Here is a 56985-nt window from a genome sequence, read left to right on the forward strand (position 1 = left end):
GATCTCGGTGAACATCGAGGTGGTGCGGTTGGGAAGGCCGCTCTCGCGAATGACGCGCACGACCTCGGCGACCTCGGCGGAAAGCTCGTCACCGGTGCCGCACGGGGCGATGGCCACAGCGACGAGCGTGTTCATGCCGGCATTGGTTGCGGGCTCGGACATGGCTTATGCCTCCTCGAGCTCGAGTTGGTTATCGGCAATGTCCTGAGCGGTCGCGCGGTAGAGCTCGTCGATAAAGGCGACCTTAAAGCTTGCCGGGGCATCGGCAACGGCGGCGGCACGCGTGCCGGCAACGTTGTAGACGGCGGTGCCGCAGATGGCCGCCGTAAACGGGTCGGTGGCGCAAGCGTACACGGCCAACACGCCGCCCTGCGAGCAACCGCAGCCGGTGATCTTGGACATGAGCGGGCTGCCGCCGTGGGACTTGGCCATGGTCGTGCCGTCGGTAATCAGGTCGACTTCGCCCGAGACCACTACGGCGCCGCCGGTGTAGCGGGCGAGCGCCGCGGCGGCACCGCGGGCGGCGTCAACCGTATCGGTGGTGTCAACGCCGCGCACGCGGCTCAGATCGGCGGCTTCACCCTCAAGACCCCACAGGCCGGCGAGCGCAATGATCTCGGAGGCGTTGCCGCGCACGATGGTGGGCTTGTACTGCTTGAGTTCGCCTACCAGCTGGGTGCGCAGACTGCCGATGCCCAGGCCCACCGGATCGAGCACCCAGGGCTTGCCGGCGTCGTGTGCCGCCTTGGCCGCGCGGGGAATCGTCTGCTCGTAGATGGGGAAGAGTGTGCCCATGTTCAGATAGATGGCGCCGCCGCCGGCAACGAGCGCCTCGCCCTCGTCGGGCAGATAGACCATGGCGGCCGATCCGCCCACGGCGAGCTGCGCGTTGGCGACAAAGTCAATCGTCACCGTGTTGGTGATGGAGCCCGCCATCGGATTGTTGGCACGAATCTCCTCCACGGCCTTGACCACGTTTTGCTTGAGCTGTTTCGAATCGATCACTGCACATGCCTCCTTGGCATAGAAAAGGGGCGCTGTGCATAGACAGCGCCCCTAAAAAGGCGGCATGCTCCCTACGCCAGCATTAACTGACAGGTTCAAAGGATTGGGCCCCATGCCCTCTCAGCCTTGTGGTTTGCACCGCCGGCACTCCCGCATCGAATCTGTTGTTCCCTATACTAGCGCACCTGCCAAAAAGGGACAGGTTTATTTTGGCAGGTAACAACTGGGGCTTTGCGTTTTCCCAGATAAAACCTGCCAATATAAACCTGTCCCTTTTTGGCAGGTCGGTACAATAGACGGGATTAAGAATGACCGAGGGGGCCTTATGATTAAACTTGTGCTGACCGATATGGACGATACGCTGATTCCAGCCGGGCATGACGGCGCCAGCGACTACGCCATCGAGGGCATTCATGCCATGCAGGCGGCGGGTCTGCACTTTGGCCCGGTTTCGGGTCGCCAGCCCTCCGCGATGGGCTGGATGTTCCGCAATCGCGCCGAGTGCTTCTCGACCGGCGCGTTCTGCAACGGCCAGGTCATGTTTGTGGACGGCGAGGTGGTAGCCTCGCATGCGACCGACAACGCCGCCCTTATGCGCTTGGCTGACTACTTGGAGCAAGAGACCGACGATACGTATCTGAAGGTCTACGGCCTGGGTGATGACTTTTGGGGCAACGATGCCTATTGTGTGACGAGCGACCCCGAGCGCGTGCGCCGCGCCATGGAGTCGGGCGGCAACGCGTGGCTCAAAGGCGAAGAGGCCCCGTGCCGTCCTGTTGTCGATGACGCGTCGGTGTTCAAGGCGAATATCTGGAGTGCTCGTTCGCGTGAGGAGCTCGCGGAGCTACGCGAGCGCGTTGCCGCTGAGGTGCCGGAGCTCTCGCTTGTGTTTCCCAACAACCGCGTGCGCCTGTTCGACATCCTTCCTGCTGATTGGGACAAGGGCTGCGCTGCGTTAGAGCTGGCGCACGCTTTGGGCCTGACGCCCGACGAGGTGGCCGTATTCGGCGATTCCGATAACGATCTGCCCATGATCGATGCCGTTCCCAACTCCGTTGCAGTCGCCAATGCCAACGAGGCCGTCACGGCTGCCGCGCGCTGGCATATCGGCGCTGCGGCAGACGATGCGGTCGCCGGGGCTCTACATCAGATTGCCGCCTGCGCCGCGACGGGGGAGATGCCGTCGTTTATGCGCCAAATGGACGCGGCGGGTTTTGGCGTCACGAACGTCTAGGGAGAAGGCTATGAAGCTTCAGCAGCTCAGATATGTTGTAAAGGTTGTCGAATGCGGCAGCATCACCGAGGCCTCGCGCCGGCTCTTTGTGTCGCAGCCTTCGATTACCGCGTCGATTCGCGATCTCGAAAACGAGATGGGTGTGCATATCTTTGAGCGCACTAACAAGGGCGTCGTTGTGTCCGAGGAAGGCGAGACCTTCTTGGGCTATGCGCGCCAGGTGCTCGACCAGGCCGACCTGCTCGAGGGCAAGTACAAGGGCGCATCCGAGCAGGTGCCGCACTTTAGTGTGAGCTGCCAGCATTATTCCTTTGCCGTTAACGCGTTTGTCGACGTGATCCGCGAGTTCGATGCCACGCGTTACGACTTTACCCTGCGCGAGGAGCAGACTCACGAGATTATCGAGGATGTCGCGCATATGAAAAGCGAACTGGGCATCCTATACTTATCCGAGCATAACCGCGAGGTTATCGAGCGCATGCTTGCCGCCAACGAGCTCGTATTCGAGGGACTCTTCTGCGCCACGCCGCATGTCTTCGTGTGCGCAGACCATCCGCTGGCGGGCCGCTCGAGCGTGACGCTCGAGGACTTGGAAGACTACCCGTTCCTGTCCTACGAGCAGGGCAGCTATAACTCGTTTTACTATTCCGAGGAACTGACCTCGACCTTTGAGCGTCGCAAGAATATCCGCGTACGTGACCGTGCGACGTTGTTCAACCTGGCCATGGGCCTCAACGGCTACACGGTGTGTTCGGGCGTGATCAGCCACGAGCTCAACGGGCCGGGTATTATCTCCATTCCGCTCGATGTGGACGAGTACATGGAGATTGGCATCATCACGCGCAAGAACACGACGCTCACGCGCTACGGTCGGGCCTATATTGACGCGATTCGTCAGCACATCTAAGCTGCTGCGTTCTGCACGGATCAAATCTCTTTATGGCAGTCCTAGCTGATATAGGAAGCATCTATATCAAACTGTTATAAACATATATTTTACGATGGCCATATGAGCGCTCATACTCTGTCCCAGTAAAGCAACCAATGCAAAGGGAGATATCCATGAGCACTTCGATTCAACCGAACGCGCCGTTTCGCGCCGATATCGTCGGCAGCTTTCTTCGTCCGCAGGCCGTAAAGGACGCCCGCGCTGCCTATGCGGCAGGCACGCTTGATGCCGAGGGGCTTAAGGCCGTCGAGGACGATGCCATTCGCGATTTGGTGGCAAAGCAAAAGGCCGCTGGCCTGCAGGTGATTACCGATGGCGAGTTTCGTCGCAGTTACTGGCACCTCGACTTTATGTGGGGGCTCAACGGCATTGAACGCCGCACCTCGCGTACGGGCTATATGTTCCACGACGAGGAGACCACGGCTGACACCGCCGTGGTGACCGGCCCCATCAGCGGCGAGAACCACCCCTTCGTCGAGCACTTTAAGTTTGTCAAGGTGCTTGAGGGCGAGGGCCAGGTTGCGCGCCAGACCATTCCGGCGCCGATCCAGACGTTCTCGGAGGTTACGCTCGACCGCTGCGATGGCCAGCAGGAGAGCCTGCGCGCTGTCTATAAGACCGATGAGGAACTTGCCGACGCAATTGCAGCCGCTTATCGCACGGTGATCGCCGACCTGTACGCAGCGGGTTGCCGCAACATCCAGTTTGATGACTGCACCTGGGGCATTTACTGCGATACCGACTTTGTGTCCAAGACTGGCATGAGCCCGGTTGACCTGCAAAGGGTGAGCGAGCTGGGCGTGGCGCTCAACAACGCCGCCATCGAGGACAAGCCCGACGACCTCGTCATTAACACGCACGTGTGCCGCGGCAACTACCACTCTACCTATGCTTTCGAGGGCGGCTATGACCCCATCGCGCCGTACCTGTTCGCACACGAGAACGTCGATGCGTTCTACCTTGAGTTCGATACGCCGCGTGCCGGTGGCTTTGAGCCGCTCAAGTACGTTGCCCCCGGCAAGAAGGTCGTGTTGGGCCTGGTGACCACCAAGGCCGCTGAGCTTGAGGACGAGGATGCCATCGTCGAACGCATTCACGAGGCTGCAAAGTATGTTCCGCTCGAGAACCTGTATCTGTCGCCCCAGTGCGGCTTTGCCAGCTGCGAGATTGGCAACAAGCTGACCGAGGATGAGCAATGGGCAAAGATCGCGCTGGTCAAGCGCGTTGCCGAGCGCGTTTGGAAGTAACGCTACCGTTCGCAGGCGACGGCGCGTGCGAGACGTTGCGTATCGCGTACAATGGTTCGGATCGTATCGTTCGGGCAGGTTATCCGATATGCCCGATCGCCCTTCCATTCGAAAGGACATCCATGTCCCAGTCTTCGACGCCCGCCGTCACCGATGCCATCTACGACGCATCGTCGCTCGGCCGCCCGCGCATGTTTTTGCTCGGCCTACAGCACCTGTTTGCCATGTTTGGTGCCACGGTGCTGGTGCCCGTGCTCACCGGTCTCTCGGTTTCGGCAACGCTTTTGTTTGCCGGCTTGGGCACGCTGCTGTTCCACTTCCTGTCGCGCGGTAAGGTGCCGGCCTTCTTGGGCTCGTCGTTTGCCTTTATTGCCGGTTATGCCGCAATCGCGCCCAACGGCGAGGCCGAGCTTTTGCCCTACGCCTGCCTGGGTGTAGCCTGCGCCGGCCTGCTCTATCCGGTGCTGGCGGCCCTGTTCCGCGCGTTTGGCGCCAAGCGCGTCATGCGCTTCTTTCCGCCGGTGGTGACTGGTCCCATCGTCATTTCCATCGGCTTGATCCTGGCAAGTTCCGCTATTACTAACTGCCAGACCAACTGGCTCGTGGCTGTCATTGCCGTTGCCGTTATCGTCATCTGCAACATCTGGGGCCGCGGCATGGTCAAGATCGTGCCGATTCTGCTGGGCGTTGTGGTGAGCTATGCCGTTGCGGCTGCGCTGGGCGAGGTCGACTTCTCTGGCGTCGCAGCCGCTCCCTGGGTTGGCTTGCCCATCGTGTGGGACAACACCGTGTTTGCGCTCTTTGGCCCGCAGTTCGATAGCGGCCTTGCCACGACGGCCATCATTACCATCATGCCGCTGGCCTTTGCGACCATGATCGAGCATATCGGTGATATCTCGGCTATCGGCTCCACTTGCGAGCGTAACTACATCGCCGATCCCGGTCTGCATCGCACGCTGCTCGGCGACGGCCTTGCCACGATCCTGGCTTCGCTCTTTGGCGCTCCGGCCAACACCACCTATGGCGAGAACACCGGCGTGCTCGCCCTGACGCGCGTGTTCGACCCGCGCGTGATCCGCATTGCCGCGTGCTGCGCCATCGTGCTTTCGTTCTGCCCCAAGTTCGCCGCGGTCATCGCCGCCATGCCGGCATGCGTTATCGGCGGCGTGTCGCTCGTGCTCTACGGCATGATCAGCGCTGTGGGCGTCCGCAACCTCATCGAAAACCAGGTCGATTTCCAGAACAACCGCAACGTGCTGGTGGCAGCTCTGGTGCTCGTGCTCTCGCTCGGCATTGCGTACAGCACCGCCGGTGCCATCGTGTTGGAGCTGGGCGGCGTGACGATTTCGCTTTCGGGTCTTGCCGTGGGTTCGCTGGTGGGCATTGTGCTCAATGCCATCCTACCGGGCAACGACTTTGAGTTTGATGTCTCCGAGCTTGAGGAGGCTGCTGAGTAACAACTGCGTCCAGCTGAATCAAAAAATGGCGCCCATGCGTACGCGCGGGCGTCATTTTTAATGCGTCAATATCCAGTGGATGCCACGTGCCATGCGCAGATCGGTTTGGGCAAAGTGATTGCCGGGGTTGAGCTCCAGCGTTGTTGGAATGCCGCGCGCGACGAGCAACGCTTCCATCGCGCGTGTGTCGTCGAGTACATGCCGCATCATGCGGTTGGGTGTCTTGGTCTCCTTTTTGCCGAGTGACAGATAGACGGCCTGCGGGTTGCCGGCAAAAGGGGCCGTGCTGGCGCGATCGACAAAGTCGGGAAACCACAACGACCCCGATGCGCTTGCGGCGCGGCTAAAGGCGTCGGTTTGCCAGAGGGACCAGAGCGCGAAGAGGCCCGCGAGCGAGTAGCCGGCAATGCCGCGCCAGGTGGGCGGCTGAGGAAGCGACGACTCGGCCTCTGGGATTATCCAGTTCAACAGCTCATCGAGAAATCCGGAAGCCTGACCGCCAAAGGGCTCGGCATCGCGCACGGTTCCGTCGCATCCCCAGGGGCTCAGCTCGCGATTCCAGTTGAGGCTGCCAATGCCGACAAGCGTGAAGGGCGGGCAGTTGAGCTCTCGGCAGCGTTCATAAACCTCCGCGCCGTCGCCCATGACCACGGGAAGATAGATGACTGGTGCGCTTTCGGCATGCTGTGCATGAACGGTTATCTGCTTTTGATGCGCTTCCATGACGGGCTTCTCTCGACGTTGTGATATCGACGGCCCCCATTGTCGCACGCCGGCTCATGCAGGTTGGGCTAGACAAAAGACAATCTCGTGCATACCCTGCGGACGCATATGGAAAACGCCACCGCCGGAGGGGAGCTCGGCGGTGGCGTTGTTAAACGGTGCTGGGACTCGGGGCCTTCGCGGGAGCTGCCATGTGCGCAGAGGCGTCTACGAGCGTTTGCGGCTCGCCATGGTGCCTGCGGCGATAGCGGCTGTTCCCGCAAGGACGGTTGCCACGATGGCCGCACCCGAGGTGTCGCCGGTTGCCGCGAGCACGCCGGTGGCCTTGGCCTTCGTGGTTGCAACCGCAACGGTCTTGGTCGTCTTTGCGCCCTCGGGCTTGGGGTCCTGCTTGGACTCCGCGGGCTTGGTCTCGTCGGGCTTGGGGTCTTCCGGCTTGGCTACCTCGGGAGGTGCGATGACCATGCTCTTGGCGACAGCTTCGTTATAGGGGGAGTCGATCACAGCGTCGCCCGTGCCGATGGCTTGGCCTGCCTCGTAGATGCCGTTACGGAGCTTGCGATAGTCAATGACCTTGCCGCCTTCGGGCGTCTGGATGGCGGCGTTCTCAATCTTGATGGTGCCGATTGTCTTGCCGTCAGCGCTCATGGCACGGGCAAAGATTGCCGCTGTATCTCCTTCGGCCGTTACCTTGCTGCGGATGATCGAGATGACTGCGGGTGTGACGCCCTCGCCGGTCTGGGCGATGATGCCGATGTTCTCGCCTTGGGGTTCGCGCCTCGTCTCGCCATCTTGGTTTTCGCTGTAGGGGATGGGGCCGTCGCCGTTCTCGACATAGCGGGCTATGGCCTTGACAACGGAGTCGCTGATGTAGATGTGGCCACCCTTCTCGTTGGGTCGATCGTTTCTGGTGGAGAATGCAGCCGAAACCTCGCCTTCCGCAAACGCGTCCACGGTAGAGCCGTTCTTGACGACGATGTCGTCCTGGTAGGTGAAGAGGGCGATGGCGCCACCGTATCTGCCTTTACTTGCACGGACCGTCACGTTTGCATGATCGAGGGTGATGCCCTTGTGGGCATAGACGCCATATTCAACAGCGTTTACGTTGAGGGAGGCGTTTGTGGCTGTGAGGCTGCCCTTGGCCTCGACGGCGGCGTCTTTCTCGGAGCTCGCCTCGACCGTCCCGCCACCCTTGATGGTGAGGTTCTTGTCGGTTCCAATACCCTTGCCCTTGGTAGCCCTGGCGCTGACGGCTCCGCTGTCGTCAATCGTGATATTGCCGTTTGCCCTGATGCCATCCGATGCGCCCGTGGCGTTGACGTTGCCCGAACCTTTGATAGCGAGATCACCCCCGGCATTGATGGCTTCAAACCCAGTGCTCGTGGCGTTGACGGACCCGGCTCCGTCGATGTTGATATTACCCGTGGAGAGGATAGCGTCCTCAGTAGATGTCACGCTGAGCGTGCCGCCCTCGTCGCCTTGGATATTGAGCTCGGCATTCTCGTTAGTGCCATGAGAAACGTTGATGCTTTCGATCCATTCGGCAGTGACGATGTTGGTTCCCGAGTAATTCACGTTGAGCTTGCCTGCGGCCTGGATCTCGCCGCCGTTATAGTTGTTGAGCTTCAAGTCGTCGGCGCCGTCCCACGACCAGGTACCGGCTTCGTCGCTCGCCGCGGTGTTGTACTTGTTGCCGCCGACCTTGACCCATTCCGCTGCGAGCGAGACGCTCGGCATGAGAAGCGAGCTTACCGTGAGCGCGCATACGGCTCCCACGACGATGCGGCGCGTCACGCGGCGCCAGCTGCCGTGCGCGAGTCCTATGCGACGGCGAACGTCGGGTTCGGCAACATGGGTTCCGGCGGTAGTGTCATTGCGTTTGGGGGTCGTGAACAAGGCTGCCATGGTTGCTCCCGTTCTCATAGGGCCTATACGACTAGATTCAGCGTATCTGCTGGATGTTGCCGGCGGTAGTGCCGTTTGGAGGGCAAAATGGCCAAAATGGGGGAGAAATAGGCCGCACGCCGGCGCAGAGACCGGCGCTAAAAGAAAAGCGCGGGGCCGCATGGCGACTCCGCGCTTTATTGTTCAGCTTTTGCAGCCTTGCCCTTACGCTACGAAGAAGTAGACGAGGAAGGCAAGGGCCGCGATCCACCCGTCCTGTGCGAAAAAGTGTTTACGAGCGTTTGCGACTCGCCAGGGCGCCTGTGACGATAGCGGCTGTTCCCGCAAGGGCGGCTGCCACGATGGCTGCGCTCGAGGCGTCGCCGGTCGCTGCGAGTTTGCCGGCGATCTTGGCTCCCGTGGCTGCAACTGCAACGGTCTTGGTTGTCTTCGCGCTCTTAGACTTGGAACCCGGCTTGGTCTCGCCGGACTTTTCCTCGGGTTTGCTCTTCTCGGGAGGTACGGTGAGCGTGCTCTTGGCGACAGCGGCGTCATAGGGAGAGTCGATCACGTCGTCGCCCGTGCCGATGGTTTGACCCGCCTCGCAGAGGATGCCGCCGCTGAGTTCTTCCTTGTTGCGATAGTTAATGATCTTGCCGCCTGCGGGCGTCTGGATGGGAGCGCCTTCGATCTCGATGGTGCCGATCGCCTTGCCATCCTCGCTTATGGCAAGAGCGAAGATTGCCGCCGTGTCTCCCTCGGCCGTGAGCTTGCTGCGGACGATCGAGATACTCGCGGGCGTGATGCCCTCGTAGGTCTGGGCGAAGATACCGATGTTCAGACCCCTAGGCTCAGGGATGACCTCGCCGCTTTGGTCGTTGCTGTAGTGATCGGGGCCATCGCCACCGGTCTCGACATAGCGGGCTATAGCCTTAACAACGGAGTCGCTGATGTAGATGTGGCCGCCAGCGACGTTTGGCTGGTGGTTTCTGGTAGAGATTGCAACCGAGAATTTGCCTTCTGCGAACGCGTCCACGATGGAACCATTCTTGATGACGATGTCGTCCCCATCAGTGATGAGGGCGATGGCCTGGCCGCCGCTCGCGCTTGTGCGGACCGTCACGGTCGCATGATCGAGCGTAACGCCCTTGTAGGCATAGACACCATATTCAACACCGCTTGCGTCAAGGGGGGCGTTCGTGACCGCGAGACTACCCTCAGCGTCGACGGCAAGATCTCCCTGGGAGCTTGCCTTGACCTGGCTGCCGCCCGAGATGTCGATGTTGCCGTCAGCCCAAATCGCCGCTTCTTCTATCGAGCTTGCTTCTACCTTGCCACCGCCTTTGATGATCAGGTCACTGCCCGCGGCGACGCCGTAACCTTCGCCTCCTTTAGCGATCACTGTGCCAGAGGAATCGATGGTGGTCTTGCCCTTGGATTGGATGCCTTCGGTACCGCCCGTTGCATTCACGGTGCCCGAGCCCGTGATAGAGAGATCGCCCTTTGCCTCAATTCCGTCGGAAGCAGTGCTTGTGGTGTTCACAGTGCCTGGGCCAGAAATGGAGAGGTCGCCTGTTGATTTAATTGCATCGGCCTCGGCTGTCACATTGAGCTCATCCGTGCTATTCGAGCTCGTTATGTTCAACTCTGCTTTCTGGCTAGTGCCGTCCTGCGCCTTGATGGCGGCTCCGGTGTAATCAGGCTCGGTTTTCACGGTGTTCTTGCCCTCATAGACAATGTTGAGCTTGCCTGCAGCCTTGATCTCACCGCCGTTATAGTTGATGAGCTTCATGTCGTCGGCGCCGTCCCAGCTCCAGGTGCCGGCGCCGTCGCCCGCCGCAGTGCCGGCGTTGTACTGGGTGCCGCCAACATCAATCCACTCCGCCGCGAGCGAGATGCTCGGCATGAGCAGCGAGCTTACCGTGAGCGCGCATACGGCGCCTGCAACGATGCGGCGCGTCACGCGGCGCCAGCTGCCGTGTGCGAGCAGCGTGCGACGGCGCACGTCGGGCTCGACAAAATGGGCTCCAGAGGTTTTGTCATTGCGCTTGGGGGTCGTGAACAAGGCGGCCATGGTTACTCCCATCCTCATAGGGCCTATGCGATTACGCCCAGCATATCTACAGAATGTTGCCGGCGGTAGTGCCGTTTGGAGGGCAAAATGTCCAAAACTTGGGAAGCAATATATCGCGCGTCCGTGCGTTGCCTGGGCTTAAAAGAAAAGCGCGGAGCCGCTCGATGCGACTCCGCGCCTTGTTGTTTTGCTTTAGCAGACTATGCCGTTACGCCACGAAGAAGTAGACGAGGAAGGCAAGAGCTGCGATCCACATGAGCGGCTTGATCTTGGAGGCCTCGCCCTTAAAGAGCGCGACGACCACGTAGGCGATAAAGCCCAGGCCAATGCCGGCAGAGATGGAGTAGGTGAAGGGCACGCCGGCGACAATCATGAACGCCGGGAAGCCCTGCGACACGTCGGACCAGTCGATCTCGGAGGCCTCGCTCATCATGAGGTAGCCGACGTAGACCAGGGCGCCGCAGGTGGCGGCACTGGAAACGATGGAGACGACAGGGGAGAAGAACGCGGCGAGGATGAACAACACGCCGGTGGTGACGGAGGTGAGGCCCGTGCGGCCACCGTCGGCAGCGCCGGAGGTGGACTCGACGAAGGTGGTGATGGAGGAGACGCCCATAAAGCCACCGGCAGCGGCGGCCACGGAGTCGACGACCAGGATGGGGCGGATGTCCTCGACATTGCCGTCCTCGGTCAGGAACTCGCCCTGCTTGGCGACGGCCATCGCGGTGCCCATGGTGTCAAAGAAGTCACTCATGAGCAGCGAGAAGGCAACGACGAGCAGCATCGGGTCGGTCAGAACCTTCACGATGGCAATGTTGCCATCGGCCGTGTTGGCAAACGGGGCGCCAAAGGTCGAGAAGTTGAGCGGGGCGATGAGGCCCTCGGGGGCATGGGTGACGCCCAGCGGGATACCGGCGATAACGGCGACAATGATGCCGATGAGCAGCGAGCCCGGCACGCTACGAGAAGCCAGGGCGACCGTCACGATGATGGAGATGATGCCGACGATAAAGGTGGGGGAGGTGATGTCGCCCAGGCCGACAAGCGTGCCAGCGCCGGCGGTGATGATACCGGCGTCGCACAGGCCGATCATGGCGATGAACAGACCCAGACCCACCGAGATGGCGTGGCGCAGGACCACGGGGATGGCGTCCATAATGGCCTCGCGCAGGCCGCAAAGGACGAGCAGCAAGATGACGATGCCTTCGAGGAAGATGACGCTCATGGCAACGTGCCAGTCACCGCCGCACATGGTGGTGGTGATGCCCGCGATCATGGCGTTGATGCCCAGACCCGACGCGCAGGCGAGCGGGCGGTTGGCGAAGATGCCCATGCAGATGGTCATGATGCCGGCGCCCAGGCAAGTGGCGCAGGCGAGCGCTCCCGCATCGATGCCGGCGCCCGAGAGCACCGCGGGGTTGACGGCGATGATGTAGGCCATTGCCAGGAATGTTGTCAGTCCAGCGCGAAGTTCGGTCCCGATTGTGGACTTGCGCTCACTGACGTGAAAAAGTTCGTCCATGCATACCCTTTCCTTGTTCGGCCCCGAGTTTAGGCCGATTGACACGAACCCACCCACTATATCGCCTTTGTGAAGTTGGTGTTCCTCACATGTTGATGTTCGGCGGTTTGTAACGGACGGGCGGTATCTTTCGCATGAAATTGTGTAGGTACCGTATACTTAAGCGGTTACAACGACCCCTATGGAGGAACGTATGATTAAAGAGCTTTGCCACGACGAGGCTATCCTGTCCCAGCGTTGCGAGGTTGCGACCGTCGAGGACGAGTCGGTTGCTCGGGACCTGATCGATACCATCAAGTCGCTCGACGATGCCGGCTGCCTTGCCGCTAACCAGATTGGCGTTACCAAGAAGGTTTGCGTCTACCTGGACGACGCCGGCGAGCCCCACGTGCTCTACAACCCCCGTCTGGTGTTTGGCCTGGGTGCCAGCAAGATGGAGGAGAGCTGCCTGACGCACGAGGAGGTCACCAAGTCCACGCGCTATATCAAGTGCAAGGTTGCCTTTGACCAGATCGTCGACGGCAAGATGAAGGAGTGCCGCCGCGATTACGCAGGCTTTGAGGCGCAAATGATCCAGCACATGATTGATCACTGTCTTGGAAAGTTGGTCTAAGGGGACCAAAGCACCGCACCTCGTCGTTTTTAGTCCGGGTATGACATTGTTGTCATGTCCGGACTTTTTTGTTTAGCGCTCCTTTGTTTGGTGACAATGACCTTAGTAAGAACATTGAGCTAGGAGGCGCTATGTGCACGAGCATTCGATTTACCGATAATTCCGGCCACATGTATCTGGGCCGCAACCTCGACTGGAGCTTTGGATACGGCGAGCAGGTTCGCGTGGTGCCCCGCGGGTTCCACATCCCGTACTCGTTTATCGACGATGCGACGGCGGCGCATGCGGTAATCGGTATGTGTATCGATTACAAGAACTATCCCATGTTTTTCGATTGCGGCAACGATGCGGGCCTGGCTGTGGCGGGGCTCAACTTTCCCGGCTATGCCGAGTATGCCGAGGGGCCGGTTGATGGCAAGACCAATATCGCGGCCTACGAGTTTCCCCTGTGGGTGGCGGCGACGTTCTCGACGGTCGACGAGGCCGAGGCTGCACTGCGCGATATGGTGATTGTCGCCAAATCTGCCGGCGAGGGCCTGGGCGTGTCGCTGCTCCATTGGATTATCGGCGACAGCCAGCGCAGTATCGTGGTCGAGATGATGGCCGACGGCCTGCATGTATACGACGACCCGGTCGATACCCTTGCCAACCAGCCGACTTTCCCGTGGCATATGGAAAACCTGCGCACCTATATCACCGCCACCAGCGATTTTCCGCAGACGGCGACGTGGCGTGGCGCCGAGCTTAAGCCCTATGGAGCCGGTGCCGGCATGCGCGGCATTCCCGGCGACTGCTATTCGCCGAGCCGTTTTGTAAAGGCAGCGTACCTCAACGCCAATTACCCGCAAAAAGACAGCGAGACCGAAAACGTCGTCCGCATGTTCCGCTCGCTCGAGGGCGTGGCGATGATCGAGGGAGCGTCCAAGATGGGCGACGGCAAGTTCGAGAAGACCATCTACACCGGATGCTTTAGCGCGCGTACGGGCAATTATTACTACGCGACCTACGATGACCCATCGATTCGCTACGTGAGCCTGATGGATGCCGAGGGCGCGAGCCCCGATAGGCTCGTGGTTCCCGAGCCGCGTCGTTCGTAGCCCATAGCTTTACTGCAATGCAAAATGGCCCTGCATCTCCCGTGAGGTGCAGGGCCACTGCGACCTGGGCTTTATCCCGCATGCGCCCCGAGAAAATGTCCCTTAAGCGCGCGCTGCCTGGGCGATACCAGCCTTGGTGCTTGCGCGTTTGCCGGCGAGTTCGCAAAAGACCGCGCCGCCGATGATTAGCGCGGCGCCCATCAGGCGGACCGGCGTTATGCCTTCGCTCAAAAGGATGGCGGAGAACACAACGGCCGAAAGCGGCTCGAGGTAGCCGACAACCGCGACGGTCTGCACAGGCAGCTTGGCGACGGCGCTAAAGTAAAGCAGGCAGCCGACGCCGGTGTTGACGACGCCGAGCATAGCGACGGCACGCCAATCGATGCTTGCGGCGATACCGGGGGAAAAGAACGAGGGGGCGCCTTGGGTGACGAGCGTGAGGACCAGCGCGGTCACAAAGGCGGCGCTCACCTGGAGTGCAGAGTTCTCGAGGCCTTCGATGTGTGGCGCGCCTTTGCTGGCGATGACCATCAACGCGTAGCAGAAGGCCGAGGCAATGCCACAGACGATGCCCGCAATGGGCATGTTGCCGCCGAGACCCTGCGCTGCAATGAGAAAAGCGCCGCAGGCGACGGCGATAAAGCCGGCGATTTTGCCCCCGGTCAGTTTTTCGCCAAAGATAAACGGCGAGAGGGCCATGACGATGATGGGGCCGCAGTAGTACAGCAGCGAGGATACGCCGACGCCGATCGTCTGATAGGCGCGGAACAGAAAAATCCAGCTGGCGCCCAACGCAGCTCCCGAGAGGATCAAGGCCGCAGCTTCGCGAGGGCGGGATGGCGCCTGCAGTTTATGGCGTTGGGTGATGGCGAGGATGGTGACAAGCGAGAAGGCTCCCAGAAAGGTGCGCAGCAGCACGATATCGGAGCTCGGCAGCGCGATGGCCGCGGCAATGATGCCGTTGGAGCCAAACAACAACAATGCTGCTAAATACGTAATCAGTCCGTTGTTCATGCGCAGCCGCCCCTTTCATATCCCTGCATGTTCACTATGGGTGAGGTTGCCTTAGAAGAAAAGCGAATATAATGCATGGATAACATGACAAAACATCATGCAAAGGCGGAGGCGTGTCGTGGAAACGAATATTCAAAAGATGCAGGTGCTGCTCGAGACAGTGCGCGCCGGAAGCTTTACGCGCGCCGCCGAGCGCCTGAGCTATTCGCAATCGGGCGTGAGCCGCATGGTGGCCGACCTCGAGGCCGACTGGGGCTTTAAGGTGCTCGACCGCAGCCGCGAGGGCGTGACGCTTTCTGCCGACGGGCGGCAGGTCATGCCGGCTGTCGAGGCGTTATGCGAAGAGTTTGGCCGCCTGCAGCGACGGGTGGATGAGATGCGCGGGCTCATGCGCGGCAAAATCTGCATCGGTACGTTTTCGAGTGTGGCGACCCACGTGTTGCCGCCGGTGATTGCGCGTTTTCGCGCCGATCACCCGGACGTCGATTATGAGTTGCTGATGGGCGATTACTCAGAGATTGAACAATGGGTGGCAGAGGGCCGCTGCGATCTGGGCTTTATCCCGCGTGAGCCACGCGGCGTCGGCATGGCGTCGCGACCGTTGGTGCAAGACGAGTTGATGGCCGTGCTGCCAGCGGACTCCTCGCTTGCCACGGCGGAGGTCGTTTCTCTTGCCGATTTAGCCAACGAGCAGTTTATTCTGCTAGAACGCGGCACCGATGACGAGATTACGCCGCTGTTCCGTCGGGCGGGACTGACGGTGTGCTCCAAGCTGTCGACCTGGGATGACTATGCGATTATGGCCATGGTCGAGGACGGCCTGGGCGTGAGCATTCTTCCCGCGCTCATCTTGCGCCGCTGCCAGTTCGATGTTGCCGTGCGTTCGCTCGAGGGACATCCCCATCGGCAGATCAATGCGATATATCGCACGGCTGACGTTTCGCTTGCCGCCGCTCGATTCCTTGAATACCTCTAAACGCGTACACGTCATTGTCCGCTTTGGGCAAATCTCGGAGTCCGGTACGTTTTCTTATGAAATTGAACTTTCGAATGAGGTGCCGCGTTATACTGCTTGCTAAATTGAACCATGGTTCAATTCGTGTTCTATAAATTGAACTTTGCCAGCAAGGAGGTTCCTGTGGCCCAAGAGACGTTTAGCGATCGCCTGCGACAGACTATGTCCGATCGCGACGTTCGCCAGTCGGACGTGATCCGCGCATCGGAGATGCTCGGCAAAAAACTCGGCAAGAGTCAGATGAGCCAATATGTGAGCGGCAAGACGATTCCGCGGCGCGATGTGGCTGAGCTGCTCGCCCGTATTTTGGAGGTCGATGTTACCTGGCTGCTTGCCGGCGACGCCGATCAAGGCGAGGCATCATCACCCCGCAACGATTCCAAGCCCGAACCCCATCCCTCAGCTCAAATTGCAAGGAGCACCACCATGCGTACTTTTTCTAAATCCGCCAAACTCGAGAACGTTCTGTATGACGTGCGCGGTCCCGTTGTCGACGAGGCTGCCCGTATGGAGGACGAAGGCGAGCGCATCCTCAAGCTCAACATCGGCAATCCGGCACCCTTTGGTTTCCGCACGCCCGATGAGGTCATTAAGGACATGCGCCAGCAGCTGCCCGACTGCGAAGGCTATTCCAACTCGCGCGGCCTGTTCTCCGCGCGCAAGGCGATCATGCAGTACTCGCAGATCAAGGGCCTGCCCAATGTTCAGATGGAGCACATCTACACGGGCAACGGCGTGTCCGAACTCATTCAGCTTTCGATGAACGCGCTGCTCGACAATGGCGACGAGATTCTGATCCCCAGCCCCGACTATCCGCTCTGGACGGCGTGCGCAACCCTTGCCGGCGGTCATCCCGTGCACTATCTGTGCGATGAGCAGGCGGATTGGTATCCCGATCTGGAGGATATGGAGTCCAAGATCACGAGCGCGACCAAAGCCCTCGTCATCATCAACCCCAACAACCCCACGGGTTCCGTCTATCCGCGCGAGGTGCTCGAGGGCATCGTTGAGATCGCGCGCAGGCACCAGCTCATGATTTTTGCCGACGAGATTTACGACCGCCTGTGCATGGACGGCTACGAGCACGTCTCGATTGCCTCGCTCGCTCCCGACCTGCCCTGCGTCACCTTTAGCGGCCTTTCCAAGTCGCACATGATCGCGGGCTATCGTATCGGCTGGATGGTGCTTTCGGGCAACCAGCGCTGCATGAGCGACTTTATTATGGGCATCAACATGCTCTCGAACATGCGCCTGTGCTCCAACGTGCCGGCCCAGTCGATCGTCCAGACGGCGCTCGGCGGTCATCAGTCTGTTAACAACTATATCCGCCCCGGCGGTCGTGTCTACGAGCAGCGCAACTTTGTGTATGAGGCGCTCAGCAAGATCGATGGTATCTCTGTGGTTAAGCCGCGCGCGGCGTTCTATATCTTCCCCAAGATGGATGTTAAGAAGTTCAACATCACCGATGACGAACAGTTTGCCCTCGACCTGCTGCACGAGAAGAAGATCCTCATCACGCGCGGCGGCGGCTTTAACTGGGGCGAGCCCGACCACTTCCGCATCGTGTACCTGCCGCGCATGGAAGTGCTCAAAGAGTCGCTCGAAGACCTCGCCGACTTCTTCGACCATTACCGCCAGAGCTAATTAGTTCCGCCGTTCTACCGAACGGCGGACCACTTGACGCTGCGCGAGCCGCATTCACGCCAATCTGACGTTCAATTTCGAGGGCGCGACCAGAAGGTCAGCGCCCTCTCATTTCGCGTCACCTTGGCGCAAATGCGGCTCGCTCGCTGTCGTGTGCTCAACCTGCATCGTTATCTGGGCTGACTAAATAACGATGCCGTTACAGTGGTCGATTTCGTGTTGGATGATCTCGGCGGTGTAGCCCGAGAAGTTTTTGATGCGGTGGACGAAGTTCTCGTCCAGATACTCAACCTTAATGCGGCGATAGCGGGTACAGGGACGCTCGCCGATCAGCGAGAGGCATCCTTCGCTCGTCTGGTAGGCATTGACCTGCTCAAGAATCTGCGGGTTGTACATAAGCAGCGACTTGCTGCCGTCCTTTACGCAGATGATGCGTTTGCGTGCGCCAATCATATTGGCGGCGAGCCCCACGCACTCGTGCTCATGCTCATGGAGCGTATCCAGAAGGTCCTGCCCGGTCGCGGCATCGTCGGGTCCCGCGTCTTCGGAAGGCAGGCGCAAAAAGAACTCGGATTTCATGATGGGCTTAATCATGGAGGGCTCCTCATGTCTCATGCTTTCGTGGACTTTCAATAATAGCGCGGAAGGAAAGCTGCGCGTTCGCGTTGCAATCTTTCGACGTTGGACCATGTTGCCAGACTCGTCGCGTGCGGCGTCTGGCGTAAGTCTAGGGCTCATCCTCGCCCTGGACTGTTCCTCTGGGGCGATACGACTGTCGTTCCAAGAGGAAGGAAATGCATGGGGAGCAAATCTCAGCAACAAGTTCAAGTAGCGCCATCGGCCACTTCGGCGTTTCTCGCCGTAATGTATATCGCGGCCTTTGTTGCCGCGTTTAACGAGAACATCATTAACGTGGCGTTGCACGACATCATGGCGGCCTTTTCGGTGAGTGCCACCACGGCGCAGTGGCTTGTTTCGGGCTACATGATCGTGACGTCGATCTTTACGGCCATCATGGCCTTTCTTTCCGGTCGTTTCTCGACGCGCAGGCTGCTGTTTTTCGCATGCGGATGCATGGTCGCCGGAGAAGTCCTGTGCCTGGTCGCCCCAACGTTTACCGTCTTGCTGCCAAGTCGCATTTTGCAGGCTGCGGGATCGGGCATCTTGTTTCCGCTCATGATGAATGTGGTGCTATCTTGCGCTCCGCGCGAGAAGCTCGGTCTGTATCTGAGTCTGGGCGGTGCCTGCATTACGCTGGGGCCGGCGTTTGGACCTGTGATCAGTGGTCTTATGTGCACGTTGTTTGGCTGGAGGGCGGTGTTCGTAGTGCCGCTGGTGGGCGGTGTCGTGGTCGCCGCGGCGGCAGCAAAGCTCGTTCGAAATGTTGGAGAGCGCTCGAACACTAAGCTTGATATTCTGTCGGTTGCTTTGCTTGCGGCCGGCATCACGGCGTTTGTATATTCCGTTGGCGAGTTCTCGACCAATGTGATGGCCGGTATCGTGACGCTTCTCGCCGCCGTTGTGCTGCTCGGCCTCTTTACGGCCCGTCAGCTCAAGCTCGGACATCCGGTGCTCAACGTGCGCCCCATGGCAAGCGTTCGTTTTTGGCCTGCGTGCCTGCTTGTGGTGGTGTCGATGATGACGACGTTCTCGATGAGCGTTTTGCTGCCGCTCTATTTTGAGGGCGCATACGGCATGACGGCTCTTGTTGCTGGCTTGCTCATTTTGCCGGCGATTGCCTGCAACGCTGTGACCTCGATTGTGGGCGGACGCGTGATGGATGCCCGTGGCGCGTGGCCGCTGCTGCCGGTCGGCTTTGCCCTGATTGCTGTGGGACAGGCTGCAATTTCGATGACCGCGGCAAGCATGAACATTGGTATTGTCGTGGCGCTGACTGTTGTGGTGTATGCCGGTGTCGGTTTGGTGCTGAGCCCCTCGCAGACGGCCGGCCTGGAGACGTTGCCCGCCGCTGAGCATCCTCACGGAACGGCATTGCTCAACACGTGGAACATGATTGCCGCGTCGTTTGGCCCGTCCCTGTTTATCGGCCTGCTCTCGAGTTCTGCGGCGGTTGCCGGCGCCGCTGGCGTTGCGGCGGACGTTGCCCAGGCGATCGGATTTGCGGCTGCCGTGCGCGTAGCGGCCGTGATTGCCGTGGCCGGGTTCGCGGTGTCGCTGGTGTACGCCCGCCGCGAGTCGCACATGTCGCATTAATGTGTGCACATAGATTCTGCAGCTAGATTGGATGGCGACACCATAAACTAATGGACGTTTTGCCGAGAGGCATGAATGTTTAAAGCGCAAAGAGTGCGCGACGGGCCCCGCGAATGGGGCGATGATGCCCGAGAGGGCCAAGAAGGAGTCTCATGTCCGAGAACGAAGAGATCATGAACGAGACCGAGAACGAGACCATGGCTGCCGAGGTCGAGGCAGTCGAGACCGTGGAGACCGAAGCTGCCGAGGTTGAGGCTGCTGCCGAGGTTTCCGCCGAGGAGGAGGCCGAGGTTGTCGAGGCCGCCGTTGATTACGATGACGAAGAGCTGATGGACAAGATGCAGAAGGCCGCCCGCCTGCTGCGTAGCCGTCGCTTTGCTATTTCCAAGGAGGAGGAGGCCAAGGCCGAGCGTATGGCGAACATCGAGCGCGCCATCAAGCTTCTTGACCTCAAGCCCAAGATGGAGCAGAAGGAAATGTCCGACCTGCTGGGCATGCGCCTTCGTGAGCTCGATGGTCTGATGGCCGAGGCCGAGGCTGCCGACCTGGTCGGCCGCATCGACGACGCCGAGGGCGATATGCGCAAGATCGTCGTCTTCGCTGCCGAGGATGCCGCTGAGGGCCTGGTCGAGCTTGCCAGCAAGAAGGAGAAGCTCCTGCCTGAGCTTTCTTACGAGGAGGCCACCGAGCTGATGGCCGCTCTCGATAAGGTTATCGCTCCGCTCGTCGCCATGGGCCTGGACGAGGACCGCGGTCCTCGCGGCGGCCGTGACGAGCGCGGTGGCCGTGGCGGCGACCGTGGCGGTCGCGGCGGCTTTGGCGATCGCGGTGGCCGTGGTGGTGACCGCGGCGGTCGCGGTGGCGATCGCGGTGGCCGTGGCGGCTTTGGTGACCGTGGCGGCGACCGTGGCGGTCGCGGCGGCTTTGGTGGCAACCGTGGTGGCAACCGTGGCGGCTTCGGCGGCAACCGTGGTAACGACCGCGGCGGTCGCGGTGGCGATCGTGGCGGCCGCAACGGTGGCGGCTTCCGCGGCAACCGCTTTTAGGGGTTACGCGGTTCTACGAACCGCGTAACTAGTTGACGCTGCGCGCCACCCAGGGCGACAATTTGTCATTCAAAAGGCAAGGCATGACCAGAAGGTCTATGCCTTGCCTTTTTCATGCCAACTTGTTCGCCCTGGGCGGCGCTCGCTGGCGTTGCCAAAACATCGGCGTTGCCATGATCCAAGGTAGTCATTGGGGACGTTCTTAAACGACTACATAGCATGAGAGTGGATAATCTCCCGGTTTGAGCCTGCATTCAAGCTCAAAGGGGAGATTATCCACTCTCATTTGTTATGTGTCCGAAAATCCACGCTCGTTTCTACTCTGTCTACATTTGTAGGAACAGTTCGTGGAGGCGGGTGTCTTCATCGAGTTCGGGGTGGAAGGTTACGCCGAGCTGGTTGCCCTGGCGGGCAGCGACGATGCAGCCATCGACTTCGGCCAGGGCCTTGGCGTCGCCGTGGACCTCGACGATGCGGGGTGCGCGGATAAACGTCAGCGGCGCTTCACCGTCGATGCCGGCTACTTGCCCTTTGGTTCGAAAGCTGCCGAGCTGCCTGCCGTAGGCATTGCGCTCGACAAGTACATCCATGGTTGCCAAACGCGGCGTGCCCTTATCGTCATGGGCGGCAAGGTCGCGCGCCAGCAGAATCAGGCCGGCGCAGGTGCCCAGGACGGGCATGCCTTCAGCGATGCGGGCACGAAGCTCCTCGAGCATGCCCAACTCATCAAGCAGTTTCCCTTGAACGGTGGACTCGCCGCCGGGAAGTACCAGACGGTCAAAGTCCTGCTTCAAATCAGCCGCCTGCCTCAGCTCAATACAACGTGCGCCCAGCTCGGACAGCCTCGCTTCGTGCTCGGCAAAAGCACCTTGGATCGCCAGCACGGCGACCGTCTGGTCTGCGTAATCACTCATGTGCGATCCTTTCTGCCGGACTAGCGTCCGCGCTCCTCCATGATGATCTCGATCTCGTCGGCGTTGATGCCCACCATAGCCTCGCCCAGGTCCTCCGAAAGCTCAGCGATGAGTTTGGCATCGGTGAAGTTTGCCACGGCCTTGACGATGGCGGCTGCGCGCTTGGCGGGATCGCCGCTCTTAAAGATGCCCGAGCCGACAAAGACGCCTTCGGCGCCCAGCTGCATCATCAGCGCGGCGTCGGCGGGGGTCGCTACGCCGCCGGCGGCAAAGTTCACGACGGGAAGCTTACCCGTGGCATGGACCTCGCGCACCAGCTCGACCGGAACCTGCAGTTGCTTGGCTGCCTCAAAGAGCTCGTCGTCGCGCAGGGCAACAACGTCACGGATCTGCTTTTGAATCTTGCGCATGTGGCGCACGGCTTGGACGACGTCGCCCGTGCCCGGCTCGCCCTTGGTGCGAATCATTGTGGCGCCCTCGGCAACACGGCGCAACGCTTCGCCCAGATCGCGGGCACCGCAGACAAACGGGACGTCAAACTGGGTCTTATCGATGTGGTAGACATCGTCGGCGGGGGAGAGAACCTCGGACTCATCGATGTAGTCGATCTCGATGGCCTGAAGGACCTGCGCCTCGACGATGTGACCGATGCGGCACTTGGCCATGACGGGGATGGAGACGGCCTCTTGAATGCCCTTGATCATCTTGGGGTCACTCATGCGCGACACGCCGCCGGCGGCGCGGATGTCGGCCGGGATGCGCTCGAGAGCCATGACGGCGCAGGCGCCTGCCTCCTCGGCGATACGTGCCTGCTCGGGCGTGGTGACGTCCATGATGACGCCGCCCTTGAGCATCTGCGCGAGTTCGCGATTGAGTTTGACGCGATCTGCCTTGCTGGTCTGTTCTGCCATGGTTGCTCCCTTGGTTGGCATGTGCATTGCTTGACGGAAAATCCTATCGGGGAGCTGGGCATGGCAAAATACTCAGTTTTCGAGATAATAATAAGGTCAGCTTAATACCAGATTGAACAGCTCGATAAGGTCAGGTGACAAACTCATGCTTGACTACAATTTGGAAAAACGCGGCGAAGCATCGCTCTATGAGTATGTTTACCAGCAAATCCGAGATGATATCGTAGCTGGACGCATTACGGCGGGGGAGCATCTGCCGTCCAAGCGCGCCTTTGCCAGTCATCTGGGAATCAGTGTTATTACCATTGAGAATGCATATAGCCAGTTACTCGCTGAGGGCTATATTTGCTCAATGCCACGTCGTGGCTACTACGCTTGCGAGCTTCCGGATGCACCGGTTTTGGCTTCGGCTGCGGAGGGCATCGACCGAGATGCCGTCTCTGTGGGCCCCAGCGTGCATGATGTCAACGGACAGGTCGAGCGATTCGATGCGCTTTCTCCTTCTGCTTTGGAGGCGGCGCGGCTTTGGCAAAGCGCGCTACGGGCGACGCTGGCATCCGAGGACGAGCGCGAAATCTTTTCGCCCGCGCCGGCGCAGGGCACCGCTCGGCTGCGACGTGCGATTGCGCACCATCTACGCGGGACGAGGGGTATGAATGTCGACCCCAACAACATTGTTATCGGTGCGGGCGCCCAGCTGCTCGATACCATGTTGGTTCAGTTGCTTGGAGCCGACAAGGTGTATGCCGTTGAGGATCCGGGCTATCTGCGCCTGACGCGCATCTATCAGGCTATGGGTTGCGAAGTGCGTCATATCCCGTTGGACGGTGAAGGCGTGGACTTGAGTGCTCTGCAGAAAACCGGGGCGGATGTCCTTCACCTGATGCCGTCTCACCAATATCCGACCGGCCTTGTGACGAGCATTGCGCGTCGCTATGCCCTGCTGAGCTGGGCCGCCGAGCAGCCGGATCGGTATCTCATCGAAGATGACTTTGATTGTGAGTTTCGCCTTGCCGGCAAGCCGATTCCCGCGCTCGCGTCGATCGATGCCGCCCAATCGGTCATCTACACCAACACCTTTTCAAAAAGTCTGTCGTCGGCCTTGCGTTTGGCGTATATGGTCCTGCCTGATGAGCTGATGGAACGGTTTAGGCGCAACCTTGGTTTTTACGCCTCGTCGGTGAGTTCTGTTGACCAGGTCGCTTTGGCTCGCTTGCTGGAATCGGGTGATTACGAGCGACATGTGAACCGCGTGCGCGTTCGAGCTCGCGAGGCGCGTGATGGCCTGACGGCGCTTGTGCGAAAGGCGTTTCCGGCGGGGGAGTTTTTGGTTGAGCACGCGGATGCCGGCCTCTACTGCGTCGTAGTTGCGGAGTGCGATACGGGCGGAAACTCTTTTACACGCGCCCTCGCGCGCTCGAGCATCCCTTACATCGATATCAATGACTGTTTTTGGTGTCCCGATGGCGCACATGGATCTTCAAACCCGACTCGAATCCTTGTCCAGTACGACGATTTGAGTCCAAATGAGCTAAATACCCTGGAATTGCAGCTAATGGGGGGCACTCTGCAACCTAAGTGAGTAGACTTTTAGCACTTTGGCGACCAGGCAGTTTTGTAACAAGCTATCTACCTGCGGTTTTGAAAAGCAGGATGACCGGCCTGATCGGGATGTTCAAAAAAGTCTACTCACTTGCCGCGCAAGGCTTCCGCATGAGAAAAGAAGCGGGGTTTTCAACAACGCTCCGTCCAGTTCTTGGCAAGCTTTTGGCCAGTTGGGGAGGGCTGTTGAAAACTTAACAGTCCGTTCGACGCCCTTTTCGGTGCGTTCGCGCCAATGCGTGAGTACCAGGGTTGAAATCCGTGTTCTCCTGTGCCTATGAAGGATCTACTTTGTGACATATCGGCTTTTAGGTACTGGCGCTTGCCCCCTCAAGTCCTTGCTTTGTGTCCGCCGCTTCCACGACCGGAAGAAGACCGGCAGCGATATGACCTTGTCCGTAACCCGACGGCTAAGGTTGCGCTCGGCTTTCCGTTGTATACGTTGGTTCGAACGAGAAACAAGCGGACTTGCCCTGCCGGCATGAGGCAGCGGCTGTTTCTCGGTGAGCTCCCCAGGGAATCCGTGCTAGAAACGGAGCATGGGTTTTTGGTTACGTCTCCTCTGATGACGGCATTCATCATGTCGCGACATCTGACGGATCTCCAGCTTCTTTTCGTATTGGCGGAGATGTGCGGTTTGTTTGCGGTGTGTGCCCTGCCGGCGGCACTCGAGGCGGAGCTTTCGCGTGCAATTGATTCGGGCGCGATTTCGACAACGTTCGGTTGGGTGCGCTGCCCGTCCGAGGACGGCACCGCCTCAAATTTATGGCGTCGAGACGCTTTGGTTTTGGGCGGAGACCTTGACCGCTTTTGTTCAGATGTTTACGGGATGCGGTACGGCAAGCGATTTATGGCGGTGTCGCGTTTCGTTCCGCTGGGCGCCGCATCGCCCTTTGAGGTCGAGGCGTATTTGTTGCTTGGACTGCCGCGAGCCCTGGGAGGCGAAGGGTTTTGTGGCATAGAGCTCAATGTCGAAGTGACGCTAAGCACAAGTGCTCGAGCGATTGTGGGAAAGTCCCGTGTATATATCGACCTACTTCTGTCTTCGCCGGACGGCAGGCAACAGGTGGCCATTGAATGTCAGGGAAAGGCCTCGCACGGACGCGCAGGGGATGGCTTGCGTGACGCTGACCGCATGACGGCTCTTCAGGCCATGGGCTACGATGTGCTTCTCCTGACACATGGGCAGATATCCGATAAGGATAGATTCCATGCGATCGTTAAGGCCATATGCAGGATGCTCGATGCTGAATATCGTGATAAAAGCTCAGATGAGCAAAGGGCTGAGACATTACTCCGGTCTGAACTATTCGTTGACTGGACAAAATTGGGAGTAATTGACGGAAAGATGCCCGTTAGACACAAAACAGCTCGATCGTGGACGGCTGCGGTTCTAAGTGAGTAGGCTTTTGGCACTTTGGTGACCAGGCCGTTTTGTAACAAGGCATTTACCTGCGGCTTTATAAAGTGATACGGATGGCCTGCTCGGCAAGTTCAAAAAAGTCTACTCACTTAGTTTTTGACGAGAAGCCGATGCCGAAGGCGGTCCTATTTCAGGGCGTTAACAAGTTCGTGAGGCACGAAAAAGGCCCGAACCAATACGGTCCGGGCCTCATCGAGCTAGAGGTTATGTCTCAAGCGGTTGGCTTAGCCAAAGTAGCGCTTGAGCAGGCCGGCGAAAGCCTTGCCGTGGCGAGCCTCGTCGCGAGCCATCTCGTGCACGGTGTCGTGGATGGCATCGAGACCAGCGGCCTTGGCGCGCTTGGCGAGATCGGTCTTGCCGGCGGTGGCGCCGTTCTCGGCCTCAACGCGCATCTCGAGGTTCTTCTTGGTGGAGTCGGTCACGACCTCGCCCAGGAGCTCGGCGAACTTGGCGGCGTGCTCGGCCTCCTCGTGGGCAGCCTTCTCCCAGTACAGGCCGATCTCGGGATAGCCCTCGCGATGAGCGACGCGAGCCATGGCCAGGTACATACCGACCTCAGAGCACTCGCCCTCAAAGTTGGCGCGCAGGTCAGCAACGATGTCCTCGGAGACGCCCTCCATCTTGGCGACGCCCACGACGTGCTCGGCAGCCCACTCGAGCTGACCCTCCTCCTGCTTCAGGAAGCGAGAGCCGGGAACGCCGCACTGGGGGCACTTGAAATCCTCGGGCAGCTGGTCGCCGTCGAACTCTTCCACATAACCGCAAACGGGGCAAACAAACTTCATAATTCGATCCTTTCGATCGATGGCGATGGTGCGCTCGTCCGGTCCCGTAAGGGCCCTCTCCGGACGTGCGTCTTGACGAGTTCTATTATCCATAAATGCGACCGAATGTGAAGCCTATTAGGAATGATTTTTAATAAAACAATTTTCGGCATGTGAAGATGTTGATTGATTAACGATTTGCAAGCCATATGCGGACGCCGATGAGTACAATCGGTCGAACAAATGTTGACCTATCAACAAATGAAGGAGTTTCCTTTATGCATCTAGCCCGCCGCGCCTGGTGCCGAACATATCAGACGGTTTTTCGCATCGCATTGCCGATCCTGCCCTATACCGAGCCGCGCATTTTGGAGCATGCCGAGGATGTGCCCGCAGTGCTTCAAAAGCGCTCGATCCAGAAGGTCCTTATCGTGACAGACCCTGGTATTGCTCGTTTGGGACTCACGGCATCACTCGAGCGTGCGCTTACGGCTCAGGGGATTGGCGTTACGGTCTATGCCGAAACGCGTGCGAATCCCACGGTCTCAAACGTGGAGGAAGCGGCGTCCCTGTATCGCGAGAGCGCCTGCCAGGCCATTATCGGCTTTGGTGGCGGTTCGGCCATGGACTGCGCCAAGGGTGTGGGCGCACGCATCGCACAGCCAAATAAGCCCATCAACAAGATGCGTGGCCTGTTGCGCGTCCACCGTCTCCTGCCGCTGCTTATTGCGGTTCCCACTACCGCCGGTACGGGAAGCGAAGTCACACTCGCGGCGGTTATCACCGATGACGAGACGCACTACAAGTACCCCATTAACGACTTTGTGCTTATCCCGCGCTTTGCGGTGCACGACCCCGAGTTTACACGCGGCCTGCCCGCCTCCATTACGGGGCAGACGGGCATGGATGCCCTGACGCATGCCGTCGAGGCCTTTATCGGCCGTAGCACCACGCCCTACACGCGCAAGATGGCGCGTCAGGCGGTCCAGCTCATCCACGACAATTTGCCCGAGGCTTATGAGCATGGCGACGACATGCGCGCTCGTCGCAATATGCTTTCGGCGGCGTATAAAGCGGGTGTTGCATTTACCCGCTCCTATGTCGGATACGTGCATGCCATCGCGCACAGTCTGGGCGGCCGATACGGAATTCCGCACGGTTTGGCCAACGCGATCATCCTGCCGCACATGCTTCGCGCTTATGGTGACGCCGCCGCCCCCAAGCTTGCCGATCTTGCTCGCATGGCCGGTATCGCGCCGGCTAACGCGCAGGACAGTCTTGCGGCCGAGGCCTTTATCGATTGGGTCGACCGCATGAATGCCGCCTTGGGCATTCCCAAATATGTGACGGGCATTCGCCGCTCCGATATTCCGCAAATGGCGGCCCATGCCGATGCCGAGGCCAATCCGCTATACCCCGTTCCACTTTTGATGGACCGTTTGGAGCTCGAGCGTATGTACGAGGTCGTCGCGGGTGGTATGTTTGAGGATGAGAACTAGGAGGGCCCATGAACACCGAGGAAATCGCGCGCATTGTCGGCGAACAGCGCGCCTACTTTAAGACGCGCGCCACGTTTGATGTCGATGCTCGACGTCGCGCCCTCGTGCGCCTGCGCGAGGCGGTGCGGGCACACGAGACCGATATTGCCCATGCGCTCAAGACCGATTTGGGAAAGTCGCATGACGAGGTCTATATGTGTGAGATCGGCACCTCGCTTTCCGAGATTCGTCATCAGATTGCGCATGTGGCTCGATGGAGCCGTCCGCGCCTGCGTCCGTGTGACCTCGCCAACGCCGTGAGTGTGTGCAAAACGCAAGCCGTGCCCTATGGCGTCACGCTCATTATGGCGCCCTGGAACTACCCGTTTTTGCTAACGCTCGAGCCGCTTGCCGGCGCCCTTGCCGCGGGCAATACCGTGGTCATCAAGCCGAGTGCCTATGCTCCGGCATCGAGCGCGGTGCTCAGGCAGATTTGCGAGGAAGCATTTGATCCGCGCCTGGTGACGGTCGTCGAAGGCGGCCGTGCCGAGAATGAGGCGCTGCTCGACGAGAGCTGGGACAAGATTTTCTTTACCGGTAGCGTTCCGGTCGGCAAGTTCGTCATGGAGCGCGCAAGTAAAAACCTGACGCCCGTGACGCTTGAGCTGGGCGGAAAGAGCCCCTGCATTGTGGATGCCACGGCAAACTTAAAAGTCGCGGCACGGCGCATCGCCTTTGGTAAATGGCTCAACGTGGGGCAGACCTGCGTGGCGCCCGACTACCTGCTGGTCGATACGCGCGTACACGATGAGCTGTTGGGCCTCATCAGGGAGGAGACCCGTCGCATGTTTGGCGAGCATCCGCTCGACAACGAGGATTACGGTCATATCGTCAACGCCAAGCATTTTGCGCGCGTGCGCGGGCTGATCGACCCCGACAAGGTTGTGCTGGGAGGCACGGCGCGCGAGTCGTCGCTCAAGATTGAGCCGACGATCCTAGACGGCGTGGCGCCTGAGGACGCCGTGATGCAGGAAGAGATTTTCGGTCCCATCTTGCCGGTGCTGACGTTTGAGAGCCTGGATGAGGCCGAGGCGTTTATTGCAGATCGTCCGACGCCGCTGGCCCTGTATATCTTTAGCCAGGATCGCGCAGTTCAGGAGCGCTTTGTGCGCTACGTGCCCTTTGGCGGCGGCTGCGTTAACGACACGATCATGCACTTGGCTACGAGTCATATGGGCTTCGGCGGCATGGGTGCGAGCGGTATGGGCCAGTACCATGGCCGCGAGAGCTTCGATACGTTTAGCCACAAGAAGAGCATCGTGAACAAGGCAACGTGGCTGGACGTGCCGTTCCGCTACGCCCCTTATGAGAGCTGGAAGCACAAGTTCGTGCGCATATTCGTGCATTAGAAAATGGCAGGTAATACGAACAAATGTTCCTATTACCTGCCATTTACGTTAGACTACTGCTATGGGGTACGGATGGGCCAACTCCCTTTAGAAGGGAATTGGTATGAACGTAAGCGATGTTATTTCGTTACTGGCGTTGTTAATCGCGGCTATCGAACTCGGCCTGTTTATCGGCCGAATGAAATAGCCGCCCCCGCGTAAGCGAAGACGGCCACTTCTCACGATGTAAACGTGCACTGGAGTTGGCAAGACCCGCTGCAACGGGTGCCATCCGTGCCTCTATCTTATCTGCAAGCGCTCTGTCTCGCAAGCGTTGCGGCAAATGGGCGAAAGGTGCGAGCGGGTGAAATTTTGTCCGCACGGGCCCGTAAGCTTCTCAGTAAGGTTAAGTGCCGGTTTATTCGGTCGTTAGAGGAGTTGCCATGTACGAGCCTTCACGTGTTCTTTTGTCGTTTCATATTGCAGGATTTCAGTATGCCGATGGCGCCTTGGTCTTGGGCGATCTTAAAGCGGGCGTTAAACTGACGCTGTGTGCCGAGCGCGATAACCCCCATGATCCCGAGGCGGTTGCGATCTACTACGGCAACACCAAGCTTGGGTATGTTCCGGGAAACGAGGTCGGCCCGCTGTCCTTGATGATGTATTACGGCCACGAGGACGTATTTGAGGCTCGCGTGCAACAGGTTGCTCCCGAGCGCAGCCCGTGGCATCAGGTGCGCGTTGGTCTCTATGTGGTGGATGCTCGCTAATCGGCAATGGAGGCGGTCATGTTTGATGACGATGACCTGTTCGATCTGACGGACGACCCGTTTGAGTGGGATATGCTGATCGACGATGATGAGCTGGAGCAGGACCGGAAGAAGCGGCAGGACAAGAACGCCCAGGGCGACGCTTCGAAAAAGCAAGACAAGCGCCGCCGCGGACTGTTCGGCGGGCTCTTTGGATAACCGCTGCATCGCTGCGTCTGTATACTTAGCACGAGTTGAACACGTTGCGAAATGAGGACAGAGACGATGATGTGGTTTACCGCCGACCTGCACCTGGGCGATACGAATATCTTGCACGATATGGATCGGCCGTTTGATTCGGTCGAGGAGATGAACCGCAAGGTCATCGATGCCGTCAATGAGTGCGTGGCGGCGGACGACCGTCTCTATATCTTGGGAGACTTTACCTATCGTTTGCCCCTGGCGGAGGCGATGCGCCTGCGCGAGCGTATCGAATGTCAGAACGTGACGCTCATCCGTGGTAACCATGACGGCGACTGGGAAGATCCCGACGTACCGCAGATTTGGGAAGACGTGCGCGATTACCTGGAGATTGCTCCCGGCTATGCCAAGGGCCATCGCCTGGTGTTGAGCCATTACCCCATGCTCAGCTGGAATGGCAAGGCGCGCGGCGCCATCATGCTGCACGGGCACATCCACAGCAGGGGAGACCGTACCAATGCACGCAACCGCGATCGCGAGCGCCCTATCTTTCGCTACGATGTCGGTCTCGATGCCAACGAGTACAAGCCCGTAAGCCGTGACCAGATTCTTAGCTTCTTTGGGTTATAGGGCGCCAGAGCCACCACAAAGGGGGCAGGCACCTTTGTGGTGGTTCTGGCGCCGTTGCCATTATGGCGGCGGCGTCTTTTTTGTCCGTGCGGCGCGGTAGAGTGTAGGCGGTTGAAATTTGCGTCCATCGAGGAGCTGCCATGAACGAGATCAAGTGCCCGCATTGCGGAGAAGTTTTTAAGGTCGATGCGTCCGGTTATGCGGATATCGTCAAGCAGGTGCGCGATGCCGAGTTCTCGCGCGACCTGGATGAGCGCGTGAAGGCGGTCCAGCGCGAGGGCGAGCAGGCACTGGAGCTTGAGCGCTCGCGCTCGACGGCTGCTTTGCAAAAGGCAGAGTCTCAGCGCGACGCTCAGCTTGTCGAGCAGAAGAATGCTGCAGCTCAGCAGCTGGCGCAAGAGGTTGCCAAGCGCGACGCTGAGCTTGCCGAGCTGCGCGCCAAGCTCGAAGGCGCTGCCGCAGAGCGCGAGAGTGCAAGTCAGCGCGCGGCGGTTGAGGCCCGTTCCGATGCTCAAAAGGAGAATGCCGAGCTTCAGCGCGAGATCGACAATTTACGTGCGCAGTTGGAGCGCAAAGATGATGAAGCCAGGCTTGCCGAGGCGGCGGCACGCAATGCTGCTCAAAACGATTTAGCTGCACGTGATGCTCAGATTGCTGAGCTGCAGGCCAGACTTGCCGCGGCGGACAAGGCCCAGGAGATGGCGCTTGCCGCCGCTGCGGCCGAGTCGCAGCGTGAGCTCGATGCCGCTCGCAGCGAGGCCGAGCGCGCGCTTGCTGACTATCGCGTGAAGGTGCAAGAGAAGTTTTCTGCCGCAAAGGCACAGTCCGAGCAAGAGGCCGAGGGTCTGCGTGCCCAGTTGCGCGAGCAGGAACTGATGGCAAAAATGAACCTGTCAGAGGCGGTCGCCGCGGCGGAGCGAGAGCGCGATGAGGCACGTGCCAAGCTGACGAGCGAGCTGGCGGTGCGCGATTCTCGCGAGGAGCAAGCCAAGGCGGCACACGAGCTCGAGCTTGCGCAGGCCAAGCGCGCGAGCGATGACCTGATTCGCTACAAGGATGAAGAGATTGAGCGCCTTAAGGACATGAAGGTCCGCCTGTCCACCAAGATGGTGGGCGAGTCGCTCGAGCAGCACTGCGAGACCGAGTTCAACCGTCTGCGCATGACGGCGTTTCCCAACGCGTACTTCGAGAAAGATAACGATGCGTCCGAGGGTACCAAGGGCGACTTTATCTTCCGCGAGTGCGACGCGAGCGGTAACGAGGTCATTTCGATTATGTTCGAGATGAAAAACGAGAACGACGAGACCACGACCAAGCATAAAAACGAGGACTTCTTTAAGAAACTCGACCACGATCGCCGCCAAAAAGGCTGTGAGTACGCGGTGCTCTGCACGCTACTCGAGCCCGAGAGCGAGCTCTATAACGCAGGGATAGTCGACGTGAGCTATCGCTACGAGAAGATGTACGTGATTCGCCCACAGTTTTTCATTCCCATGATTACGCTTCTTCGCAACGCCGCCATGGGTTCGCTGCGCTATAAGCAGGAGCTGGCGGAGTACAAACAGCAGAATATCGACGTCACGAACTTCGAAGCCAAGATGGAAAAGTTCAAGAATGATTTCGGTCGCAACTACGAGATCGCGAGCCGCAAGTTCCAAACGGCGATTGATGAGATCGACAAGACGATTAGCCATCTGCAGAAAACCAAGGAGGCGTTGCTGTCCTCCGAGAACAATCTGCGCCTAGCCAACAAGAAAGCCGACGATCTTACCATTCGCAAGCTCACATGGGGCAACAAGACCATGAAGGCGGCGTTTGACGAGGCGCGCGGGGCTGCGCCAGAGACAAACGATGAGCCCGCCGAGGCAGATTCGTATGAGGTCGAAGATGCCGAGTAAGGCATAGCAGATAGTGCAAAAGCGGGGCCGCTGGCGATATTGCCAACGGCCCCGCTTTGTTTCGTTCCAGTATGTTCGGCTAGTCCTCGAGCAGGTCCTCGATAAAGCCGACGCGGTAGTTTTTGAAGATGACCTCGCCGCCGTCTTGCGTGGCGTCCAGATCGACATCGCCCATGATGCCAAAGTCGTGGTCGCCATCCTCGTCGGCAAAGATCTGGTGCACGTGCCATACGTGCGCGGTCTTCTCGTCGGACTCATCGATGGAGAACATCGCGGCGCTGCGGGCATCTCCGTCGGTGAGGATTTCCTCGTGCTGCTCATGGTAGGCATCGAGCGCCTTTTGCCAGCGAATCTCGCTCATGCCCCAGTCGTCGTCGAGTTCGCCCAGGTCGCGAACGTGCTCGCGGGCGGCAAGGGTCACGCGGCGGAAGAGCGCATTGCGCACCAGCAGCGTGCAGCCGCGGCGGTCCGCCACGACCTCGTCGATGCCCTGTGGCGGCGCGGCATCGAGGGCTGCCGGGTTGCCGGCGTTCTCCCACTCGTCCACCAGGCTCGAGTCGACCGAGCGCACCACAAAGCCCAGCCACGAGATAATGTCGCGCAGGCGCTCGTCGCGCTTCTCGATGGGTACGGTGCGGTCGAGAGAACGGTAAGCCTCTGCCAGGTAGCGCAGCAAAATGCCCTCGGAGCGGGCGATGCCGAGCTTTTGAATGTAGCCCTTAAAATCGCTCGCGCTTTCCAACATATCGCGCAGGACGCTCTTGGGGGAGAGCTGGTAGTCGTTTGCCCAGGGCACTTCCTGGCAGTACTTGTCAAAGGCGGCATCGAGCAGGTCCTCGAGCGGCTTTTCGTACGTGACGTCCTGAATGCGCTCCAGGCGCTCCTCGTATTCGACGCCGTCGGCCTTCATCTCGGCCATGGCGCGGTCGCGCGCGGCACGCTCCTGGGCGCGGAGCACCTGTTTGGGGTCCTCGAGCGTGGCCTCGACCATACTGATGAGGTCCATGGTATAGGTCTCGCTCTCGGGATCGAGCAGCTCCAACGCGGCAAGCAAAAAGGGCGAGAGCGGCTGGTCGAGCGCAAAGTCCTCGGGCAGGTCGACCGTCAGCGCGTAGTCGATGTCCGGCGCGGCATCAGCCGGAGCGTCGGGTGCGGGCGGTACCTCGGTGCGCACGACGACGCCGGAGTCGATGAGCGTGGCGAAGATTTCGTCGGCGCGAACCTCGAGCTTGGCCTTTTCTTCGGGGGTCTGCAGGCTTGTCTCGATGAGGTCGTGCACGCGGGCGCGAGCGTCACCGCCCTGCTCGACCACGCTAATCACCATGGAGTGTGTGATGCGAAGGCGCGGCTTGAGCGTCTCGGGCTGCGTCTCGAACAGGCGCTCAAAGGTCTGCTTGTTCCAGGTGACAAAGCCCTCGGGGGCCTTCTTCTTTTTAATCTTGCGGAGCTTTTTGGGATCGTCGCCCGCCTTGGCCATAAGCTTGGCATTCTCGATCTCGTGCTCGGGTGCCTCGGCGATCACCATGCCCTCGGTATCGAAGCCCGAGCGACCGGCGCGACCAGCGATCTGATGAAACTCACGGGCGCGCAGGCGACGCATCTTGTAGCCGTCGAACTTGGTGAGCGCGGTGAGCACCACGGTATGGATGGGTACGTTGATGCCGACGCCGAGCGTATCGGTACCGCAGATGACGGGCAGCAGGCCCTGCTGCGCCAAGCGCTCGACCAGCAGGCGATAGCGCGGCAACATGCCAGCATGGTGCACGCCGACGCCGCAGCCGAGCAAGCGCTTGAGGATCTTGCCGAAGGCCGTCGAGAAGCTCGTGCCCTTGGCCGCCTCCTTGATGGCCTCGCGCTGCTCCTTGCTGGCAATACCAAAGTTGGCGAGGGATTGCGCCGTCGCAAGTGCGGCGTCCTGGCTAAAGTGCACGATGTAGAGCGGGGCCTCGCCGCGGCGCATTGCGAGCTCGACGGTGCCCTCAAGCGAGGTCGTCACGTAGTCGTAGCTCAGCGGCACGGGGCGTGGGGCATCGACGACCAAGTCGCAGGTAGCGCCGGTGTGTTCCTCGAGCGAGGCGGCGATCGCGGTGACATCGCCGAGCGTGGCGCTCATGAGCATGAATTGCGTGTGGGGCAGGGTGAGCAGCGGCACCTGCCAGGCCCAGCCGCGATCGGGGTCGGCAAAGTAGTGGAACTCGTCCATGGCCACGCAGCCCACGTCGGCGTCCTCGCCCTCACGCAGTGCATCGTTGGCAAGGATCTCTGCCGTGCAGCAGATGACGGGCGCCTTGGTGTTGATATGCGTGTCGCCGGTGATCATGCCTACGTTATCGCGGCCGAGCACCTGCACCAGGTCGAAAAACTTTTCGCTGACCAGGGCCTTGATGGGGGCCGTGTAATAGCAACGTTTGCCCTGCGCCATGCCCATAAAGAGCATGCCCAGCGCGACGAGAGATTTACCCGATCCGGTCGGTGTGCCTAAAATGACGTGATCGCCGGCAGCCAGATCCATGAGGGCTTCTTCCTGGTGATCCCACAGCTCAATGCCGCGATTGCTCGTCCATTCAAAGAAGCGTTCGAAGGCTTGATCGGGCGTGAGCCATGGTTCGGGCTCGCTGCCGTCCTCGGGCTCCCACCAGGTGGGGGAGAGCGCGCCGAGCGAACCGAACTCTGCCTCGGCTCCCGTGCCGCCCGAGAATGAGCTGGCGGCGCCGGCGCCGGAGACGGTGCTGGCGGCGGTATCTGTCGTGGTCTGTGCCATGTGTTTGCTTTCTCTCGCGATTGTCCGCCAACTATTATGGCGTAGCGGCGGCGCGGGGTGCCAGCGCGCGAGAAAATGCAGGAAATGGGCGTTCTGCCCAGCCGTTTGGTGCAGTTGCCAGCTAAGTGAGTAGACTTTTTGCAATATCGCGAGCACATGGCTTTTGCGCAAGGGCTCTACCTGCGGTTTTAGTTTTCGCTATGCGGGTTGTGCTTGGCTATTGCTAAAAAGTCTACTCACTTAGGTCTGAGGATCGTTCGCTGGCGCTTATTTGCGCTTGTCTGCCGATGCCGCGACCATCAGAAGCCCCTAGGACTCCTGCGGTAAGCGCTTCTTGCCCTTGCGGGCGCGGTTTCTAAAGTTCTCGACGGCTTCTTCCATGCCCAGAGGCACATAGGTGAGCTCATCGAGGTTATCGGGCAGGTAGCAGGCAAGACTTTGCTCCTGCATGCGACCCGCTGTGAGCTGTTCGTCGGTGGGCTGCGCGCCGGGTGTGGCGCAAATGCCATAGACGACGGCACCCATTTCGCGCGTGCGGCACTCGTACTCGGTCTCGGGATGCTCGGGATGGTCGCGGCGAACGTCGTCACTTACCCAAAGTGTATCGTAGCCGGCCGCGGCAAACTGCCCCAAGGCGTAGTCGCGCAATGGCTTACTGTCGGTTCGCAGTGTGACGGTGGCACCGGCTGAAAAGAGCGGACGGTACAGCATTAGGTGGTCGACATGGACGAGTCGCTTTTTGGCGTACTTGGCCTTGGGCTGCGGCGTGGGAAAGTTGATGGTGATGGCATCGAGCTCGCCTGCGGCAAATAGCTGCGGCAGCGATGCGGCACCTCGGGGCAGGACGAGTGCGTTGGACAGCCCCTGCTCGCAGATTTTCTGTGCGGCATAGGCGATGCAGATGGGCTCCTGGTCCATGCCGATAAAGAGCGTGTTTGGCTCGCGGCGAGCTTGCTCAACCAGATAGGTGCCTTTGCCGCAGCCCAGATCCAGATGAAGGCGGGTGAAGGGTGCGCCGCCGGCTGGCGCGCAGGCTTCGCGCCAATTCCCGGCATAAGACTCGGGGTTCGTCTCAATCGCATTGGCGTAGCGCTCCAGGCGCTCCTCGAGCACAAAGTTCTTAGGTGTGCGAACGTGGACGGCTCCCATGAGGCTCCTTGGTTATAAGTATGGAACGTATAGCTGCACGCTCCGTCAATGGGTTGAAAAAGGGTGGGCATGGTTTGCCCGAAAGATGCGGTGCGGCTCGGCGGCGAGTCGCCGATACCTACAGGCGCTTGAGAATCACATAGCGGTTGAGCTCGCCGCTGCGACCGTCGGCATGGAAACGCTCAAGCTCGCGCACGGGGACCTCGCCGCTCTTGTAGAACGTACGGACGCCGCGCACCAGGTCGGTGATTTGCTGATCGTCAAAGTGATGACAATAGCGGTAGGCGTGGCGGTCGTTTTGCCAGCCAATGAGGTGGTCGCCGGCTTCAAACTGCGCGGAATCGTAACCCTCAAACGGCGGGGTGAGCTCGGCGCGGGCTTCGGCTCGAACGGCCTTGCGCGCCATGCGCTCGTCGTTCATAAACTCCCAAAAGCTGATGGCGATGATGCCGCCCGGGCACGTCTGGCGTACCAGGGCGTCGAGCACGCGTACGCGGTACTCGCACGACGGCACGTGGTGCATAAAGCCAAAGCAGACCGAGATGTCGGCGAGCGGGGCATCGAAAAGCACATCGGGCGTCTCGGCGGGGTTGAGCTTCATGAGGGCGTCGAGCACATCGAGTTCCTGGAAGTGCAGGTTGGGAATGCGCAGGGCGTGGCCGTGGGCGTCTATTGCCAGATCTTGGCACGAGTCGACACCATAGAACTCAAACGGGCAGCTGGCATCTGCCGAGGGGTTTGCGCCGTCGACGCCCTTGGCGGCAAGTGCCCCGCCGGCGGCAAAGTTCTCGAATCGCATATTGCCGCAGGCAAGGTCGAAGACGCGGACGGGATGCTCGATCGTGGCCACATCGAGCTGCTCAAGCGCGATGTCCATGGTGCGCACCCAGCCGGGCCACGGGGCTTGGCGCGTATCGGAAAAGGAAGCGGAGTGCTCGCGATAGAACGTATTGTTGAGCTGGATGAGCGATGATGCGAAATCGCGGTTCACGGCGCGGAACTCCCTCCGATGGCGGTGCGGAATAAACAGTACGACCATACTACCGTTAACGCCGCAACGGGGACAACTGAGCCGCGGGTCATTGCTTTGTTTGGACACATTTCCGCAGCTCATATGTGCCCGCAACCGCCGGTTGTCAAAAATCTCACTAGAATAGGTGGCATGCTTTTGGCGGTGGCGGATAGATTTTTAACTGTGCAAGGCGCCTTAAGAACAAAAACGGTCCGGCGGCACGGCTGGCATCACATAGGAGGAACCATGAATGTAGAAACTGCACAGCGGCTTGCCGACCTTCGCCGCAGCAAAGGCTTTAGCCAAGAAGGGCTGGCGCGAAAGCTGGGGCTGTCGCGCCAGGCGGTCAGTAAATGGGAGCGTGCGGAGAGCTCGCCTGATACCGAGAACCTGATCTCGCTCGCCAAGCTCTATGGTGTGAGCCTGGACGAGCTGCTCAATCCGAGCGACGAGATTGAGGACGATATCGAGTTTGAGAACGAGGACCGCGCCCGTCAGCGCGAGGCCGAGGCGGCAGAGCGTGCTCGCACCCATGAGGCGGCGGCGCGCGCTACCGAGGCGGCAACGCAGGCGAGTGATGCTGCGGCCAAGGCGGCGCAAGCGGCAAGCTGGAGTGCGCAGGCCGCCAATGCCGCTACGGCGCAGGCGACGAGTGGCGGTGCGGTTGGCTCGACTCCGGTGAAGGGCCCGTTCCAGTCGTTCCCGTATTGGGCCGTGTGTTGGCTACTGTTCTTTTTGCTGATGTTCCTGTTTGGTGCCGGCCCCTTTGCCGCGCTGATCTTCTTCACGATTCCCATCTATCACTGGGTGGCGCGTGCACTCGATGGTGATTGGGCGCGCGGGGATATTCAGGTTGGTTCGGCACCGGCGGTCGCTAGGACTAAGGGGGAGGACGTTTCCACAGCGGTTGGCGCTGACATGGCTACCGCGACCACCGCTGAGCCGATTACCAAAGAGGGCGATGAATGATGAAGCTCTCGCATGAGTCTAAGAGGCGCTTGGGCATTGGCATCGGAGCGTTCGTGCTCATCATCGGACTTGTCTTTGGTATTTCGCGGACTTTGATTCATTTTGATGGTCCGTGGGATCTCGACGATGTTGTACCTGGCTTGTCTGGTATGGACGATATGTTTGACGAGGACGATCTTTTGGATGGCGGTAACTATTCCGCTCGGCCTCAGCAGCTTTCGAGCACGACTTTTGACGAAGACGCGTTCCAATCGCTCGACTTGGATGTGACGTCGGGGACGGTCGAGGTCAAACACGTCTCCGGCGGCCCGGTGCGCGTTATCGAAAGCGGCCGCGTTGCGAAGGGGACGTCTGCCTCTGATGCGGCTACCCGGAACCTTGCTGAGGTCAAGGGCTCTACGCTCAAGATTAGTCAGTTCGACTACGATGATAAGCGCGCGATTGACCGCACAATTACCATTGAGCTGCCGCGAGATGTTGCGGATAACCTGGTGAGCATTACGGCGAGTGTAGGGTCGGGCGACCTGGCGGTCGCGGACATTGCGTGCCATGATCTGGATATAACGTTGAATTCGGGAGACGTTGAGTTTACGGGCACCGTGACCGACACCCTGAATGCCGAGGTCGGTTCGGGCGACATGACGTTCGAGCTCTACCAGGCGCCCGCGAAGTCTATGGACGTGAGCGTGGGCTCGGGCGACGTGGAGATGACGGTTCCGAACTCTACGGGTTTTAAGGCGAGCCTCACCTTGGGCAGCGGCGACTTCGAGAGCGATTTCCTTCCGCTTGGCTACGACGGCGAGACCATTTTGAATCTTGAATTCGACAACGGTGATAAGTCTGCCACGTATCGTTTTGAGGTCGGTTCGGGCGACATGTCGTTTGATTCGGAGTGATGGGTGGTTTTCGGAGACCCGCAAACGTAGCCGCGCTGTTTGATGGAGGCGCCGGAGCCGTGACTGGCTCTGGCGCCTTTGCCTTTACAATGGGGGCATGGAACAGATTATCTTGAACATACTCGAGGCCCTGCGCCGCGGCGAGACCGTGGACGACAGGGCGCTCGTCAAACTGATACATGCCGAGGCGCGCCGTGAGGGTGCCGACAAACGCGACCTGGCCAAGCGCCGACTGCTGCCGTTTTACCAGCGGGTTAAACGTGAGGAACCGGCTCGTTGGGCTGGGTGGAATGTCGATGCCGATCTGGAACGTCAACTGCTGCAGGTGCTGCGTATGAAGCCGCGCCGAACGGCCTCGGGCGTGGCGACCATTACCGTCATCACCAAGCCCTGGCCGTGCTCGGGCGATTGCCTGTTTTGCCCCAACGACCTGCGCATGCCCAAAAGCTATCTTCATGCCGAGCCGGCGTGCGCCCGTGCGGAGCAAAACTGCTTCGATCCGTATCTGCAGGTGAGCGCTCGTCTGACGGCGCTTTCGCAGATGGGTCATGCGACCGACAAGATTGAGCTCATCGTCCTTGGCGGTACCTGGAGCGACTATTCGCAAGGGTATCAGGCATGGTTTATGTCGGAGCTCTTCCGTGCGCTCAATGACGATGCCGTCGCCGGCGTGGCGGCAAACCCCATGTTGGCGCGTCCGGGCATCAGCCGTGCCGAGGCGGGGCGCCTGCTCGATGACGCTCCCGCCGATGCCCTGCCGCCGGTGGTGGCGGAGCGTCGCGAGCGCTATCGGGCAGCGGGCATTACGACCGACGAGGTCGAGCTTGCTGCCGGCGTTGCCGACGAGCAGGGGCGTGTGGATGCTGCTGTGGGCGGCTATAACCGCGCAGTGCGTTGTCTGTACGGCCCCGGCACGCCGTGGGGCGAGGTCGCCGAGTGGCAGACGGCGACGATGGAAGAGCTTGAGCGGCAGCAACGCATCAACGAGACGGCGAAGCATCGCGTGGTGGGGCTCGTTATCGAAACGCGTCCCGATGCTGTAACACCGCAGGCGCTCACGCTCATCCGTCGTCTGGGCTGTACCAAGATTCAGATGGGCATCCAGAGCCTCGACCAGCATCTGCTCGATATCAACGAGCGTCGCATTTCGGTGGCGCAGATCGAGCGCGCGTTTTCGCTTGCGCGCCTGTTTGGCTTTAAGATCCATGCGCATTTTATGCTCAATTTGCTGGGCGCCACGCCCGAGGGTGACAAGCGCGACTACGAGCGCTTTATGACCGAGGGCGCCTTTATGCCCGACGAGGTCAAGGTCTACCCGTGTGCGCTCATCGAGGGTTCGCGCCTGGTGGGCTGTTACGAGCGTGGCGAGTGGCGCCCCTATACCGAGGAAGAGCTGCTCGATGTGTTGGCCGACGATATCGTGGTGACGCCGGCGTTCTGCCGCATTAGCCGCATGATTCGCGACTTTAGCTCCGACGACATTATGGTGGGCAACAAGAAGCCCAACCTGCGTCAGCTCGTTGAGAACCGCCTGGCTGCTCGGGGTGACGGTGCGACGGTGCGTGAGGTTCGCTATCGCGAGATCAGCACGGCGGGTGCCGACCTGGGCGAGTTGACCCTTGACGAAGAAGTGACGTACGAGACGCCGGTGACGCACGAGCGCTTTTTGCAGTGGGTGACGCCGCAGGGCAAGATTGCGGGCTTTTTGCGGCTGTCGCTGCCCGATCGCGCATTTGTTGCCGCGCATGCGGACGAGTTGCCGACGACGCCGGACGAGGCGATGATTCGCGAGGTGCACGTGTATGGCATGGCGGCACGCGTGGGCGACCAGGGACAGGCGGCGCAGCATCACGGGTTGGGGCGTTTGCTCGTAGAGCGTGCATGCGAGATTGCCCGGGATGCGGGTTATGCGCGTATCAACGTGATTAGCGCGATTGGCACACGCGAGTACTATCGCCATCTTGGATTTTATGACCATGGTCTCTATCTGCAAAAGGAGCTCTAGATGAACAAGCCGAGTGTTTCCGCTGGCGTTGTTGCCGGCGTTGCCCTGGGAGCCGCGGCGCTTGGTGCGGCCGCCGTCGCTGTTCGTGCTGCCTGTTTGCAGGTCGCACGTACCCGCAACGGGTTGGCACGTGTGAAGCGTGTGCACGACGAGAGCGGTGACGAGGTCCGCGTGCTCGTACAGGGCGGCGTCTACCAAAGCGCGAGCTATGTTGGCGATCGTTGGGCGGAGCCAGTCTTTGCGTACTATCGTGCATTTGACGATGTGTTTGAGGCCGAGGACGCAATGCGTGATGCTTACGGGCATGGTATCGACCGTATGCTCATGCTGGGCGGCGGCGGGTTTGCCTATCCAAAGTTTGCGCTGATGTCGCACGAGAGTTTGCGCATGGACGTCATTGAGTACGATGCCGAGATTACGCGCCTGGCGCGCCGTTGGTTCTACCTGGACGAGCTGGAGCGCGCGGTGGGTGACCGCCTGCGGGTGATTACCGCCGAGGCTCGCTCGTATCTGGGTGTGACGATCGTGGGCCATCGTCGCTACGACGTGGTCGTGAGCGATTGCTTTGGCGGTGCCGAGCCCGTGCGCGAGCTGGCGACCGTTGAGGCGCTGCGCCTGGTGCGGGGCAGCCTGAACCCCGGGGGTATCTACGTTGCCAATATCGTGAGCGCAAACGAGGGGAGCGATGTGACGTTCCTGCGCGATTGCGTTGCCACGGCACTTGAGGTGTTCAACCGCGCTTGGGTGGCGCCTTGTGGCGATACGGAGTTCGGCGGCGAGGAGAACTACCTGCTCATCGCCAGCGACGGCGACTACGCCTTTGCCGAAGCCGTGCCCTTCGACACCGACTTCCTCGGCACCGTCCTTCACGACAAGTAAGTCTCCCCGTCCCAAAAAAGACTGGTCTTAGGCGTGGTCGCGCCAGCCGAGAACGCGCTGCTTCATACCCTCGATGTCGAGCACGCCTTCGGCAAAGCCCTTGCGCACGAGCTCTTCGGGAACAAACTCGTCATAGCGGTCAAAGTAAGGCACCTCGCCAGGATAGACGAGCTCGATGGGATCGAAGTCCTTCTCGGCCTCGGCGGCGAGCACCTCAAAGAACGTCTCCTCATCGGCCTTCATCTTAAACTGCATAAAGTACGGGCGTGACGGATCGAGCCCGCGAAGGCCCAGCTCCGCGGCACATTTAATCTTGAGCATGCGCTCGAGCGCCAAAAAGGCGTAGCTGCCCAGCCAGGGGAAGAGCACCCAGGTATCGCCGCCCAGGTTAATGAGCGGCTTGGTTCCCGCCCCCGAAATCTCGGTCGTATGACGAGCCTGCGCCAAGCGGGCCCGTGCGTTACCCATAAGGTACGGATATGTCGCGTGCTCGTTGAGCGCCTTGCGCATGCGCTCGAGCACATGCGTGTTAATGTCGCCGGGGCAGTCGCCAAAGTAGGCCGGCACCCGGCCCTTGACCTGCGTGGCAAAGACAGTGTGGCGCTTCCAGTCCACTTCCTCGACAATCCAGCAGTGTCCGGCGATGGCGATGCGCTCACCGGGCGGGGGCGGATTAACGATCGTGCCCAGCTCGGCCGATTCGCTCCGGACGGTAAACTCCTCGTTTTCCTGGAACACGGCGTAGAACTTAAAGTTGTTGATGATGCGCTCGCCCGCGAGACCCACGATGAGCCCGCCACCTTCGGTGACCTGGATATGGTCGATCTTAATGAGGTGACGTAGCAGCACGCGGTAATCGTCTGCCGAGACACGGTGGAAATAGCTGAGCGTGAGCACGCGCTGGGCAAGTTCGGCCGGCGCGAGCTCGCCGGTGCTGGCGAGGGTCGACATAGTCTGGTGATAGAGCAGGCTGTAGGGGAGACGATCGAGCTCGGGTGGCTCGACCCACTTTTCCTCGCGATAGAGTTGTACGAGCGCGATACCCTGCAGGAGCTTCCAGGGAATGGTTTCGGGCATCATCGTGCGCGGCTCGGGCTCTTCCTCGCGCATGACAAACCACATCTCGGGCGGAAGATCGCGACGGCCCGTGCGCCCCATGCGCTGCAAAAAGGAGCTAACGGTAAACGGCGCGTCAATCTGGAAGGCGCGCTCCAGGCGGCCGATATCGATACCGAGCTCCAACGTAGAGGTGGTGACGGTTGTCTGCGTCTGCTCCTCGTCGCGCATGAGCTCCTCGGCCGTCTCGCGTAGCGATGCCGAAAGATTGCCGTGATGGATGAGAAAACGGTCGGGCTCGTGCCGGCTCTCGCAGTAGCTGCGCAGCATGGAGCACACGGCCTCTGCCTCCTCGCGCGAGTTGGCAAAGACCAGGCACTTGCGGCCGCGCGTATGCTCAAAGATATAGCCCATACCGGGGTCGACGTTGTCGGGTGCCGTGTCGGTGGGGTTGAGAAGCGCCTGCTCGGTCGCACGTGGGATGTCGACTTCGCCCTCGGGGGCCGAGGAAGTGCGACGGTCTTTGGGAGCGGCCTTGCTCCGTGCCCGCTCACGACGTTGACGGCGCTCCTTTTGTGTGAGCTGTCCGCTGTGACGCATGTCTTGGACGCCGGCGGGCAGTGCCGCGGATGCCGCCGCCTCGATACGCTCGCACGCAAGCACTTCGGCCTCTTGAGGACCCGTGCTCTCGAATCCCCGCTGCTGTGCCTGGGGACCCGAGTTGTAGAAGTGCTCCATGGAGATGCGCCACACGCGGCGCGGTTCCTCAAAGCGGGGGATAACGCAGTCGCGCCCCGTTCCCTGCGAGAGAAAGGCGCCCGTGCGCTCGGGGTCGCCGATGGTGGCCGAAAGGCCAATGCGGCGGGGCTGCACGCCGGCCATGCGCGAGAGGCGCTCGATAAGACAGAGCGTCTGCCCGCCGCGGTCGCCGCGCATGAGCGAATGGACTTCGTCGATAACCACATAGCGCAGGTCGCAAAACATGCGCGGGATCGCCATGTGCTTATGGATCAGGAGCGCCTCGAGCGACTCGGGCGTAATCTGTAGGATGCCGCTCGGTTTTTTGATGAGTTTGGCCTTGTGTGATTGCGAGACATCGCCATGCCAGTGCCAGACGGGGATATCGGCTTCTTCGCACAGGTCGTTGAGGCGGACGAATTGGTCGTTGATGAGCGCCTTGAGGGGGCCAATGTAGAGGGCGCCCACGCTTGCGGGCGGGTTCTCCCAAAACTCGGTCAGGATGGGAAAGAAGGCTGCCTCGGTTTTGCCGGAAGCCGTGGATGCCGTCAGGAGCACATTATCTTGCGTGTTAAAGATGGCATCAGCTGCTGCAACCTGGATGGAGCGTAGGCTCTCCCAATCGTGGGAGTAGATGAAGTCTTGGATAAACGGGGCGTAGCGGTCAAAGGCGTTCACGGGGCCTCCTTTCAAAAGCGAATCTCTCAACGCGGCGGGCAGTGGCTTGCTGCATTACTGCTTCAACGTTTGCCCAGATAGAGCCTGCCAAAATAAACCTGTCCCTTTTTGGCAGGTTAGATGGTGAATTCGGCGAAGTTACGGTCGCCGCCTGCGGTATCGGTGTCGCCTGTTGCGGCTGCCGGCGCCAGCGCGTCGCCGCCGACGCTTTGCAGCAGCTCGGCCACGTTGGCGTCGGGGTTTTGGCATAGGATGTCGAGCAGCTCGATAAAGTCACGAATGACTTCACGCGGCGTCAGATGCGTGTCGGCTCCCACGCGACCGAACTCGATCTTGAGGAAGTCCACCAAGTCGTTCTCGGCAAGCGTGGGCGTCCAGCCAAAGTAGCCGGCATGGATCTGCATGAGTTTTTCGATGAGCACCAGCAGCTCCTCGTAGGTGAGTGGCTGCAGGCGGATGATGGGTGCGAGCATGTCCTTAAGGTCCTCGCGCGCAAAGCGACCCTGAGCGAGTCGGCTGCGCAGAGCCTCGTAGGAGAACACGCCGCGGCGGCGGTCTTCGATGGAGGTTGGCGTGCCGCCCATGATCATGCCCAGGTACTGTGCCTTGCCCTGAAGTGTGTCGTTGTACATGGTCAGGATCTTCTCGTAGTTGTACTGGCGCGTGATGGCATTGGGAATCTTATACAGATTCACGAGCTCGTCGATGAGCACCAGCATGCCCTTGTAGCCACTGCAAACCAAAAAACGCGCGATGAGTTTGACGTAGTCGTACCAGTCGTCATCGCTGATGATGGTCGAGGAGCCCAGCTCGGCGCGTGCCTCGCTCTTGGTGCGGTATTCGCCGCGAATCCATTTGGTCACGCGGCTCATGGTCTCTTCGTCGCCCCCGGATGCGGCCATGCGATAGCGGCGGAGCATGCGGGTGAAGTCGAAGCCGTGGACCATCTCCTCGAGCGGGGCCAGTTGGGCATTGACGACCGACTCGTCGACGTCGGCACACGAGGCGACCCAGCGATCCAGAATAAGGTTGAGCGCACCGCCCTCGGGGCGCGTCTTGGTCGATATATTGCGGATGAGCTCGCGGTAGGTGGCAAGACCCTGTCCCTGACCGCCCTGCAGGCGGCGCTCGGGCGACAGGTCGGCATCAGCGACGACGAATCCCTCGCCCATGGCGTGCGTGCGGATAGTCTGGAGCAAAAAGCTCTTGCCGGCGCCGTAACGACCGACCAGAAAGCGGAAGCTCGCGCCACCGTCGGCGATGAGACTCAGATCGGTGAGCAGGGCGCGGATCTCGACCTCGCGCCCTACGGTGATGTAAGGAAGGCCGATGCGCGGGACCACGCCGCCCTTGAGCGAGTTGAGAATGACGGCAGCGACGCGCTTGGGCACGCGAGGTGCTGCGGATGCGGTATCACTCATGGTCTAGGTATCCTCTCACGTCTGCTTCGTAGTCCTCGATAATCTGCGGCCCTGCCGCGCCAAATTCAATTACGGTGTCACCCACCAGGTCAAAGAGCGCGTCGTTGATGGTATCGACAAGCATGTCCTCACTCTTGCCCGACTGCGCCACCGCCGATGCCGTCTGCGCTGCGTTTTGCTCGAGTAGTGCTCGAAGATAGGCGTCTGCGGCGGGCGCGAGTTCGTTTGTGGCGTCAGCGGGCGTAGCAGCTGCGAACGCGGGCGTCGGCGCGAGAAGCGGTGCCACGACACCAAACTGTTCGGTGGATATGGTTGGCTCGTCGGACTCGTCCTGCCCTGCGACCGCCGCGACCGCCTCGACCATCGCGTCGGCTACGGGCTCGGCTTCCGGTTGCCCTGAGTCCGCTGCCTCGGCTTCTGCGGACGCGCCGTCCTCGCGTTCCTCGTCGATCAAAAGCGCTTCGCGCGTTTGTGCGGCAGCACTCCGAATGTGCCCCAGCTGGCTCAAATCGATATCGATCTTGACGGGCTGGTGTGCGGCGTCCCACGAAAGCCATGCCACAATCTCGTCATCGATAATCTTGGCCAGATATTTGGGGACCTTTTCTTCCTTCAGGGGATGGGCGGGGTCCAGGGCCAGGCGCAGGCGTTGGTCGCAGGCGCGCATCATCTCGCCAAGTTTGCTGCTCTTTTGTCTGCTGCCGTGAATCCGCATGCATTCCCAAAAACCGTTTTGGCAACGGTAGATATGGATGGGGTCCAGACGGTATTCGCAGTCCTCGTGGCGCTCGGGCGCAAAGAATACGGCCGAGGCAAACATGGTGTAAGGCATTGCCGTCTCCTCCCCAAATAAACTTGCCACGATGCCGGTCTTTCGGTGCGTGTCATAGTAGCGCGCCATGCGGACATACATGGCGCACGCCACGTGGCGCAGATCGCGGTGGTGGCTGCGGTCGAGCCGCGAGCTACTTAGGTTGTACGTGGAGAGGGCGTTGATGGCGGCCATGAGTCGCTCCTCGCGCACCTCATCGGGCGGAAGGGGGAGCGTGGGCTCGGAGGTTTTGCGACGCTTAGGGGTCTGGCCGGACGGTGCCGGTACAAGGTCTCGTGCCGCGCGCCGCAGTTCGATAAGGGCGTTATCGAACATGACGGTTTTAGAGTCGCGAAGCAGCTTGGGGTCGAGCCCGTGGAACACGGCGTAATCTTGCAGCCACACGCGCGCAAACCGGTCGATGCCGGGCTCGAAGGCGCGATAGACATCCCAAAAAGCCTTGATCTTGTTAAAACCATCGAGTGGATTATCTACGCCAATGCCGCAGATCAGCTCATAGAGATACAGAAAGGCAAAGGACGTAGACGTTTCCTCGACGGTTCCGCGGCGCACTTGGGCACGCCAGGTAAAGTAGCCGCGCAGTTGCCGGTCGCTCATGGCGTTGTAGGTGGGAAAGTACGACTTAAAGGTGCCGTTGTAGGGACAGTCGTCCTCAAAGCCGGCCATCAGCAGGCCCTGGCGGTAAAAAAGCTCGGCTTCCGAAAGCCAGCGGCCCGCACCGCCCTTGGGGTCATCCTGCCAGCGCGATATCTCGCGCATTTTACGGTACTGGTCGGGGAGGAAATTCTGCATCTGTCGCCCGGTTTTGAGAATCGGCTCGTCTGCGTAGGTTTCGTTTGAGAAGCGGGCGGACTGATGGGTCCGGGCCTCGGCCATAATGCGCTCGATGAGCATCTTGATGTCCTGGTCGGCCACCGCTCCTCCTCTCGAACGCAGCTACGGTGACCTCATATCATAGCACAGCATCAAACAGATGTTCGAGATACCGCTGCGTTGATAGATTTAGAACAGGAGGGCGTATATGACGGCGATGACGACGGAGGGAAGCATATTGGCCGTGCGGAAGGTCTGAGGACGGATGAGGTTGACGCCGACGCAGAAGATGAGCATGGAGCCTACGAGCGAAAGGCTGTTGAGGGCTGCTGTGGTCATGATGGGGGAGAGCGCGCCGGCAAACAACGTGATCGTCCCCTGGAACACGGCGACGGGCAGGGCGGAGAAGATGCAGCCGCGGCCAAGCGAGGCCGTCATGGTGCAGACGATGATGCAGTCCAGTGCGCCCTTGAGGGCAAGCGTTGACCAGTCGCCGAGCAGGCCGTCCTGGATCGATCCCACAATGGCCATGGCGCCGATGCACACGGTGAGTGAAGTCGAGACAAAAGCGTTGGTGAACTCGTTATCGCCCTCACTGCCAGTCTTGCGCTTGAGCCATTCGCCAAGGTTCTCGATGGAGGCCTCCAAGTTGATGGCCTCGCCGATGAGCGAACCGAGCGCAAATGAGACGATGAGCATGGTGGTACCGGTGGTCGCTAGCGCCTTTCCATCGATGATGAGCATCTTTTGCATGGTGCCGCCCAGGCCGATAAACAGGACGCACAGCCCCGATGCTTTCATGAGCGTGTCTTGGATGCGCGGTGTAATGAAGCGGCCGCCCGCTAATCCCAAAAGACCGCCCGCAACTAAAAGCGCAACGTTGATGATTGTTCCCAAGCCCGGCATGAGCCCTCCTGTATTGATGCCAACGTGGCAATCGTAGCAGAACGAAATGCGAGGCACATCGCGACTCATCTAATACGTTATATAAGTGGTATTAGGAATGATGCGCAGCATTTAAGCCTCAGGTGGTTGTCGGGACATAGGGGTAGTAGTCAAAGCGCAGTGTCATAAGCCGCTGCGGGGATTCAATAGCCGCGGCGATGATATTGGCATCGCGGGCACGATCAAACCCTTCGAGTTCGATCTGATACGAGACGTCTTGCATAATGTCCAGACGTCGCCAGGCTAGAAGTGTGTCGCCATCGAATTCCAAGGTCTTGCCTCCGTCTGGGGCAACGGCGTATAGACGCAGTTTAGCGGTGGTTGCAGGGTCGACAACCGTGACCTTTTTAATTTCGTTTCGAGTATTCTTGGCGCCCAACAAGGTGAGCAGCGTTGGGGCCACGACCTCGCCCGATGGCAAATAGACGACTTCGATGGATTCGGGAAATGCGATGATGGCCGACTTGCGGACGGGCTGATTGGCGGCGGCAACTTCGATGTTTGCAGCATCGATGACCTCTGTGTGGTCGAGGGCGGCAAGCACGCAGCAGTTACCTTCATCGATCTCCTGAGGATCAGTAAGCCCCAGACTGTCCGCGAGCTCGGGATCGTTTGGACCGGTAGCGGGCTCATTCGGTGCTTCGAAAGAAGCTGGGACGCTGTTTGTCGGCGACGGCGTGTCGCCCGCACCTGCTTCTTTGTCCGTGCTCTCTTCTTGTATGGTTGCGTTGATGGGTTCGTCGTTTGAGGGGAGCGTCTTGGCGTCAAGCGCGGAGGGGACAATCCCGACGGCTCCGGATCCGTTCCACTCCATCTCGAGAAGCGCCGGGTCGGCAAGAATGCGTTGCCTGCCTAGCGTGTGGGTATCGATCGCAATAGGGCCTGCCTCCGTCCCGCGCGTAAGGCTGAGCGATCCGGCCGGCTTCTCGAAATGAATGTCTGTGTCTTCGGTACTGGCGGCGTAGAACAGCAGGGATGCTTCTCCCGCCGCGATGGCATCGGTGCCCGCCTTGGTCAGCCGCAGCGATGCCGTGAATGAGAGGGTGGGCTGCACATCGTCTGCATTCGCGGCGGTGCAGCCCAGACATATACCGCCTCCTTTCTCGAAAAACGCACCGTCGAAGGCGACCTTCGCTCCGTTCGCCGAGTCATCGACCGAAGCGATATCGATGCGCAACCCCAAATCGCACGGATCGCCATCTGCATCGAGCGCAATCGAGCGCCACGTGCAGACGGCGCACCCCGCTTGGGAGCCGTTTGCCTTGTTCGAACGATTGATATCCACGACTATCGAGCCGTCCGTATTACGACGAAGGCATCCCGAGGTTGAGATTGCGGCCTGTGCGAACGAAAAACGCTTGCACGCAATGGCGCTCGACGGATTTGGTGCGGAGCTTAGGGCTGCTGGTAAGGAGTCTGCCATGACGGGAGTCGCCCAAGCGGCGACAGGCGTTCCGGTTGCGAGCGCGCCGCAGAGTGCGACGACGGGCAAAAGGTTCTTCGATGCCATGGGGTCTCCTTAGCTAATTTAGTGCGGCCTGTCCGTGTTTCGTTTCTGGCTGCGTTTGATGTGCAGACCGAGGCCGGCGGTTCCCGCGCCTGCTGCCGTGGCGCCTGCTGCCAAGAGCCATCGTCTGTCGTCTGTCTGTGCCAACGGTTCCTTGCAGTTGCCGCGGTCGAGCTCCGAGAGGTCGACCGTCACCTGCGTGGCGGCCTGCGCCTGTTCTTGCTGGGCAAAGGCCATGGCTGGCCCAAACGCTAGGATACTGACGGCGGCGGCCAGGGCGACGGCCTTATGCCGTGTGCGCACCGGGCTCGACCGTCCAGGTGATCGTTGCAACCTGATCGCCTTCGCCGGTTACGCGGAAGATGTCGCGCGTGACGCGGGCGACGTTTCCGCTTGTCTTGAGCTTAATTTTGTCCGTGCCGCCGGCAATGCCCTGGTAGCCCATGTCGAAGGCTGCATTCTTGGAAAGATCGAGGCCCGTCTCCTGCATTGCGGCGCTGGCGTTCTGGAGTGCGCCGTCGGGGCCGACCTTAAAGTCGATGGAATTCTGCGCGGTTCCGGCCTTGGCGTCGGCGGCAATGGTCCAGGTGTTCATGGCGTCGATCTTCATGTTGGTGACATGGATGCCGTAGGCCGAATGATTGTCGATGGTGGTCGCGTCTTCTGAGGGGCCCTGAAGCGTGCCGTCGGCCTTGGCGACGAAGGGAATAACCGTCGGAACTTTGAACTCTACGTTGTCGATCTCGGTCCTGACCATTACTTTCGTGGTTCCAACGCGCCCGGCTGCCAGAGCTGGCGTCGGGGCGGCGCCCATTGCGAGCGCGAGCGCGAGCCCTGCGCCCACGACGAGCGCTCTGGCTCCGTTCATGTTCCTGGTGATGTCCATGGTCGTTCCTTTCTATTCGCCGCGGGCCGTCCCCGCGATGATTGGACGAATGCTGGTGAATTGCGTGCGGTGCCGCGTCGGCCGAAAAAGCTAGTTCTCGGCTTGCCCAACCCGTACCTTGACACGTGTCGGATTGCCGTGGCTGTCGAGGGTCTTGGCATCGAGTGCCTGGATCTCGATGTACGCCTCGCCTTCTTTGATGTCGCCGGCGGGGCACGTCTCGATTGTCTTGCCGGTCTCGACCACACCGGATTCGTACATGGTCTCGTCGTTTTGGATGACGCGGAATCGCTGGGGAAATTTATTGTCTTGGACGTTTTGCACGTTGACGCGCAGCTTGCCGTCCTCCTGTAGCTGAGCGACCGGCGCGACCGAAATCGTCATCATGTTGTCGCGGACGATGACATCGAGCTCATCTTGGATTTCTTGTCGCGATTTACCCTCTGCCGTCGTGACTGAGGCGCCCGCTTCGGGCACGGGCTGCGACTGCCAGGCGTATAGCCCTACGGCGATGAGGGCGCAGACGATAGCCAGGCAGACAACGACGAGTTTCTTGCGACGCCCCAGTCCTGCAAGGCGGGGCGGCTTCTTCGCACTCATGCGGCGTCCTTGGTGGTGTAGACACGTGCGAACGTGGACGGGTCCGCTCCAAAGAGCATGTGAAGCATCAGGCGGCGCGAGTAGATGAGCTCGTCAAAGTCGTGAGGGAGCTCGATGTCGTGGATACGCGCGATGTGGTGGGCGAGCGCCGAGAACGACTCGGGGTCGCAGATAACATCGGTGGTGACGTGGTAGACCGCCGTATCGGGGAACGCCTCTTCGTCGAAAGGCAGGAGATAGGGATCGTCGTCGACCTCGATGGCGACGCCGTACTGGGGCCAGTAATATGCCATGGGAACCTCCCTGCTTCTGGGGCCAAACTTCTATCGGTTTTGGCTGTCGACGCCGACCGTATCAGCCGCTACTTGACCAATTTCTGACCAAATGCTTGACGGATTGACATCTCCGCAGGTAAAAGGTGGAAAAAATTACTTCAACTTTTTTCGAGCGACAATCGAGCGGTCGGCGACGGCGGGGCGATATGTGTCAAAAGCATCGTCTGCCGAGGAAGCCTTGCCGTTCGCCGAATTGCACAAACGTAAAAATCGCCAATTATGGAGACGGTCTCGAACACGTCGACGAAACGATGCGGTAACATCTCCCTGCAAACACTGTAGTTAGCTAAAGGGGGAGTTCGCGTGTCTGCAACCATTAAACCCTTCACCGATGAGTTCGAAGAGTATGGCCGCGATGAATCTCGTGCATCGGGCGAAGCATCGAGCATCTCGTTTCCGACAACGGAAGACGAGGTCCGTGCCATTTTGGAAACGCTTCATGCCGAGCGTGTCCCGGTAACGGTTCAGGGCGCCCGAACCGGCCTTGCCGCCGGTGCCGTGCCCCACGGTGGGCATATCCTCAATACTTCCCGTATGAATCGCTACTTGGGCCTTCGCCGCGATGAACAAGGCCAATTTCTGCTGCGCGTGGAGCCGGGCGTTGTGCTCTCGGAGCTGCGTAAGCAGCTGAGCAAGAAGGTACTGCCGACCGCTGGTTGGGACCAGGCATCGCTTGAGGCCTACGAGGAGTTCCAAGAGTCCCCCGAGCAGTTCTTTCCCACCGATCCCACCGAGGCATCTGCCTGTCTAGGTGGCATGGCGGCATGCAACGCCTCCGGCGCCCGCAGCTACGCTTACGGCCCCATGCGCCCGCATATCACGGGACTCCACGTCGCGCTGGCTGATGGCGATTTGCTTGAGCTTCAGCGCGGCGAGGCTTTTGCCCAGGGCCGCCACCTGTCGCTCGTGACGGCAGAGGGCCGTACGCTCGAGCTCGATCTTCCCGGCTATACCATGCCCGAGACAAAAAATGCCTCAGGCTATTTCGTTGCGGACGATATGGACGCCATCGACCTCTTTATCGGCGCGTGCGGCACGCTCGGCGTTATCACCGAGCTCGAGATTGCCCTGCAGGCGGCGCCTGCGGTCGTTTGGGGTGTGAGTTGCTTTTTCGATAGCGAGGACAAGGCGGTGTCCTTTACCGATTCCGTGCGCCCTGTCCTGTCCCATGCGGCTGCCATCGAGTACTTCGATGCTGGCGCCCTGGATATTCTACGTCGCCAGCGCGAGCAGTCGACGGCGTTTGCCTCGCTGCCGGCGCTCGACAAAGAGGCCAAGGTATGTGTCTACGTGGAGCTCGATTGCGATGACGAGGCGCAGGCGACCGAGGAGCTGTACCACTTGGGATGGGTGCTGGAGCTTGCGGGCGGCCGCGACGATGCGACATGGGTCGCCCGCACCGAAGTCGATCGCGAGTGCCAGCGGTTCTTCCGCCACGCGGTGCCCGAGAGCGTCAACATGCTCATCGACGAGCGTCGCCGCACCGACCCCACCATTACCAAGCTGGGATCGGATATGTCGGTGCCCAATGCACGCCTTGCCGATGTCATCGCCCTTTATCGCCGCACGTTGGCCGAAAGTGGGCTTGAATCTGCCGCCTGGGGGCACATCGGTAACAACCATCTGCATGTGAACATCCTGCCGCGCGATGCGCAGGATTATCGCCGCGGCGGAGAACTCTTTGCCCAGTGGGCTTCCGAGGTCACGGCCATGGGCGGCGCCGTCTCCGCAGAACACGGCGTCGGCAAGATCAAGGCGGGCTTCTTGGAGACGATGTACGGTCACGAGGCCATGGTCGAGTCGGCGCGGCTCAAGCTCCAGCTCGATCCCGACGGGCAGCTGGGTCGCGGCAACCTGTTTGCGGAGAAGCTCTTGGATGAGCTCGTCCAGAAAGGGGGCGCGTGAAGATGAGCGATTTCCATATGGTGGTGTGCGTCAAGGCCGTGCCGGGCAGCACCGAGGTCAAGATGGACCCCAAGACCAATACCATCGTGCGCGATGGCAAGCAGGCGGTCATTAATCCCTTTGATGCGAGCGCTTTGGAATGCGCGCTGGCGCTGAAAGACGACTTTATCGGCTTTGGCATGGACGTGCGCGTAACGGTGGTGTCGATGGGCATCCCCGCGACCGAGTCGCTGCTGCGCGACTGCATCGCCCGCGGTGCCGACGACGCGCTGCTGCTGACCGACCGAGCCTTTGCGGGCGCCGATACCCTAGCCACCACCTATGCCCTCAAATGCGGCATCGAGGCACTCGATGAGGACTTTGACCTGCTCATCTGCGGCAAGATGGCAGTGGACGGCGATACGGCCCAGATCGGCCCCGAGCTGGCCGGCGCCTTTGGGGTCCCCTGCGTGACCGACGTGAGCTGTGTGCAGAGCGCGGGATTTACGACGTGTGGCTCGCTGGCGCTCGTCCACGGCTGCGATGCCGGCGAGGAGACGGTGTACCTGGAGATGCCGTGTGCGATGACGACCGCCAAGGAGATTGGCCAGCTGCGCATGCCGAGTATTGCCGGTATTCGCGCGGCCGAGGATGCAGACGTGCGTGTGGCCAGCGCTGCCGACGTAAACGCCGATCCCTCGCGTTGCGGCCTTGCCGGATCACCGACGCAGGTCGTGCGCTCGTTTGTGCCCGACCGTGACCAAACGTGCGAGGCCGTTGAGGGAACGGCGTCCGAGCAGGCGGTAAAACTTGCCAAGATTATCGAGGGGATGGCATAGATGAGCGGGCTGATTATCGATGGCGAAGCCTGTATCGGCTGCGGTCGCTGCGTTCGCGCCTGCGCCTCGGGCGGCATTGTGGTGGAGGGTGAGCGCCCCAATCGCTGTGCCCGCGTAACCGACGGCTGTATCCTGTGCGGTGGGTGCGTCGACGCCTGCCCCGTCAACGCCATCTCGATTGAGCGCGACGAGGCCGCCGGCGCGGCAGACCTTGACGCATATCGAGACATCTGGATCTTCGTGCAGACTGACGAGCACGATGCCGTTGCATCCGTGGCCTTCGAGCTCATGGGCAAGGGGCGCGAGCTTGCCGATGCCCGCGGCTGCCGTCTGGTGGCACTGGTCGGCATGAGCCCTGAGGGCTCACTCGGGGACCTGGAGCATCTGATTTGCGCCGGTGCGGACGAAGTTCTGGTCTGTCGTGACGAGCGCCTGCGTCAGAACGACGCGGAGGTCTACGCCCGCTTGATCTGCGATTTGGTAGCCGAGCGCAAGCCCGAGGCCATTCTGTACGGCGCGACCGCCTTTGGTCGCGAGCTGGCGCCCGGTGTGGCCGTGCGCTTGCAGACGGGCCTTACGGCCGATTGCACGGTGCTTTCGATGGATACGGAGACGGGTCTGCTGCAGCAGACGCGCCCGGCGTTTGGCGGCAACCTGATGGCCACCATTATCTGCCCCAACCACCGTCCTCAGATGGCAACGGTGCGCCCCGGCATCATTAAGGCGCCCGAGTTTGACTATAGCCGCTCCGGCACGATTGCCCAGGTAGTGCTAGCGGATGACGTTAAGGCCCGTGTCGAGATCTCGATTCCCGCCGAGGAGTGGGGACAGCAGGCCTCAATTGCCGATGCCGAGCGTCTAGTCGTGGTGGGCCGCGGCATCGGCTCCAAGAAAAACCTACCGCTGATGCGAAAGCTTGCCGAGGCTCTGGGTGCCGAGCTTGGCTGCACGCGCCCCGTGGTGGAGGCCGGCTGGCTGGAGTATCGCCACCAAATTGGCCAGACGGGTGTATCGGTCTCGCCCAAGCTCCTCGTGAGCATCGGTGTCTCGGGCGCTATCCAGCATCTCGCCGGCATCGGTGGGGCGGAGTGCATTGTCGCCATCAATGAGGACCCGGATGCCCCCATCTTCGGTGCCGCCCAGTACAAGGTCGTCGGCGATGCCGTTGAGATCGTTGAGGAACTGCTGGCTCAGCTCGAGTGCTAAGCGCTTGCCAGCCAGCGGCGCAGCTCGTCCTTAAGGCGGCTCCAGGTTGCCTGCGCGGCGGGGTCGGTAAAGGGTCGCGTAATGCCAAAGGGCGCGTCGAGCAGGCGATAGATATCGCCTTGCTCGCGCGCCAGTGCACGGCTTGCCGGATGGACGAGCTCAAACATAAAGCAGATGAGCCCCACCAGGTAGTCCGCCGGCTCGTTGCGCTCGTCACGCGCGACGCAGCGATGCTCGTCAAAGGCGGTGAGTGCCGGTGTCGAGAACCGGCTGGCGAGAAATGTGTCCTCATCAACCTTGAGGATGGTGTCGACGGTGCTGTCGGCGATGGTGCGCATAATGTCGATCTTGTCACCATCGCGCACGATATCGCAGAAGCTCCGCGTGCGCTCGTCGAGCTGCGAGGGTAGACGGAAATCGCTGTGATAGGCAATGCTCGCTCGGATGAGCTCATCTTCTGCCAGGTCATCGATAAAGTCGCGGATGCTCGTTACGGCGGGTGCATCGGCGGGATTCTCGCCAAAGAGGACCTCGATGCCCAGCGCCGCATGGCTCATGCTCTCGGCGTCCTTAAAGGTGTCCCAGCGCCGCAGCTGCTCAAAGCGGCCCATATCGTGTAGCAGGCCGCAAAGCCATGCCAGGTCAATATCTTCTGACGACCAGCCCTGCTCGCGCGCTACGGCATCGCATGCCTCGGCCACGTGGTACGTATGCTCGATTTTGAGCGCGATGCGTGGATTGGTGGCGTCGTAGGCATCGGTGTAGCTTTTGAAGGCCGCGCGCGCCCGGTCTCGATCGATAGCTGTCATAATGACTTCCTAAAAAGTTGTGTCTTTCGATCCGGTGGCAATTGTAGGTGAACTCGGTTGCTGTCGGAT

General features: G+C 60.3%; 50 protein-coding genes and 1 riboswitch (1 of these 51 cut by a window edge). Of the genes, 26 read left to right on the forward strand and 24 right to left on the reverse strand.

All coding sequences use genetic code 11. The features are described 5' to 3' along the window. On the reverse strand, positions 1–162 hold the start of the coding sequence (locus tag DW796_RS02660) for a thiamine-binding protein (RefSeq protein WP_225093307.1). 180 nt of this gene lie to the left of the window's left edge; the window shows 162 of its 342 coding nt (coding positions 1–162); the start codon lies at positions 160–162; the stop codon falls past the left edge of the window. 3 nt (positions 163–165) lie between these two features. Then, positions 166–1005: a hydroxyethylthiazole kinase gene (gene thiM / locus DW796_RS02665; protein WP_118094194.1), complete on the reverse strand. Its 840-nt coding sequence runs from the start codon at positions 1003–1005 to the stop codon at positions 166–168. A gap of 51 nt (positions 1006–1056) precedes the next feature. Further along, positions 1057–1167: riboswitch (TPP riboswitch) on the reverse strand. A gap of 163 nt (positions 1168–1330) precedes the next feature. Between thiM and DW796_RS02670 the strand changes: the two genes are divergently transcribed. The 4 genes from DW796_RS02670 (at position 1331) to DW796_RS02685 (ending at position 5892) form a co-directional block, all read left to right on the forward strand. Then, positions 1331–2239 carry an HAD-IIB family hydrolase gene (locus DW796_RS02670; RefSeq protein WP_118094195.1) on the forward strand — a complete coding sequence of 303 codons (909 nt, stop codon included), beginning with the start codon at positions 1331–1333 and terminating at the stop codon, positions 2237–2239. A gap of 10 nt (positions 2240–2249) precedes the next feature. Beyond that, complete coding sequence (locus DW796_RS02675; protein WP_118094196.1) at positions 2250–3146, forward strand: LysR family transcriptional regulator; 897 nt, start codon at positions 2250–2252, stop codon at positions 3144–3146. A gap of 155 nt (positions 3147–3301) precedes the next feature. Beyond that, complete coding sequence (locus tag DW796_RS02680; RefSeq protein WP_233539642.1) at positions 3302–4435, forward strand: 5-methyltetrahydropteroyltriglutamate--homocysteine S-methyltransferase; 1134 nt, start codon at positions 3302–3304, stop codon at positions 4433–4435. A 122-nt stretch (positions 4436–4557) separates the two neighbouring features. After that, positions 4558–5892, forward strand: a complete 1335-nt coding sequence (locus DW796_RS02685) for a uracil-xanthine permease family protein (protein WP_118094198.1) — start codon at positions 4558–4560, stop codon at positions 5890–5892. Positions 5893–5949: 57 nt separating this feature from the next. Here DW796_RS02685 and DW796_RS02690 read toward each other — a convergent pair whose 3' ends face one another. From DW796_RS02690 to DW796_RS02705, 4 genes are all read right to left on the reverse strand, one after another. Beyond that, complete coding sequence (locus DW796_RS02690; RefSeq protein ID WP_118065585.1) at positions 5950–6615, reverse strand: alpha/beta hydrolase; 666 nt, start codon at positions 6613–6615, stop codon at positions 5950–5952. A gap of 207 nt (positions 6616–6822) precedes the next feature. Beyond that, positions 6823–8520 (reverse strand): hypothetical protein, encoded by a 1698-nt coding sequence (locus DW796_RS02695; RefSeq protein ID WP_158567673.1) that lies wholly within the window; start codon positions 8518–8520, stop codon positions 6823–6825. Positions 8521–8791: 271 nt separating this feature from the next. After that, positions 8792–10573 carry a hypothetical protein gene (locus DW796_RS02700; RefSeq protein ID WP_158567674.1) on the reverse strand — a complete coding sequence of 594 codons (1782 nt, stop codon included), beginning with the start codon at positions 10571–10573 and terminating at the stop codon, positions 8792–8794. A gap of 208 nt (positions 10574–10781) precedes the next feature. Beyond that, the gene (locus DW796_RS02705) at positions 10782–12095 is read right to left on the reverse strand and encodes an NCS2 family permease (protein WP_118094201.1); all 1314 of its coding nucleotides are present in this window, start codon (positions 12093–12095) and stop codon (positions 10782–10784) included. Positions 12096–12288: 193 nt separating this feature from the next. On the opposite strand from DW796_RS02705, the gene DW796_RS02710 reads away from it, so the two are divergent. Together DW796_RS02710 and bsh are read left to right on the forward strand one after the other, a co-directional pair. Then, on the forward strand, positions 12289–12708 hold the full coding sequence (locus tag DW796_RS02710; protein ID WP_118094202.1) for a peptide deformylase: 420 nt from the start codon (positions 12289–12291) through the stop codon (positions 12706–12708). 131 nt (positions 12709–12839) lie between these two features. Then, complete coding sequence (gene bsh / locus DW796_RS02715) at positions 12840–13805, forward strand: choloylglycine hydrolase (protein ID WP_118094203.1); 966 nt, start codon at positions 12840–12842, stop codon at positions 13803–13805. 102 nt (positions 13806–13907) lie between these two features. On the opposite strand, the gene DW796_RS02720 is transcribed toward bsh, so the two are convergent. Further along, positions 13908–14819 carry a DMT family transporter gene (locus tag DW796_RS02720; protein ID WP_118094204.1) on the reverse strand — a complete coding sequence of 304 codons (912 nt, stop codon included), beginning with the start codon at positions 14817–14819 and terminating at the stop codon, positions 13908–13910. A 118-nt stretch (positions 14820–14937) separates the two neighbouring features. Here DW796_RS02720 and DW796_RS02725 point away from each other — a divergent pair, with 118 nt between their 5' ends. Further along, positions 14938–15795: a LysR family transcriptional regulator gene (locus DW796_RS02725; protein WP_233539643.1), complete on the forward strand. Its 858-nt coding sequence runs from the start codon at positions 14938–14940 to the stop codon at positions 15793–15795. Between the two features lie 201 nt (positions 15796–15996). Beyond that, positions 15997–17478: an aminotransferase class I/II-fold pyridoxal phosphate-dependent enzyme gene (locus DW796_RS02730; RefSeq protein ID WP_118094243.1), complete on the forward strand. Its 1482-nt coding sequence runs from the start codon at positions 15997–15999 to the stop codon at positions 17476–17478. Positions 17479–17661: 183 nt separating this feature from the next. Here the strand turns inward: DW796_RS02730 and DW796_RS02735 are convergent, their stop codons facing one another. Beyond that, positions 17662–18072 (reverse strand): peptide deformylase, encoded by a 411-nt coding sequence (locus DW796_RS02735; RefSeq protein WP_118094206.1) that lies wholly within the window; start codon positions 18070–18072, stop codon positions 17662–17664. 204 nt (positions 18073–18276) lie between these two features. Here DW796_RS02735 and DW796_RS02740 point away from each other — a divergent pair, with 204 nt between their 5' ends. Beyond that, a complete protein-coding gene (locus DW796_RS02740) occupies positions 18277–19692 on the forward strand; it encodes an MFS transporter (RefSeq protein ID WP_118094207.1) in 1416 nt (471 codons plus the stop codon). Between the two features lie 152 nt (positions 19693–19844). Then, positions 19845–20738: a hypothetical protein gene (locus DW796_RS02745; protein ID WP_118094208.1), complete on the forward strand. Its 894-nt coding sequence runs from the start codon at positions 19845–19847 to the stop codon at positions 20736–20738. Between the two features lie 326 nt (positions 20739–21064). On the opposite strand, the gene pdxT is transcribed toward DW796_RS02745, so the two are convergent. Both pdxT and pdxS read right to left on the reverse strand, forming a co-directional pair. Next, positions 21065–21652 carry a pyridoxal 5'-phosphate synthase glutaminase subunit PdxT gene (gene pdxT / locus DW796_RS02750; protein WP_118094209.1) on the reverse strand — a complete coding sequence of 196 codons (588 nt, stop codon included), beginning with the start codon at positions 21650–21652 and terminating at the stop codon, positions 21065–21067. Between the two features lie 20 nt (positions 21653–21672). After that, entirely contained in the window at positions 21673–22563 is an 891-nt protein-coding gene (gene pdxS / locus DW796_RS02755) for a pyridoxal 5'-phosphate synthase lyase subunit PdxS (RefSeq protein WP_022094325.1), read from the reverse strand. A gap of 145 nt (positions 22564–22708) precedes the next feature. Here pdxS and DW796_RS02760 point away from each other — a divergent pair, with 145 nt between their 5' ends. The 3 genes from DW796_RS02760 (at position 22709) to DW796_RS02765 (ending at position 25570) form a co-directional block, all read left to right on the forward strand. Continuing rightward, a complete protein-coding gene (locus DW796_RS02760; RefSeq protein WP_118094210.1) occupies positions 22709–24145 on the forward strand; it encodes a PLP-dependent aminotransferase family protein in 1437 nt (478 codons plus the stop codon). 71 nt (positions 24146–24216) lie between these two features. Next, positions 24217–24363, forward strand: a complete 147-nt coding sequence (locus tag DW796_RS10410; RefSeq protein WP_158567675.1) for a hypothetical protein — start codon at positions 24217–24219, stop codon at positions 24361–24363. Positions 24364–24688: 325 nt separating this feature from the next. Beyond that, the gene (locus DW796_RS02765; protein WP_158567676.1) at positions 24689–25570 is read left to right on the forward strand and encodes a hypothetical protein; all 882 of its coding nucleotides are present in this window, start codon (positions 24689–24691) and stop codon (positions 25568–25570) included. Between the two features lie 242 nt (positions 25571–25812). Here the strand turns inward: DW796_RS02765 and DW796_RS02770 are convergent, their stop codons facing one another. Beyond that, the gene (locus DW796_RS02770; RefSeq protein WP_070097113.1) at positions 25813–26376 is read right to left on the reverse strand and encodes a ferritin family protein; all 564 of its coding nucleotides are present in this window, start codon (positions 26374–26376) and stop codon (positions 25813–25815) included. A gap of 254 nt (positions 26377–26630) precedes the next feature. Here DW796_RS02770 and DW796_RS02775 point away from each other — a divergent pair, with 254 nt between their 5' ends. From DW796_RS02775 to DW796_RS02800, 6 genes are all read left to right on the forward strand, one after another. Further along, on the forward strand, positions 26631–27851 hold the full coding sequence (locus DW796_RS02775; RefSeq protein WP_118094212.1) for an iron-containing alcohol dehydrogenase: 1221 nt from the start codon (positions 26631–26633) through the stop codon (positions 27849–27851). Between the two features lie 8 nt (positions 27852–27859). Continuing rightward, a complete protein-coding gene (locus tag DW796_RS02780; protein WP_118094213.1) occupies positions 27860–29239 on the forward strand; it encodes an aldehyde dehydrogenase in 1380 nt (459 codons plus the stop codon). A gap of 422 nt (positions 29240–29661) precedes the next feature. Continuing rightward, a complete protein-coding gene (locus DW796_RS02785; RefSeq protein WP_117776063.1) occupies positions 29662–29988 on the forward strand; it encodes an HIRAN domain-containing protein in 327 nt (108 codons plus the stop codon). Between the two features lie 18 nt (positions 29989–30006). Then, entirely contained in the window at positions 30007–30186 is a 180-nt protein-coding gene (locus tag DW796_RS02790) for a hypothetical protein (RefSeq protein ID WP_117655200.1), read from the forward strand. 66 nt (positions 30187–30252) lie between these two features. Beyond that, positions 30253–30798: a metallophosphoesterase gene (locus tag DW796_RS02795; RefSeq protein ID WP_233502598.1), complete on the forward strand. Its 546-nt coding sequence runs from the start codon at positions 30253–30255 to the stop codon at positions 30796–30798. A 140-nt stretch (positions 30799–30938) separates the two neighbouring features. Then, complete coding sequence (locus tag DW796_RS02800) at positions 30939–32696, forward strand: DUF2130 domain-containing protein (RefSeq protein ID WP_118094214.1); 1758 nt, start codon at positions 30939–30941, stop codon at positions 32694–32696. A gap of 79 nt (positions 32697–32775) precedes the next feature. On the opposite strand, the gene DW796_RS02805 is transcribed toward DW796_RS02800, so the two are convergent. The 3 genes from DW796_RS02805 to DW796_RS02815 form a co-directional block, all read right to left on the reverse strand. After that, positions 32776–35457 carry an RNA helicase gene (locus DW796_RS02805; protein ID WP_118094215.1) on the reverse strand — a complete coding sequence of 894 codons (2682 nt, stop codon included), beginning with the start codon at positions 35455–35457 and terminating at the stop codon, positions 32776–32778. A gap of 309 nt (positions 35458–35766) precedes the next feature. Continuing rightward, on the reverse strand, positions 35767–36606 hold the full coding sequence (locus DW796_RS02810; RefSeq protein ID WP_118094216.1) for a tRNA (guanosine(46)-N(7))-methyltransferase TrmB: 840 nt from the start codon (positions 36604–36606) through the stop codon (positions 35767–35769). 118 nt (positions 36607–36724) lie between these two features. Beyond that, a complete protein-coding gene (locus DW796_RS02815) occupies positions 36725–37597 on the reverse strand; it encodes a hypothetical protein (RefSeq protein ID WP_147351007.1) in 873 nt (290 codons plus the stop codon). 267 nt (positions 37598–37864) lie between these two features. Here DW796_RS02815 and DW796_RS02820 point away from each other — a divergent pair, with 267 nt between their 5' ends. The 4 genes from DW796_RS02820 to DW796_RS02835 all read left to right on the forward strand — a co-directional run bounded on the left by DW796_RS02820 (position 37865) and on the right by DW796_RS02835 (position 42367). Next, a complete protein-coding gene (locus DW796_RS02820; protein WP_118094218.1) occupies positions 37865–38587 on the forward strand; it encodes a helix-turn-helix domain-containing protein in 723 nt (240 codons plus the stop codon). Further along, the gene (locus DW796_RS02825) at positions 38584–39483 is read left to right on the forward strand and encodes a DUF4097 family beta strand repeat-containing protein (RefSeq protein ID WP_118094219.1); all 900 of its coding nucleotides are present in this window, start codon (positions 38584–38586) and stop codon (positions 39481–39483) included. Before DW796_RS02820 ends, DW796_RS02825 begins: the two co-directional genes overlap by 4 nt. Before the next feature lie 97 nt (positions 39484–39580). Further along, a complete protein-coding gene (locus DW796_RS02830; protein WP_117757677.1) occupies positions 39581–41488 on the forward strand; it encodes an elongator complex protein 3 in 1908 nt (635 codons plus the stop codon). Next, on the forward strand, positions 41489–42367 hold the full coding sequence (locus DW796_RS02835; RefSeq protein ID WP_118094220.1) for a spermidine synthase: 879 nt from the start codon (positions 41489–41491) through the stop codon (positions 42365–42367). It abuts the gene before it with no gap. Between the two features lie 27 nt (positions 42368–42394). On the opposite strand, the gene DW796_RS02840 is transcribed toward DW796_RS02835, so the two are convergent. The 9 genes from DW796_RS02840 to DW796_RS02880 all read right to left on the reverse strand — a co-directional run bounded on the left by DW796_RS02840 (position 42395) and on the right by DW796_RS02880 (position 52136). Beyond that, positions 42395–44839, reverse strand: a complete 2445-nt coding sequence (locus DW796_RS02840; RefSeq protein ID WP_118094221.1) for a DEAD/DEAH box helicase — start codon at positions 44837–44839, stop codon at positions 42395–42397. Between the two features lie 116 nt (positions 44840–44955). Next, a complete protein-coding gene (locus DW796_RS02845; protein WP_118094222.1) occupies positions 44956–46260 on the reverse strand; it encodes an ATP-binding protein in 1305 nt (434 codons plus the stop codon). Then, on the reverse strand, positions 46253–48007 hold the full coding sequence (locus DW796_RS02850) for a TerB N-terminal domain-containing protein (protein WP_233539644.1): 1755 nt from the start codon (positions 48005–48007) through the stop codon (positions 46253–46255). Before DW796_RS02850 ends, DW796_RS02845 begins: the two co-directional genes overlap by 8 nt. Before the next feature lie 87 nt (positions 48008–48094). After that, on the reverse strand, positions 48095–48811 hold the full coding sequence (locus DW796_RS02855) for a DUF554 domain-containing protein (RefSeq protein ID WP_187361837.1): 717 nt from the start codon (positions 48809–48811) through the stop codon (positions 48095–48097). A gap of 118 nt (positions 48812–48929) precedes the next feature. Next, the gene (locus tag DW796_RS02860; RefSeq protein WP_147351008.1) at positions 48930–50360 is read right to left on the reverse strand and encodes a hypothetical protein; all 1431 of its coding nucleotides are present in this window, start codon (positions 50358–50360) and stop codon (positions 48930–48932) included. 18 nt (positions 50361–50378) lie between these two features. Next, on the reverse strand, positions 50379–50594 hold the full coding sequence (locus tag DW796_RS02865) for a hypothetical protein (protein ID WP_147325188.1): 216 nt from the start codon (positions 50592–50594) through the stop codon (positions 50379–50381). Between the two features lie 49 nt (positions 50595–50643). Next, positions 50644–51243: a hypothetical protein gene (locus DW796_RS02870; RefSeq protein ID WP_089573324.1), complete on the reverse strand. Its 600-nt coding sequence runs from the start codon at positions 51241–51243 to the stop codon at positions 50644–50646. Positions 51244–51333: 90 nt separating this feature from the next. Next, positions 51334–51843: a hypothetical protein gene (locus tag DW796_RS02875; RefSeq protein ID WP_118094224.1), complete on the reverse strand. Its 510-nt coding sequence runs from the start codon at positions 51841–51843 to the stop codon at positions 51334–51336. Next, on the reverse strand, positions 51840–52136 hold the full coding sequence (locus tag DW796_RS02880) for a hypothetical protein (RefSeq protein ID WP_089573322.1): 297 nt from the start codon (positions 52134–52136) through the stop codon (positions 51840–51842). Before DW796_RS02880 ends, DW796_RS02875 begins: the two co-directional genes overlap by 4 nt. A 345-nt stretch (positions 52137–52481) precedes the next feature. Here DW796_RS02880 and DW796_RS02885 point away from each other — a divergent pair, with 345 nt between their 5' ends. Genes DW796_RS02885 through DW796_RS02895 form a run of 3 tightly spaced genes read left to right on the forward strand, consistent with a single transcriptional unit; the run spans position 52482 to position 56107 of the window. Further along, positions 52482–54083: an FAD-binding oxidoreductase gene (locus DW796_RS02885; protein WP_233539645.1), complete on the forward strand. Its 1602-nt coding sequence runs from the start codon at positions 52482–52484 to the stop codon at positions 54081–54083. Between the two features lie 2 nt (positions 54084–54085). Next, positions 54086–54901 (forward strand): electron transfer flavoprotein subunit beta/FixA family protein, encoded by an 816-nt coding sequence (locus tag DW796_RS02890; protein ID WP_089573320.1) that lies wholly within the window; start codon positions 54086–54088, stop codon positions 54899–54901. Further along, entirely contained in the window at positions 54902–56107 is a 1206-nt protein-coding gene (locus tag DW796_RS02895; protein WP_118094225.1) for an electron transfer flavoprotein subunit alpha, read from the forward strand. Here the strand turns inward: DW796_RS02895 and DW796_RS02900 are convergent. Continuing rightward, positions 56104–56916 (reverse strand): HD domain-containing protein, encoded by an 813-nt coding sequence (locus tag DW796_RS02900; protein WP_118094226.1) that lies wholly within the window; start codon positions 56914–56916, stop codon positions 56104–56106. The genes DW796_RS02895 and DW796_RS02900 overlap by 4 nt on opposite strands. Positions 56917–56985 lie beyond the last annotated feature (69 nt).

It is taken from the genome of Collinsella sp. AM31-2AC (genome assembly GCF_003469285.1).
Lineage (GTDB): Bacteria > Actinomycetota > Coriobacteriia > Coriobacteriales > Coriobacteriaceae > Collinsella > Collinsella aerofaciens_AT.

Bases quoted from the DNA above. Each gene is read 5' to 3' on its own strand.
- DW796_RS02820 (WP_118094218.1), top strand. From the start codon at position 37,865: ATGAATGTAGAAACTGCACAGCGGCTTGCCGACCTTCGCCGCAGCAAA.
- DW796_RS02800 (WP_118094214.1), top strand. From the start codon at position 30,939: ATGAACGAGATCAAGTGCCCGCATTGCGGAGAAGTTTTTAAGGTCGAT.
- DW796_RS02790 (WP_117655200.1), top strand. From the start codon at position 30,007: ATGTTTGATGACGATGACCTGTTCGATCTGACGGACGACCCGTTTGAG.
- DW796_RS02890 (WP_089573320.1), top strand. From the start codon at position 54,086: ATGAGCGATTTCCATATGGTGGTGTGCGTCAAGGCCGTGCCGGGCAGC.
- DW796_RS02870 (WP_089573324.1), bottom strand. From the start codon at position 51,243: ATGGACATCACCAGGAACATGAACGGAGCCAGAGCGCTCGTCGTGGGC.
- DW796_RS02900 (WP_118094226.1), bottom strand. From the start codon at position 56,916: ATGACAGCTATCGATCGAGACCGGGCGCGCGCGGCCTTCAAAAGCTAC.
- DW796_RS02855 (WP_187361837.1), bottom strand. From the start codon at position 48,811: ATGCCGGGCTTGGGAACAATCATCAACGTTGCGCTTTTAGTTGCGGGC.
- DW796_RS02695 (WP_158567673.1), bottom strand. From the start codon at position 8,520: ATGGCAGCCTTGTTCACGACCCCCAAACGCAATGACACTACCGCCGGA.
- pdxS (WP_022094325.1), bottom strand. From the start codon at position 22,563: ATGGCAGAACAGACCAGCAAGGCAGATCGCGTCAAACTCAATCGCGAA.
- DW796_RS02740 (WP_118094207.1), top strand. From the start codon at position 18,277: ATGGGGAGCAAATCTCAGCAACAAGTTCAAGTAGCGCCATCGGCCACT.
- DW796_RS02810 (WP_118094216.1), bottom strand. From the start codon at position 36,606: ATGGGAGCCGTCCACGTTCGCACACCTAAGAACTTTGTGCTCGAGGAG.
- DW796_RS02745 (WP_118094208.1), top strand. From the start codon at position 19,845: ATGTCCGAGAACGAAGAGATCATGAACGAGACCGAGAACGAGACCATG.
- DW796_RS02735 (WP_118094206.1), bottom strand. From the start codon at position 18,072: ATGATTAAGCCCATCATGAAATCCGAGTTCTTTTTGCGCCTGCCTTCC.
- DW796_RS02845 (WP_118094222.1), bottom strand. From the start codon at position 46,260: ATGAGTGATACCGCATCCGCAGCACCTCGCGTGCCCAAGCGCGTCGCT.
- DW796_RS02730 (WP_118094243.1), top strand. From the start codon at position 15,997: ATGTCCGATCGCGACGTTCGCCAGTCGGACGTGATCCGCGCATCGGAG.
- DW796_RS02775 (WP_118094212.1), top strand. From the start codon at position 26,631: ATGCATCTAGCCCGCCGCGCCTGGTGCCGAACATATCAGACGGTTTTT.
- DW796_RS02700 (WP_158567674.1), bottom strand. From the start codon at position 10,573: ATGGCCGCCTTGTTCACGACCCCCAAGCGCAATGACAAAACCTCTGGA.
- DW796_RS02680 (WP_233539642.1), top strand. From the start codon at position 3,302: ATGAGCACTTCGATTCAACCGAACGCGCCGTTTCGCGCCGATATCGTC.
- DW796_RS02825 (WP_118094219.1), top strand. From the start codon at position 38,584: ATGATGAAGCTCTCGCATGAGTCTAAGAGGCGCTTGGGCATTGGCATC.
- DW796_RS02675 (WP_118094196.1), top strand. From the start codon at position 2,250: ATGAAGCTTCAGCAGCTCAGATATGTTGTAAAGGTTGTCGAATGCGGC.
- DW796_RS02835 (WP_118094220.1), top strand. From the start codon at position 41,489: ATGAACAAGCCGAGTGTTTCCGCTGGCGTTGTTGCCGGCGTTGCCCTG.
- DW796_RS10410 (WP_158567675.1), top strand. From the start codon at position 24,217: ATGACCGGCCTGATCGGGATGTTCAAAAAAGTCTACTCACTTGCCGCG.
- DW796_RS02895 (WP_118094225.1), top strand. From the start codon at position 54,902: ATGAGCGGGCTGATTATCGATGGCGAAGCCTGTATCGGCTGCGGTCGC.
- DW796_RS02785 (WP_117776063.1), top strand. From the start codon at position 29,662: ATGTACGAGCCTTCACGTGTTCTTTTGTCGTTTCATATTGCAGGATTT.
- DW796_RS02685 (WP_118094198.1), top strand. From the start codon at position 4,558: ATGTCCCAGTCTTCGACGCCCGCCGTCACCGATGCCATCTACGACGCA.
- DW796_RS02690 (WP_118065585.1), bottom strand. From the start codon at position 6,615: ATGGAAGCGCATCAAAAGCAGATAACCGTTCATGCACAGCATGCCGAA.
- DW796_RS02705 (WP_118094201.1), bottom strand. From the start codon at position 12,095: ATGGACGAACTTTTTCACGTCAGTGAGCGCAAGTCCACAATCGGGACC.
- DW796_RS02760 (WP_118094210.1), top strand. From the start codon at position 22,709: ATGCTTGACTACAATTTGGAAAAACGCGGCGAAGCATCGCTCTATGAG.
- DW796_RS02860 (WP_147351008.1), bottom strand. From the start codon at position 50,360: ATGGCATCGAAGAACCTTTTGCCCGTCGTCGCACTCTGCGGCGCGCTC.
- DW796_RS02865 (WP_147325188.1), bottom strand. From the start codon at position 50,594: ATGGCCTTTGCCCAGCAAGAACAGGCGCAGGCCGCCACGCAGGTGACG.
- pdxT (WP_118094209.1), bottom strand. From the start codon at position 21,652: ATGAGTGATTACGCAGACCAGACGGTCGCCGTGCTGGCGATCCAAGGT.
- DW796_RS02710 (WP_118094202.1), top strand. From the start codon at position 12,289: ATGATTAAAGAGCTTTGCCACGACGAGGCTATCCTGTCCCAGCGTTGC.
- DW796_RS02780 (WP_118094213.1), top strand. From the start codon at position 27,860: ATGAACACCGAGGAAATCGCGCGCATTGTCGGCGAACAGCGCGCCTAC.
- DW796_RS02830 (WP_117757677.1), top strand. From the start codon at position 39,581: ATGGAACAGATTATCTTGAACATACTCGAGGCCCTGCGCCGCGGCGAG.
- DW796_RS02880 (WP_089573322.1), bottom strand. From the start codon at position 52,136: ATGGCATATTACTGGCCCCAGTACGGCGTCGCCATCGAGGTCGACGAC.
- DW796_RS02805 (WP_118094215.1), bottom strand. From the start codon at position 35,457: ATGGCACAGACCACGACAGATACCGCCGCCAGCACCGTCTCCGGCGCC.
- DW796_RS02875 (WP_118094224.1), bottom strand. From the start codon at position 51,843: ATGAGTGCGAAGAAGCCGCCCCGCCTTGCAGGACTGGGGCGTCGCAAG.
- DW796_RS02795 (WP_233502598.1), top strand. From the start codon at position 30,253: ATGATGTGGTTTACCGCCGACCTGCACCTGGGCGATACGAATATCTTG.
- DW796_RS02720 (WP_118094204.1), bottom strand. From the start codon at position 14,819: ATGAACAACGGACTGATTACGTATTTAGCAGCATTGTTGTTGTTTGGC.
- DW796_RS02670 (WP_118094195.1), top strand. From the start codon at position 1,331: ATGATTAAACTTGTGCTGACCGATATGGACGATACGCTGATTCCAGCC.
- bsh (WP_118094203.1), top strand. From the start codon at position 12,840: ATGTGCACGAGCATTCGATTTACCGATAATTCCGGCCACATGTATCTG.